General features: G+C 70.8%; 55 protein-coding genes, 2 tRNA genes and 1 pseudogene (2 of these 58 cut by a window edge). 28 read left to right on the top strand and 30 right to left on the bottom strand.

Features of this window, described 5'->3' with window-relative positions; all coding sequences use genetic code 11:
• Positions 1-558 carry the 5' portion of a zinc-binding dehydrogenase gene (locus tag LY41_RS02650; RefSeq protein WP_253862201.1) on the bottom strand. Its footprint begins 408 nt before the window's first position, so only the first 558 of its 966 coding nucleotides appear in the window; it begins with the start codon at positions 556-558; its stop codon lies off the left edge, out of view.
• A gap of 32 nt (positions 559-590) precedes the next feature.
• On the opposite strand from LY41_RS02650, the gene LY41_RS02645 reads away from it, so the two are divergent.
• Genes LY41_RS02645 through LY41_RS02635 form a run of 3 tightly spaced genes read left to right on the top strand, consistent with a single transcriptional unit; the run spans position 591 to position 1636 of the window.
• Positions 591-821: a hypothetical protein gene (locus LY41_RS02645; RefSeq protein WP_253862200.1), complete on the top strand. Its 231-nt coding sequence runs from the start codon at positions 591-593 to the stop codon at positions 819-821.
• Positions 822-830: 9 nt separating this feature from the next.
• Complete coding sequence (locus LY41_RS02640) at positions 831-1253, top strand: guanyl-specific ribonuclease (RefSeq protein WP_253862199.1); 423 nt, start codon at positions 831-833, stop codon at positions 1251-1253.
• Positions 1254-1255: 2 nt separating this feature from the next.
• Positions 1256-1636 carry a barstar family protein gene (locus LY41_RS02635; protein ID WP_253862198.1) on the top strand — a complete coding sequence of 127 codons (381 nt, stop codon included), beginning with the start codon at positions 1256-1258 and terminating at the stop codon, positions 1634-1636.
• A gap of 65 nt (positions 1637-1701) precedes the next feature.
• Here LY41_RS02635 and LY41_RS02630 read toward each other — a convergent pair whose 3' ends face one another.
• From LY41_RS02630 to LY41_RS02585, 10 genes are all read right to left on the bottom strand, one after another.
• Positions 1702-2469, bottom strand: a complete 768-nt coding sequence (locus LY41_RS02630; RefSeq protein WP_253862197.1) for an enoyl-CoA hydratase-related protein — start codon at positions 2467-2469, stop codon at positions 1702-1704.
• 69 nt (positions 2470-2538) lie between these two features.
• Entirely contained in the window at positions 2539-2943 is a 405-nt protein-coding gene (locus LY41_RS02625; protein ID WP_253862196.1) for a MerR, read from the bottom strand.
• A complete protein-coding gene (locus LY41_RS02620; protein ID WP_253862195.1) occupies positions 2940-3200 on the bottom strand; it encodes a hypothetical protein in 261 nt (86 codons plus the stop codon). The genes LY41_RS02625 and LY41_RS02620 overlap by 4 nt, the downstream gene beginning before the upstream one ends.
• A gap of 100 nt (positions 3201-3300) precedes the next feature.
• Complete coding sequence (locus LY41_RS02615) at positions 3301-4047, bottom strand: sirohydrochlorin chelatase (RefSeq protein ID WP_253862858.1); 747 nt, start codon at positions 4045-4047, stop codon at positions 3301-3303.
• 2 nt (positions 4048-4049) lie between these two features.
• On the bottom strand, positions 4050-5345 hold the full coding sequence (locus LY41_RS02610) for a sulfate adenylyltransferase subunit 1 (RefSeq protein ID WP_253862194.1): 1296 nt from the start codon (positions 5343-5345) through the stop codon (positions 4050-4052).
• Positions 5346-5347: 2 nt separating this feature from the next.
• Entirely contained in the window at positions 5348-6268 is a 921-nt protein-coding gene (cysD, locus tag LY41_RS02605) for a sulfate adenylyltransferase subunit CysD (protein WP_253862193.1), read from the bottom strand.
• Between the two features lie 11 nt (positions 6269-6279).
• Positions 6280-6984: a phosphoadenylyl-sulfate reductase gene (locus LY41_RS02600; RefSeq protein WP_253862192.1), complete on the bottom strand. Its 705-nt coding sequence runs from the start codon at positions 6982-6984 to the stop codon at positions 6280-6282.
• On the bottom strand, positions 6981-7142 hold the full coding sequence (locus tag LY41_RS02595; RefSeq protein ID WP_253862191.1) for an Insertion element protein: 162 nt from the start codon (positions 7140-7142) through the stop codon (positions 6981-6983). The genes LY41_RS02600 and LY41_RS02595 overlap by 4 nt, the downstream gene beginning before the upstream one ends.
• A complete protein-coding gene (locus LY41_RS02590; RefSeq protein ID WP_253862190.1) occupies positions 7139-8821 on the bottom strand; it encodes a nitrite/sulfite reductase in 1683 nt (560 codons plus the stop codon). The genes LY41_RS02595 and LY41_RS02590 overlap by 4 nt, the downstream gene beginning before the upstream one ends.
• Positions 8822-9314: 493 nt before the next feature.
• The gene (locus tag LY41_RS02585; protein ID WP_253862189.1) at positions 9315-10301 is read right to left on the bottom strand and encodes a hypothetical protein; all 987 of its coding nucleotides are present in this window, start codon (positions 10299-10301) and stop codon (positions 9315-9317) included.
• 143 nt (positions 10302-10444) lie between these two features.
• Here LY41_RS02585 and LY41_RS02580 point away from each other — a divergent pair, with 143 nt between their 5' ends.
• The 4 genes from LY41_RS02580 to hemW all read left to right on the top strand — a co-directional run bounded on the left by LY41_RS02580 (position 10445) and on the right by hemW (position 14719).
• A complete protein-coding gene (locus tag LY41_RS02580) occupies positions 10445-12172 on the top strand; it encodes a carbon starvation CstA family protein (protein WP_253862188.1) in 1728 nt (575 codons plus the stop codon).
• Entirely contained in the window at positions 12169-12462 is a 294-nt protein-coding gene (locus LY41_RS02575; RefSeq protein ID WP_253862187.1) for a cory-CC-star protein, read from the top strand. The genes LY41_RS02580 and LY41_RS02575 overlap by 4 nt, the downstream gene beginning before the upstream one ends.
• Complete coding sequence (locus LY41_RS02570; protein WP_253862186.1) at positions 12453-13445, top strand: ArsA family ATPase; 993 nt, start codon at positions 12453-12455, stop codon at positions 13443-13445. Before LY41_RS02575 ends, LY41_RS02570 begins: the two co-directional genes overlap by 10 nt.
• 80 nt (positions 13446-13525) lie before the next feature.
• Complete coding sequence (hemW, locus tag LY41_RS02565; protein WP_253862185.1) at positions 13526-14719, top strand: radical SAM family heme chaperone HemW; 1194 nt, start codon at positions 13526-13528, stop codon at positions 14717-14719.
• Between the two features lie 103 nt (positions 14720-14822).
• On the opposite strand, the gene LY41_RS02560 is transcribed toward hemW, so the two are convergent.
• Positions 14823-15995 (bottom strand): saccharopine dehydrogenase family protein, encoded by a 1173-nt coding sequence (locus tag LY41_RS02560; protein ID WP_253862184.1) that lies wholly within the window; start codon positions 15993-15995, stop codon positions 14823-14825.
• A gap of 146 nt (positions 15996-16141) precedes the next feature.
• On the opposite strand from LY41_RS02560, the gene LY41_RS02555 reads away from it, so the two are divergent.
• Both LY41_RS02555 and LY41_RS02550 read left to right on the top strand, forming a co-directional pair.
• Positions 16142-16351: a hypothetical protein gene (locus tag LY41_RS02555; RefSeq protein ID WP_253862183.1), complete on the top strand. Its 210-nt coding sequence runs from the start codon at positions 16142-16144 to the stop codon at positions 16349-16351.
• A 71-nt stretch (positions 16352-16422) separates the two neighbouring features.
• Positions 16423-16740 (top strand): WhiB family transcriptional regulator, encoded by a 318-nt coding sequence (locus LY41_RS02550; protein ID WP_253862182.1) that lies wholly within the window; start codon positions 16423-16425, stop codon positions 16738-16740.
• A gap of 60 nt (positions 16741-16800) precedes the next feature.
• On the opposite strand, the gene LY41_RS02545 is transcribed toward LY41_RS02550, so the two are convergent.
• From LY41_RS02545 to LY41_RS02530, 4 genes are all read right to left on the bottom strand, one after another.
• On the bottom strand, positions 16801-17103 hold the full coding sequence (locus tag LY41_RS02545) for a DUF202 domain-containing protein (RefSeq protein WP_253862181.1): 303 nt from the start codon (positions 17101-17103) through the stop codon (positions 16801-16803).
• A gap of 24 nt (positions 17104-17127) precedes the next feature.
• On the bottom strand, positions 17128-17505 hold the full coding sequence (locus LY41_RS02540; protein WP_372493109.1) for a YidH family protein: 378 nt from the start codon (positions 17503-17505) through the stop codon (positions 17128-17130).
• A gap of 29 nt (positions 17506-17534) precedes the next feature.
• On the bottom strand, positions 17535-18014 hold the full coding sequence (locus tag LY41_RS02535) for a GtrA family protein (RefSeq protein WP_253862180.1): 480 nt from the start codon (positions 18012-18014) through the stop codon (positions 17535-17537).
• Between the two features lie 148 nt (positions 18015-18162).
• The gene (locus tag LY41_RS02530) at positions 18163-18675 is read right to left on the bottom strand and encodes an STAS domain-containing protein (protein WP_308292190.1); all 513 of its coding nucleotides are present in this window, start codon (positions 18673-18675) and stop codon (positions 18163-18165) included.
• A 579-nt stretch (positions 18676-19254) separates the two neighbouring features.
• Between LY41_RS02530 and LY41_RS02525 the strand changes: the two genes are divergently transcribed.
• On the top strand, positions 19255-19557 hold the full coding sequence (locus LY41_RS02525) for an iron-sulfur cluster biosynthesis family protein (protein WP_308292189.1): 303 nt from the start codon (positions 19255-19257) through the stop codon (positions 19555-19557).
• Positions 19558-19653: 96 nt separating this feature from the next.
• Here the strand turns inward: LY41_RS02525 and LY41_RS02520 are convergent, their stop codons facing one another.
• From LY41_RS02520 to LY41_RS02510, 3 genes are all read right to left on the bottom strand, one after another.
• The gene (locus tag LY41_RS02520; RefSeq protein WP_253862178.1) at positions 19654-20766 is read right to left on the bottom strand and encodes a glycerate kinase; all 1113 of its coding nucleotides are present in this window, start codon (positions 20764-20766) and stop codon (positions 19654-19656) included.
• Positions 20763-21737, bottom strand: coding sequence for a 2-hydroxyacid dehydrogenase (locus LY41_RS02515; RefSeq protein ID WP_253862177.1), 975 nt, complete (start codon positions 21735-21737; stop codon positions 20763-20765). Before LY41_RS02515 ends, LY41_RS02520 begins: the two co-directional genes overlap by 4 nt.
• Before the next feature lie 481 nt (positions 21738-22218).
• Positions 22219-23010, bottom strand: coding sequence for an aldo/keto reductase (locus tag LY41_RS02510; RefSeq protein ID WP_253862855.1), 792 nt, complete (start codon positions 23008-23010; stop codon positions 22219-22221).
• A gap of 204 nt (positions 23011-23214) precedes the next feature.
• On the opposite strand from LY41_RS02510, the gene LY41_RS02505 reads away from it, so the two are divergent.
• Together LY41_RS02505 and LY41_RS02500 are read left to right on the top strand one after the other, a co-directional pair.
• Positions 23215-24987 carry a CYTH and CHAD domain-containing protein gene (locus tag LY41_RS02505; RefSeq protein ID WP_253862176.1) on the top strand — a complete coding sequence of 591 codons (1773 nt, stop codon included), beginning with the start codon at positions 23215-23217 and terminating at the stop codon, positions 24985-24987.
• Between the two features lie 114 nt (positions 24988-25101).
• Positions 25102-25950 (top strand): SAM-dependent methyltransferase, encoded by an 849-nt coding sequence (locus LY41_RS02500; protein ID WP_253862175.1) that lies wholly within the window; start codon positions 25102-25104, stop codon positions 25948-25950.
• Between the two features lie 100 nt (positions 25951-26050).
• On the opposite strand, the pseudogene LY41_RS24160 reads toward LY41_RS02500, so the two are convergent.
• Together LY41_RS24160 and LY41_RS02490 are read right to left on the bottom strand one after the other, a co-directional pair.
• A pseudogene (locus LY41_RS24160) lies at positions 26051-26401 on the bottom strand (transglycosylase SLT domain-containing protein); the annotation flags it as partial.
• 1571 nt (positions 26402-27972) lie between these two features.
• On the bottom strand, positions 27973-29496 hold the full coding sequence (locus tag LY41_RS02490) for a methyltransferase domain-containing protein (protein WP_253862174.1): 1524 nt from the start codon (positions 29494-29496) through the stop codon (positions 27973-27975).
• A 357-nt stretch (positions 29497-29853) separates the two neighbouring features.
• Here LY41_RS02490 and LY41_RS02485 point away from each other — a divergent pair, with 357 nt between their 5' ends.
• From LY41_RS02485 to LY41_RS02445, 9 genes are all read left to right on the top strand, one after another.
• Positions 29854-30126, top strand: coding sequence for an MSMEG_0570 family nitrogen starvation response protein (locus LY41_RS02485; protein ID WP_253862854.1), 273 nt, complete (start codon positions 29854-29856; stop codon positions 30124-30126).
• On the top strand, positions 30123-31451 hold the full coding sequence (locus LY41_RS02480; RefSeq protein ID WP_253862173.1) for an MSMEG_0569 family flavin-dependent oxidoreductase: 1329 nt from the start codon (positions 30123-30125) through the stop codon (positions 31449-31451). Before LY41_RS02485 ends, LY41_RS02480 begins: the two co-directional genes overlap by 4 nt.
• A gap of 76 nt (positions 31452-31527) precedes the next feature.
• Entirely contained in the window at positions 31528-32355 is an 828-nt protein-coding gene (locus LY41_RS02475; RefSeq protein ID WP_253862172.1) for an amidohydrolase family protein, read from the top strand.
• A 52-nt stretch (positions 32356-32407) separates the two neighbouring features.
• Positions 32408-32920 carry an MSMEG_0572/Sll0783 family nitrogen starvation response protein gene (locus LY41_RS02470; RefSeq protein ID WP_253862171.1) on the top strand — a complete coding sequence of 171 codons (513 nt, stop codon included), beginning with the start codon at positions 32408-32410 and terminating at the stop codon, positions 32918-32920.
• 36 nt (positions 32921-32956) lie between these two features.
• A complete protein-coding gene (locus LY41_RS02465) occupies positions 32957-34030 on the top strand; it encodes an MSMEG_0568 family radical SAM protein (protein ID WP_253862170.1) in 1074 nt (357 codons plus the stop codon).
• Between the two features lie 2 nt (positions 34031-34032).
• Positions 34033-35421, top strand: coding sequence for an MSMEG_0567/sll0787 family protein (locus LY41_RS02460; RefSeq protein ID WP_253862169.1), 1389 nt, complete (start codon positions 34033-34035; stop codon positions 35419-35421).
• Positions 35418-36257, top strand: coding sequence for a carbon-nitrogen hydrolase family protein (locus tag LY41_RS02455; RefSeq protein WP_253862168.1), 840 nt, complete (start codon positions 35418-35420; stop codon positions 36255-36257). The genes LY41_RS02460 and LY41_RS02455 overlap by 4 nt, the downstream gene beginning before the upstream one ends.
• 7 nt (positions 36258-36264) lie before the next feature.
• Complete coding sequence (locus LY41_RS02450) at positions 36265-37098, top strand: carbon-nitrogen hydrolase family protein (protein ID WP_253862167.1); 834 nt, start codon at positions 36265-36267, stop codon at positions 37096-37098.
• Positions 37095-38279 (top strand): MSMEG_0565 family glycosyltransferase, encoded by a 1185-nt coding sequence (locus tag LY41_RS02445; RefSeq protein WP_253862166.1) that lies wholly within the window; start codon positions 37095-37097, stop codon positions 38277-38279. Before LY41_RS02450 ends, LY41_RS02445 begins: the two co-directional genes overlap by 4 nt.
• Here LY41_RS02445 and LY41_RS02440 read toward each other — a convergent pair.
• The 3 genes from LY41_RS02440 to pruA form a co-directional block, all read right to left on the bottom strand.
• The gene (locus LY41_RS02440; RefSeq protein ID WP_253862165.1) at positions 38192-39163 is read right to left on the bottom strand and encodes an NADPH:quinone oxidoreductase family protein; all 972 of its coding nucleotides are present in this window, start codon (positions 39161-39163) and stop codon (positions 38192-38194) included. The genes LY41_RS02445 and LY41_RS02440 overlap by 88 nt on opposite strands.
• 180 nt (positions 39164-39343) lie before the next feature.
• On the bottom strand, positions 39344-40300 hold the full coding sequence (locus LY41_RS02435; protein ID WP_253862164.1) for a proline dehydrogenase family protein: 957 nt from the start codon (positions 40298-40300) through the stop codon (positions 39344-39346).
• A 5-nt stretch (positions 40301-40305) separates the two neighbouring features.
• On the bottom strand, positions 40306-41943 hold the full coding sequence (gene pruA, locus LY41_RS02430; protein ID WP_253862163.1) for an L-glutamate gamma-semialdehyde dehydrogenase: 1638 nt from the start codon (positions 41941-41943) through the stop codon (positions 40306-40308).
• A 219-nt stretch (positions 41944-42162) separates the two neighbouring features.
• Here pruA and LY41_RS02425 point away from each other — a divergent pair, with 219 nt between their 5' ends.
• Together LY41_RS02425 and LY41_RS02420 are read left to right on the top strand one after the other, a co-directional pair.
• Positions 42163-43830, top strand: coding sequence for a PucR family transcriptional regulator (locus LY41_RS02425; protein ID WP_253862162.1), 1668 nt, complete (start codon positions 42163-42165; stop codon positions 43828-43830).
• A gap of 190 nt (positions 43831-44020) precedes the next feature.
• On the top strand, positions 44021-45382 hold the full coding sequence (locus tag LY41_RS02420) for a dicarboxylate/amino acid:cation symporter (protein ID WP_253862161.1): 1362 nt from the start codon (positions 44021-44023) through the stop codon (positions 45380-45382).
• Positions 45383-45643: 261 nt separating this feature from the next.
• Here the strand turns inward: LY41_RS02420 and LY41_RS02415 are convergent.
• A tRNA-Lys gene (locus tag LY41_RS02415) sits at positions 45644-45718 on the bottom strand.
• Between the two features lie 280 nt (positions 45719-45998).
• On the opposite strand from LY41_RS02415, the gene LY41_RS02410 reads away from it, so the two are divergent.
• A complete protein-coding gene (locus LY41_RS02410; protein ID WP_253862160.1) occupies positions 45999-47204 on the top strand; it encodes a L,D-transpeptidase in 1206 nt (401 codons plus the stop codon).
• A gap of 144 nt (positions 47205-47348) precedes the next feature.
• Here the strand turns inward: LY41_RS02410 and LY41_RS02405 are convergent.
• Together LY41_RS02405 and orn are read right to left on the bottom strand one after the other, a co-directional pair.
• Positions 47349-47424 (bottom strand) — tRNA-His (locus tag LY41_RS02405).
• A 97-nt stretch (positions 47425-47521) separates the two neighbouring features.
• A complete protein-coding gene (orn, locus tag LY41_RS02400) occupies positions 47522-48124 on the bottom strand; it encodes an oligoribonuclease (protein ID WP_253862159.1) in 603 nt (200 codons plus the stop codon).
• A gap of 335 nt (positions 48125-48459) precedes the next feature.
• Here orn and LY41_RS02395 point away from each other — a divergent pair, with 335 nt between their 5' ends.
• The 4 genes from LY41_RS02395 to LY41_RS02380 all read left to right on the top strand — a co-directional run bounded on the left by LY41_RS02395 (position 48460) and on the right by LY41_RS02380 (position 53845).
• Positions 48460-49623 (top strand): DNA-3-methyladenine glycosylase family protein, encoded by a 1164-nt coding sequence (locus tag LY41_RS02395; protein WP_253862158.1) that lies wholly within the window; start codon positions 48460-48462, stop codon positions 49621-49623.
• Positions 49624-49649: 26 nt separating this feature from the next.
• Positions 49650-50378 (top strand): M50 family metallopeptidase, encoded by a 729-nt coding sequence (locus LY41_RS02390; protein WP_253862157.1) that lies wholly within the window; start codon positions 49650-49652, stop codon positions 50376-50378.
• Positions 50379-50476: 98 nt separating this feature from the next.
• Complete coding sequence (locus LY41_RS02385; RefSeq protein WP_301296471.1) at positions 50477-51760, top strand: aldehyde dehydrogenase family protein; 1284 nt, start codon at positions 50477-50479, stop codon at positions 51758-51760.
• 405 nt (positions 51761-52165) lie between these two features.
• Positions 52166-53845 (top strand): DEAD/DEAH box helicase, encoded by a 1680-nt coding sequence (locus LY41_RS02380; protein ID WP_253862853.1) that lies wholly within the window; start codon positions 52166-52168, stop codon positions 53843-53845.
• Between the two features lie 193 nt (positions 53846-54038).
• Here LY41_RS02380 and LY41_RS02375 read toward each other — a convergent pair whose 3' ends face one another.
• The 3 genes from LY41_RS02375 to LY41_RS02365 all read right to left on the bottom strand — a co-directional run.
• Positions 54039-55088 carry an adenylate/guanylate cyclase domain-containing protein gene (locus LY41_RS02375; protein WP_253862155.1) on the bottom strand — a complete coding sequence of 350 codons (1050 nt, stop codon included), beginning with the start codon at positions 55086-55088 and terminating at the stop codon, positions 54039-54041.
• A 7-nt stretch (positions 55089-55095) separates the two neighbouring features.
• Positions 55096-55545, bottom strand: a complete 450-nt coding sequence (locus LY41_RS02370) for a universal stress protein (protein WP_253862154.1) — start codon at positions 55543-55545, stop codon at positions 55096-55098.
• Between the two features lie 89 nt (positions 55546-55634).
• On the bottom strand, positions 55635-56666 hold the 3' portion of the coding sequence (locus LY41_RS02365; RefSeq protein WP_253862153.1) for a coiled-coil domain-containing protein. 90 nt of this gene lie beyond the right edge of the window; 1032 of the gene's 1122 nt are visible here — the last part of the coding sequence; its start codon lies beyond the right edge, outside the window; it ends in the stop codon at positions 55635-55637.

The following is a 56666-nucleotide window of genomic DNA, read 5'->3' as shown; positions in this document are numbered from 1 at the left end:
GGTGACCCAGACCCGCAGGCCGGCTGCGCGGCCGAGTTGCACGAGCGCCGTCGACACGCCACCGGAGGCGCCCTGCACCAGCATCGTCTGCCCGGGGCGCAGGCCCGACTTGACGAACAGCATGCGGTAGGCGGTGAGCCAGGCGGTGCCCATCGTCGCGGCTTCGGACATCGACAGCCCGGCGGGCTTCGGGACGGCGTTGCGGGCGGGCACCACGACCGAGTCGGCGAACGTGCCCTGGTGCTTCTCGGTCAGCAGGGTGCGCTTCGGGTCCAGCGTGTCGTCACCGCGCCACGACTCGTCGTTCACGACCGAGTGGATGACCACCTCGGTGCCGTCGTCGAGCACTCCGGCACCGTCGCAGCCCAGGGTCATGGGGAACTGCTCACTCTTGATCCCGACACCGCGCAGCGTCCAGATGTCGTGCATGTTCAGGCTCGCGGCCTTGACGTTGACCTTGACCCAGCCCGCCGGCACCTCCGGCTCGGGGCGCTCGCCCACGACGAGGGAGGCCAGGGGGTCGTCGGCATTGGCTTCGTTGGCATAGACGGCGAACATGGCGTCAACGTACCTGCAGTAGGCTCGCGGTTGTGTTCGACGGAGTTGCCCGCTGGTGGGACGGGTTCGAGCTCTGGCTCGCGCAGCAGTGGTTCCCGTTGCAGTTCGTGCTGGTCGTGGCGGTGCTGCTGCCGATCTGTGCCGCCGCGACCTGGGTGCTCCGCTGTGGTGTGGATCTCGCCATGACTCTCGCGGGCCGGGTGCGCCGCGTGCGGCCGGACGAGCAGACGGAGCGGCCCGCCGACGGCCGCCCGGGTTCCTAGGAGGCGCGCGTGTTCTCGCGCAGGCGTATCAGTGTGGCGTTGGCCGGACTCATCCTGCTCGCACTCGGTGGCTGGCTGGTGGGCGAGCTCACCGGGGGAGGCGATGCCGCGGGCGGAGGCGGTAGCCTGCCCGGCGCGGAATCCGGTTTCGAGGTGGTGGTCTTCGACGACCTGCCCCCGGACGCCGAACGGACGTGGGAGCTCATCGAACGCGGTGGCCCGTTCCCGTATCCCGAGCGGGACGGCACGGTCTTCGGCAACCGGGAAGGGTTGTTGCCCGACGAACCCGACGGCTACTACCACGAGTACACGGTCGCCACGCCCGGCAGTGCCGACCGTGGGGCGCGGCGGCTCGTCACCGGCAGCGAGGACGAGCTGTACTACACCGGAGACCACTACGCATCGTTCGTCGTCGTCGATACCCGGACCTGACCGTGACATCCACGCCTGCACCCAACCCCGACAGCAGCGCTCTCGTGGCCGACGCCAAGGCGCGCGGCGCCTTCGCCTACGTGCTCGACGGCAGTGTGCTGACCGACAAGGCGATGACGCTCGACGCCATCGCCGCGCTGCTGCGGTTCCCGCCCCACTTCGGCCGGAACCTGGACGCGCTGTACGACTGCCTGACCGACCTGTCGTGGTTGCCCGCAGGGGAGCACGTCCTGGTGTGGGTCGGTGCGGACGTGCTGAAGCAGTCCGATCCGCGGACGTATCTCGCGGTGCACGGCACGCTCTCGGACGCCCAGCGTGCCCTCGCGGCCGGTGGTGACCGGGTCAGCACCCGCCGGTTCACCGTGCTGCTCGCCGACTCCTGACGCCCGACCACGCGCGCGCTGCTGCCTGCGCACCCGGGTTCGGCCGTCGGTGGCCGGCCGGAGAATCAGGGGACCCAGCGGGGCGGGCGCTTCTCGCCGAACGCCGCGATGCCCTCCTGGCCTTCCTCGCTCGCGAAGTGGTGCGCCGACAACGCCTGCATCTTCTCCAGCTCGGCGCCCATGGTGCGGCCGCGTTCGCCCTGCAGCAGCTCCTTCGTCGCCGCCAGTGCCGTCGGCCCGCCGCGCACCAGCGAGTCGGTGTAGGAGGCGACCGTCGCGTCGAGCTCGTCGGCCGGGACCGCGGCGTTGAGCAGTCCCACCTCGGCGGCGCGCGCGGCGTCGAACGTGTCGCCGGTGAGGAAGAGTTCGTGGGCCGCGCGCGGGGAGAGCCGCGGCAGCACGGTGACCGAGATCAGTGCGGGCACGACGCCGATGCGGACCTCGGTGAACGCGAACGTCGCGTCGGCCGCCGCCACTGCGATGTCGGCGGCCGCGACCATGCCGACACCACCGGCGCGAGCGGGCCCGGACAGCTTGGCGACGACCGGCTTCGGGCTCGTCCAGAGCTGCTCGAGGATCGCGGGGAAACCGTTCACCCCCTGGTCGTCGGAGCCCGCGCCCTTGGCTTCCTTGAGGTCCATCCCGGCGCAGAAGACGGTGCCGGTGTGGGTCAACACGATCACGCGCGCGTGCTCGTCGCCGATGGCCCTGGTCAGTGCGTCGGTGAGTTCGCGGCGCAGTTGCGCCGACAGGGCGTTGCGGTTGTGCGGCGAGTCCAGTGTGATCGTCGCGACCCCGTCGTCGAGGTCGTAGTGGACGAGTTCGTCAGCCATGCCGAACACTCTGGCATACGCCGACTCGCCGTGACGCCGGCTCAGGCCGCGCCCGCAGACTGAGCCGGCTCAGACCGAGGTGTCGGCGCTCGCAAGCTGCTGGACGCGCTGGTGCGACATGCCGACGAGGTCGGCGATGGTCCGATAGCTCAGTCCGGCCTCGTGCATCTCGATGATCGCCGAATGGCGCGCCTCGTCGCGTTTGCGCATGGCCTCGTCGGCGGACTGCTCGCGTTCGTGGAGCAGGGTGACGGCAGGCGTCAGGTCGTGCTCACGGTGGCGGTAATGCCACGTGATCTCGAAATCCTCGGGGTCGAGATCACGAAGGCCCGCGATGAGGTCGCGCACGTCGGGTTCGAGATCGCGCATGCGGTCGACATCGGTCGCGCCACCCGCTAGCCCGTCGACCACGGCGACCCACAGGCCGTCCTCACGAGTGACGACCACGTCGTAGTACGGCCGTTCGTTCGTCACGTCTCCTCCATCCATTTCGCGCCGAAAAGGTGTCCGAGGGCGTCCTCGATACTCCGGAGAACGGTCCAGGACAGCTCTCGGTTATGACCGGTGATGGCGAATCGCCCGACTTCCGCACCGGCGGCATCCGTGACGACATAGACCTGATGGGATCCCTTTCCCCGGCCCGGGAGCTGCTCGACCGTCAGCCCGCGCTTGCGGGCGGCCCTTCTCGCCAGGCTGAGCACCTTGGCCGGCTTGAGTCTCGTCGTCACCACGATGGTAAGTCTATTCTTCTAGACAGGCAACTGTCTAATCGGATAGGCGCCGTGTGGGCATGCACCGATCGGTGACGGCGTCGCGTCAGGCTGCGCCGGATCAGGCGGTGCGGGCGGCGCCGGTGAGCGTGTCGGCGTACCGGTCGAGGACCACCGCGGCGACGCGGGGATCGGTACCCAGTGGGGCGGCGACGACCGCGTCCGGGGCGGATTCGGCCGCCAGGTCGGCGATCCGGTCGGGGAGGAGGCCCGGGGCGAAGAACCACGACGCGACGGCGAACCGGCGCGCGCCACGGGCACGGAGCTTGGCGATCGCGGCGGGCACGTCGGGCCGTGCGGCGCTGGCGAATGCGGCCGTGACCCGCGCGGGGTGACGGCCGTCCCAGCCGCGGGCAATGCGCGTGACGACGTCGTTGGCAGCCTCGTGCGACGAACCCACGGCGGCGAGCACGACGCCGAGGTGCGGGTCGGACAGCGTGGCGCCCGCGCCGGTGAGGCGGTCGAGCGCGACGTCCTCCAGCAGCGGGTCGGGGCCGAGAACGTCGGAGACCGTCACTGACAACCGCGGCAGGCGGGCGGTGACCTCGTCGACGAGCGCGGGCAGATCCACGCGCGCGTGGTAGGCGTGGCCGAGCAGCAGCGGCACGGCCACGACGTGACGGTGCCCCTCGGCGTGCAGGCCGGCGAGTGCGTCGCCGACCGACGGTGCGGACAGGTCCAGGAACGCCACGCGGACGTCCGGAGCGTCGGAGCGGGTGCGCACCACGTCCGCGAGCGCGCGCACGGTAGCCGCGGACCGGGAGTCCCGGCTACCGTGCGCGACGATCAGCAGAGGCGGATGCGCCACCGTCACGCGCCCTCGGGCTCCGTCACGCCCTTGAGCTGGCTGAACCGGTGCCCGACCAGACCGGCGGCGAGCGTGTCGCCGTCCTTCGGGTCGATCACGATGAACGCACCCGTGCGCGGGCTCACCGTGTAGTCGTCCACCGGAAGCTGCTCGGCCAGGCGCAGGCTGACGTTGCCGATCTCGTTGAGCTCCAGCTTGTCCGGAGCGTCCACGATGGACAGCGTCTGCTCGTCGAACCGGGCGTTGAGCTCCTCGACCATCGCCTGGACCGTGCGCGTGCCCTGCTTGACCAGGACGCGCGCGCCGGGCTCGAGCTGCTTGGTCGACAGCCAGCACAGCGCGGCGGTGCACTCGTCGGTGACCTTCGGCGCGTTGTCGGCCGCGGCGATCACGTCGCCGCGCGCGATGTCCAGGTCGTCGGTGAGCACCACGGTGACCGACTTGCCGGTGCCGGCCTCGGTCAGCGAACCGTCGGCGGTGTCGACGCTCTCGACCGTCGACTTCAGGCCCTGCGGCAGCACGACGACCTCGTCGCCGGGCCGGATCGTGCCCGCCGCGATCTGCCCGGCGTAGCCCCGGTAGTCGGGGTGCTCGGGCGTGCGCGGACGGATGACGTACTGCACCGGCATCCGGAACGGCGCCTCGTGCGGGTCCGGCGCGACCGGCACCTCTTCGAGGTGTTCCAGCAGCGTCGGACCGGAGTACCACGGCGTGTTCTCCGACTTGGCCGCCACGTTGTCGCCCTGCAGCGCCGACACCGGGATGGCCAGCACGGTGCCCTCGGCGTAGCCCAGCGACGTCGCGTGCGCGGCGAACTCCTTGGCGATCACGGTGAACGCGGCCTCGTCGTAGTCGATGAGGTCGACCTTGTTGACCGCCAGCACCAGCCGCGGCACACCGAGCATCGCCAGCACGGCCGCGTGCCTGCGGGTCTGCTCGACGACACCGTTGCGGGCGTCGACCAGCAGCACGCCCAGCTGCGCCGTCGACGCACCCGTGACCGTGTTACGGGTGTACTGCACGTGCCCCGGCGTGTCCGCGAGCACGAAGCTGCGATTCGGCGTGGCGAAGTAGCGGTACGCCACGTCGATCGTGATGCCCTGCTCCCGCTCCGACCGCAGGCCGTCGACCAGCAGCGAGAGGTCCGGGGTCGACATTCCCTTGTCGACGCTGGCGCGCTCGACGGCATCCAGCTGGTCGGCCAGGACGGACTTGGTGTCGTACAGCAGCCTGCCGACCAGGGTCGACTTGCCGTCGTCGACGCTGCCCGCCGTGGCGAGCCTCAGCAACGAGCTCATGGTTAGAAGTACCCCTCCCGCTTGCGGTCCTCCATGGCGGCCTCGGACATGCGGTCGTCGGCACGCGTCGCGCCGCGCTCGGTGAGGCGGCTCGCCTGCACCTCGGCGATGACCTCCTCGACCGTGGCGGCCGTGGATTCGACGGCGCCGGTGCACGAGCCGTCACCGACCGTGCGGTAGCGCACCGTCAGCTCGTGGACCTCTTCGTCCTCGCGCGGACCGCCCCACGGGCCCTCGGTGAGCCACATGCCGTCCCGCTCGTAGACCTTGCGCTGGTGCGCGTAGTAGATCGACGGCAGCGCGACCTGTTCGCGCGCGATGTAGTTCCACACGTCGGCTTCGGTGAAGTTCGACAGCGGGAACACCCGCACGTGCTCGCCCGGACGGTGCCTGCCGTTGTAGAGGTTCCACAGCTCGGGGCGCTGCCTGCGCGGGTCCCACTGGCCGAAGGCGCTGCGCAGGCTGAAGATGCGCTCCTTGGCGCGGGCGCGCTCCTCGTCGCGGCGGCCACCGCCGAACACGGCGTCGAACTTGTTGTCGGCGATCGCGTCGAGCAGCGGCTGGGTCTGCAGCGGGTTGCGCGTGCCGTCGGCCCGCTCGGCGAGCCTGCCGTCGTCGATGTAGTCCTGCACGCTGGCCACGACCAGACGCAAGCCGTACTTTTCGACGACGTGGTCACGGAAGGCGATGACCTCGTCGAAATTGTGACCGGTGTCGACGTGCAACAGCGGGAACGGAACCGGGGCGGGCCAGAATGCCTTGATGGCCAGGTGCAGCAGCAGCGTGGAGTCCTTGCCGCCGGAGAAGAGGATTACGGGACGATCGAATTCGCCCGCCACCTCACGGAAGATGTGAATGGCTTCCGATTCCAGCGCGGCGAGGTTGTCGCGCGCTGCATCGGCCGCGGCCTCAAGTGTGGTCATGACATCCTTCCTCAGGCGTGCAGCCCGCACTCAGTCTTGGACTTGCCGGCCCAGCGACCACTGCGTGGGTCGGCGCCCGGCGCGACCTTCGCGGTGCACGGGGCGCAGCCGATCGAGGGGTACCCCTCGTGGACCAGCGGATTCTGCAGAATCCCGTGCTCGTCGATGTAGCCGTTGAACTCCTCGTCGGTCCAGGCCGCGATCGGGTTCACCTTCACCAGGCCGTTGCGATCGTCCCATGTCACGATCGGTGTGTTCGCTCTGGTGGGTGCATCGACGCGGCGGACACCCGTGATCCAGCAGGAATACTGGGAGAGCGTGTTGCGCAGCGGAACGACTTTCCGCAGGTGGCAGCACTGGTTGGGGTCACGGTCGTGCAACTTCGGACCGTATTCCGCGTCCTGTTGCTCCACGCTCTGCTCGGCCTGTGCGTTGACGATCCGGACATCCGGATAGATCGTCGCCACGGCATCGCGCACGCCGAGTGTTTCCGCGAAATGGTAGCCCGTTTCGAGAAAAAGCACGTCGATGTCCGGTTTGACCGTGGTGACGACGTCGACCAGGAGGGCGTCCTGCATGTTCGACGCCACGATCAGATCGTCGCTGAAGTGCTCGACCGCCCACCGGACCGCCTCCTCGGTGGTGGCCTCCGCCAGTTCGTCGGACGCCCGTTCGGCGAGGGCCTGCAGCTCCTCGGTCGTCCTTGTCGCGGTCATCGCTCTACCTCCGGAATGTTCAGTCCGATGAAGGTCACTGTGAACACTCGCCGACAGGACGTGCACAGCCACGCACCGTCGTCTTCCGGACGGAGATCCTCGTCGGCACAGTACGGGCAGTGCATGGGCGCCGCCCTCGAGGGAGTGGCCTCACTCATGCGAGATCGGTGTCCTCGGCGCGCACGGCCCACTGGGCGAACCGCTCGCCCTCGTTGCGTTGCTGCAGGTAGTTTCTCACGACTCGCTCCACGTAGTCGGTCAGCTCGTCGCTCGTGACCTTGTGACCACGAAGTTTACGGCCGAATCCCGCATCCAGCCCGAGGCCTCCGCCGAGATGCACCTGGAACCCCTCGACCTGATTGCCGTCGGCGTCGGTGACGATCTGTCCCTTGAGGCCGATGTCAGCCACCTGGATGCGTGCGCACGAGTTCGGGCAGCCGTTCAGGTGCACCGACACCGGGTTGTCGAGCCCGTCCTGCAGGTCGGCGAGTCGCTGCTCCAGCTCGGTGACCAGGTCCGAGGCGCGCTTCTTCGTCTCGACGATCGCCAGTTTGCAGAACTCGATGCCGGTGCAGGCCATCACGTTGCGCCGCCACGGTGACGGCGTGGTGTCCAGTCCCGCCTCGGCGAGCTCGGACTGCAGGGTGGCGACCTCGGACTCGGGCACGTCCAGCACGACCAGCTTCTGCTGCGGCGTCAGACGGACCCGGCCCGAACCGGCGCGCTCGGCGGCCTTCGCGGCCGACAGCAGCAGGGACCCGGACCCGCGGCCCGCGACCGGCGCGCCGCCGACGTAGCGCAGGCCGTCGGTCTGTTCGTGCACGCCGATGTGGTCGATCGGCCGTTGCGGTGCTTCCGGCGCGGGGCCGTCGGCGAGCGTGCGGTTCAGGTACTCCGTCTCGAGCACCTCACGGAACTTCTCGGCGCCCCAGTCCTTGACCAGGAACTTGATCCGGGCGCGTGAGCGCAGGCGCCGGTAGCCGTAGTCACGGAAGACGCTGATGATGCCTTCCCATACGTCCGGCACCTCGTCGCGTGGCACCCACACGCCCAGACGTTTGGCGATCATCGGGTTCGTCGACAGGCCGCCGCCGACCCACACGTCGAACCCGGGACCGTGCTCGGGGTGCTCGACACCCACGAACGCGACGTCGTGGATCTCGTGGGCAACGTCCTGCTGCCCGGAGATCGCCGTCTTGAACTTGCGGGGCAGGTTCGCGAAGGTCGGGTCGCCGACATAGCGACGGTTGATCTCGTCGATCGCGGGCGTGCCGTCGATGACCTCGTCGGTGGAGATGCCCGCCACCGGGGAACCGAGGATGACGCGCGGGCTGTCGCCGCACGCCTCCATGGTCGTCATCCCGGCGTCCTCCAGCTTCTGCCAGATCGCGGGCATGTCCTCCACGCGGATCCAGTGATACTGGATGTTCTGCCGGTCGGTGATGTCGGCGGTGTCGCGGGCGTAGGTCTGCGAGATCTCACCGAGCACGGCGAGTTGCTGGGTCGTCAGCACGCCGCCGTCGAGCCGCACCCGCAGCATGAAGTACTTGTCGTCGAGGTCCTCCGGCTCGAGCGTGGCCGTGCGGCCGCCGTCGATCCCGGCCTTGCGCTGGGTGTAGAGGCCGAACCAGCGGAACCGGCCGCGCAGGTCGCCCGGGTCGATGCCGTCGAAGCCGGTGTGCGCGTAGATGTTCTCGATGCGGGCACGCACGTTCAGCGGCGCATCGTCCCTCTTGGAGCGCTCGTTGGGGTTGAGCGGCTCGCGGTAACCCAGGGCCCACTGGCCCTCACCGCGGCGCTTCTTCGGGCGGGCTGGTCGGCCTGTCTCGGCGGCCATGGCGGTGTCCTCCAGGGCGGTGTGTTCGGCGGCGGTTCGGGCTGGGCGTGCGGGTGGTCGGTTGCCGTCCGGGGGCGGCAGGCGACGACCGGGCGCGACGTTGCCGTTCGCTGCCGGTGCCGGTGACGTGCGCGCGGTGGACCCGGATGCGGGCGTCGGTGACCGGGGGTCCGGCCCTGCGGGCATCGGCGATGCGTGGTGGCATCGGCCTGCGCGGGCAGGTGGACCGGTGGTGGGCCCGTGCGCGCTCGACGTGCGGCTGGACAGAAAGCGGCGCGTCGCGGTCAGGGCCGGCACAGACTGCTGGAGACACGCAGATAGTCCACGTGGCGTCGCACCACGAGGGCTACACCGGCGGTCGTCACAGTCACAACGCTTACCTTGCCACGGTGTTCACAACGTGGTCCAGCGACGTCCGCATCGTGGGAGCAACATCACCTGCCGCCGAACCGGTGTGCGCCCCAAGGGCACCTTCGGGGCGTGCGCGGGTGGTTCAGGGAGTGGGCTGGAGGTGGCGCTGCGCGGCGCGGAGACCGGTGCGGCAGGCCTTCGCGAGGGCGCGGTGCCGCCGGGTGCGTGCCAGCAGGCCGAGGGTGCGCAGGTCCTCGCCGGGAGACCCCGTCCGGGCCTCGACGGCCAGGTGCCCACCGTCGAACCCGCCCCTGCGTGACCACGTTTCCCATCGTTCGAGGTCGGGCATCGTGTAGTCGTAGCCGAACACCAGCGCGCCGGCGGAGGCCGCGGGCAGCGGTTCCCCCGCCAGATCCCGCACTCCCAGGACGTCCGACGCAGCCGCGCCGGACGGTGCCGCGCCGGACGGTGCCGAGTCGGCACCCAGGTCGACACTGCGCAGTTCGGGGACACCGGTCGACGCGGCGGCACCGGCTGCCGTGGTGACGAGCAGTGCGTGCCGGGCCGGGTCGGTCCGCGCGGGCAGCGGCGTCTCGCCGGGGTGACCGGCGCCCGGGGCCGGACCGGCGAGTTCCACGACGATCCGGGGCAGCCACCACCAGTTCTCGCGGCGGAGCAGCACGCTGTCGGCGAGGGTGCGCGACGGCGGGTACTTGACCAGCTCCTGGTCGAGCAGCTCGTCGAGGAACAGCTCGCCGTCGAGGTCGTCGACGATCCGCACGGTCCCGGTGGCGGCGACGCCCGCCCCGGTGGCGGGGCTGCTGTCGGTTCCGGTGCGCGCGGGCAGCGAGCGCGAGTCGGTCACCGCGAACGTCGCTTCGCCCGCCGCACGCAGCTCCGCGACCTCGCGCGCCCGGGAGTAGGGAACGGCGGCGCACACGGTGGTCCCGGCAGAAGGCGACCCGGCAGCGGGTGACGCGGCGGAAGGCGACCCGGCGGAGGGTGACCCGACGGAAGACGATCCGCGCAGCAACGGGGTCACGGCGATCGCGGCGGGGGTGCCGTCCGGGTTCGTCCAGCAGAGCTCCGCCGTGACGGCGCGCCGCCAGGCCTCCCGCAACCGGTCCACCGCTGTTCGCCTCCAGCTTCTCGCCCGGTCGGTTTCTCGCCCGGTGCGGAATTCACGCGGGTCTTACCTCGCTGCGCACACTGCTGCTACCGTCCCACGTCGCCTGACCTCCGTGTCAACGTCGCTCACGGGAAGGAACGTCCATGCCGGCCGTCGTGATGGTCCTGATCGTCGGGGTGCTGTTCTACCTCGGCTACCGCTACTACTCGGGATACCTGGCCAGGCGCGTGTACGCGCTCGACGACGACCGGCCGACACCCGCGCACACGATGCGGGACGGTGTGGACTTCATCCCGACGAACAAACACGTCCTCTTCGGACACCACTTCACGTCCGTCGCCGGCGCGGCACCGATCGTCGGTCCCGCCATCGCGGTGTTCTGGGGCTGGGGACCGGCGCTGATCTGGGTCGTCGCGGGCACGATCTTCGCGGCGGGCGTGCACGACTTCGGCGCGATCGTGGTGTCGGTGCGGCACAAGGCGCAGAGCATCGGCACGCTCACGCGCGAGGTGGTGGGCACCCGCGCCCGCGTGCTGTTCCTGCTGATCATCTTCTTCCTGCTGACCCTGGTGAACGCCGTGTTCGCCGTGGTGATCGGCAACCTGTTCGTGGCCAATCCCGAGGCCGTGCTGCCGATCGTGCTGGAGATCCCGCTGGCCATCGGCATCGGCCAGTACATCTACCGCACGCGCAGCGCGGCGCTGATCCCCTCGCTCGTCGGCGTCGTCGTGCTGTACGCGACGATCCTGCTCGGTCAGGCGCTGCCGATCTCGCTGGCGGGCTTCGCCGCCGAGGACGGGTTGTTCACCGAGCGCAACATCTGGGTCGTGCTGCTGTTCGCCTACACGTTCCTCGCCTCGCGCATCCCGGTGTGGGTGCTGCTGCAGCCGCGCGACTACATCAACTCCCACCAGTTGTTCATCGCGCTCGGCGTGATCGGGCTCGGCGTGCTCGTCGGCTGGGACACGATCGTGGCGCCCATGGTCAACGACCGGACCCCGGCCGATTCGCCCAGTTGGTTCCCGCTGCTGTTCGTGACGATCGCGTGTGGTGCGGTCTCCGGGTTCCACAGTCTCGTGTCGTCGGGCACGACGTCGAAACAGCTCGACAAGGAGAGTCACGCCCGGTACGTCGGTTACTTCGGCGCGGTCGGCGAGGGGGCGCTGGCGCTGGGCTCGATCCTCGCGTGCACCGCGGGCATCGTCGCCACGACGGCCGACTGGCACGCCGCCTACTCGGACTTCGCCACCGCCTCGGACGGTGCGGCTTCGAACTTCGTCAACGGCGTCGCCCACTTCGCCGGCAACCTCGGCGTGCCCCAGGCGACGGCCGCCGTGTTCGCCGCCGTCGTGGTGATCAGCTTCGCGGCGACCACGATGGACACCGGCGTGCGCCTGCAGCGCTACATCGTGCAGGAGATCGCCGAGATCGTCCGGATCCGTGCGATTTCGCGCAACCTGACCGTGGCGGGGCTGGTCGCCGTGCTCATCCCGCTCGTGCTCGCGCTGCTGCCCGGTGGCGGCGATGCGGGCTACACGTTCGGCGTGCTGTGGCAGTTGTTCGGCACCACGAACCAGCTCACCGCGGGCCTGGCGCTCGCCGTGATCGCGGTGTGGGTCACCAAGAACCGCCGCAACCCGATCGCGGTGCTGGTGCCGCTGGTGTTCCTCGTCGTGGTGACGACGTGGGCGCTCGTCGACAACCTCGTCAGGTTCGTCGCCGAGAGCGAATGGGTGCTCGCGCCGCTCGACGCGATCATCTTCGTGCTGGCCGTGTGGCTCATCGTCGAGGCGGTCCTCGCCTTGCGGCGGGCCCGCGGCGTCTCCGGTGACGCGGACGAGCCCGAGCCGACGGAGCTGACCGGACGGTGACCGCAGGCGGGAGGTGGCGTCGGCTCGGTGCCCGGTTGCTCCGGTACTGGCGCCGGCTCGAACGGGCCCACGAGCTGCTGCTCGTCTCCCGCTGGCGGCAGGGTCTGCGCAAGGAGGCCCGCCGCCGCGACGACACGTTGCGCACGTTGTTGCTGCTCGAATCGCTGGGTGTGGACAATCCGGTCGCCTACGAGACGCTCGATGTCGTGCCGTATCTCGTGGCCGACTTCCACGCCTGGCACCGGCGCATGGGACGCGACGAGTTCGGCGACGCCGGAGTGTGCTGTTGATCCGGTTCTTCGGCGGTAAGGGCGGGGTCGGCAAGACGACGCTCGCGGCGGCCTTCGCCGTCCGGCAGGCCCGCCGCGGCGTGCGCACGCTCGTCGTGTCGACCGACCCGGCGCATTCGCTGGGCGACGTGCTGGGCGCGTCGTTGTCGGACGAACCGCGTCCGGTCGGCGATTCCCTGCTCGCCGCGGAGATCAGCGGGGAGCAGCAGGCGGGAAAACGAGTCGCCGACGTGCTGGAGGACGCCCGGCACGCGGTGCCGCGGGAGGTGCTGCCCGCCGTGGAGCGGCACCTGCGCAGGGCTGTCGACAGTCCCGGGACCGTCGAATCGGCGTTGCTGGACCGGCTCACCGACCTCGTCGAGCGCACCGGCCGGGAGTGGGACCTGCTGGTCGTGGACAGCGCGCCGACCGGGCACATGCTCCGGTTGCTGAGCCTGCCGGAGCTGCTCACCCCGTGGATCGAAGGTCTGGCGCACAACCGCAAGCAGGCACGCGACGTCGACCGGTTCGCCGACGGACTGCTCGGCGAAACCGGTGCGCAACGCGATCCGCTGCTGGAACGACTGCAGGCTCGTAGACAGCGGCTGGAGGCGTTGCAGACCCGGCTGCGCGACGACGCCCGCGTCCACCTCGTGCTCGTGCCGGAACGGCTGCCGTTGGCCGAGACCGAACGGGCCGCCGATCAGCTCGCCGACGCCGGAGTGCCACTCGGCGCGGTGCTGGTGAACCGGGTGTCCTCCGGCGACGAGTCCGGGGTGCTCGCCCGGCGGCGGAAGCAGGAAAGCGCCGTGCTGGCCCGGGTGCGGGAGCGGTTCGGCGGTGCCGGTGATGCAGGCGCGACCGGCGTCGTCACGGTGCCGCTGCTGCCCGGCGATCTGACCGGTCCCGCGGAACTGCACGAAGCGGCGGAGTTCCTGGGGCCGCTGGAACCGCCGCACCCGCCGCACCCGCCGCACCCGCCGCACCCGCCGCACCCGCAGTGACCGCAGGTGTCGCCGCCCGCAGGGACCGCAGGTGACCCGGTGCCACGCGGTCACGGCGCCGTCGGTGGGACACTGGAGGCGTGAGCACTCCGGACGATCTTCATCTGCCCGATTCGGCCCTGCAGGGGCTCGGCACGAGGCCGTTCGGCGTGTACGTGCACGTGCCGTTCTGCGCGACCCGCTGCGGCTACTGCGACTTCAACACCTACACCGCGGGCGAACTGGGCTCCGGTGCGGCGCCCGAGGATTGGCTCGAAGGGCTGCGCAGGGAACTCGACCTTGCGGCACGGCGACTGGGGACGCCGCCCGCCGCCGACACGGTGTTCGTCGGGGGTGGCACCCCGTCGCTGCTGGGAGCCGGCGGACTGGCGGCGGTGCTGGATGCGGTGCGACAGTCCTTCGGGCTCGCCGCCGACGCCGAGGTCACCACCGAGTCCAATCCGGAGTCGACGTCCCCCGAACTGTTCGCCGGAATCCGGGACGCCGGGTACACGCGGGTGTCACTGGGCATGCAGTCGGCGGCCCCGCACGTGCTGCGGGTGCTCGACCGCACGCACACGCCGGGACGTCCGGTCGAGGCCGCGGCCGAGGCGCGCGCGGCCGGGTTCGACCACGTCAATCTGGACCTCATCTACGGCACTCCCGGTGAGCGCACCGAGGATCTGCAGGCCTCGCTCGACGCGGTGCTGGAGTCGGGCGTCGACCACGTGTCGGCCTATGCGCTGATCGTCGAGGACGGCACCGCGCTGGCGCGGCGGGTCCGCAAGGGCGAGATCCCGATGCCGGACGACGACGTGCTGGCCTCCGACTACGAACTCCTCGACGCGATGATGGCCAAGGCCGGACTGCGCTGGTACGAGGTGTCCAACTGGGCGGCCTCCGAGCGGGCGCGCTGCCGGCACAACCTCGGTTACTGGCTCGGCGGCGATTGGTGGGGCGCCGGCCCGGGAGCGCATTCGCACGTCGGCGGGGTGCGGTGGTGGAACGTCAAGCACCCGGCCCGGTACACGGCGACGCTCGCCGACGCCGCGCTGCCCGTCGGCGGGCAGGAGAGCCTGACCGCCGAGGACCGGCATCTCGAGCGGGTCATGCTCGAACTCCGCCTCGCCGAGGGCCTCCCGCTCGACGCGCTCGACGCCGACGGTGTGCGGGAGGCCCGGCGTGCCGCCGCCGACGGGCTGCTGTCCACCCGGGACCTCGACGGCGGCCGCGCGGTCCTCACCGACAACGGCAGGCTCCTCGCCGACGCCGTCGTCCGCCGCCTCGTCAGCTGAGGCTCACCCGCGGCCGCAGCTCATTCGCGCCCCGAAGGGCACCTTCGGGGCGTTCAGTGCCCCAAAGGTGCCCTTCGGGGCATCGCCCGGCACCACCGGGACGTCACTCGTCGAGGACGCGGATCCGCATGCCGGCGTTCTGCAGGCGCGTCACCAGCGGATCGCCCATCGCCACCGCCGTCGTCACCTGTCCCGAGGTGCTCGGCACGTCGTCGAACGCCAGGCACATGGCAGATTCCGACAGCATCTTCGCGGTCTCGTCGTAACCGGGGTCGCCGCCCGCGAACTCGGTGACGACGCGCTGCCCGCCGGCGTGACCGGTGAACCGCACCTGGAACCACGACCGCGCCCGGCGCTGCGCACTCGGACCGTCGCCGGGTTTGCGGAGTTTGCCCAGGGCGTCGCGGAGGGGCGGAATCTGCGCGGCGACGGCCAGCACGCCGAGGCCCGCGCCGGTGGCGACCAGTGTGGTCAGCCGCTTCATCGCCGCGGACTGGCGGTAGGTGAACGACGTGCCGTACCGCGGCAGGGCGGCGGCCGAACGACCCACGATCTGCGGATCGAGCGTCGGCATCGGCACGAGCCACCTGCCGGTTTCGGCGTCCCGGGTGGGCGGTCCGGCCGGTGTGCGGATCTCGCGGTCGGCAGGGCGAGGGTCGGCGGCCCGGCGGCGTTTCGCGACCGTCGCCATCCGGCGGCCGCGGGAGAACGCCGTCAGTGCCGAGGCGTAGGTGCCGCCGGAGAAGTCGGCGTTCGCGCGGATCTGGGCGTCGACCGTGACCGGCGCGTCATCGGGCAGCCGGCCGACGGTGAAGTAGGTGCCCAGGTCGTACGGGATCGAGTCCAGTCCGCACGCGTGGACGAGGCGGGCGCCGGTACGCCGGGCCCTGTCGTGGTGGGCCAGGTACATGCGGTCGACGAACTCGGGCTCACCGGTCAGGTCGACGTAGTCGGTGCCCGCTTCGGCGCACGCCGCGACGAGCGGCTCCCCGTAGTGCAGATACGGGCCCACGGTCGTGACCACGACACGCGCCGACTCGGCCACCGCACGCAGTGACGCGGCGTCGGTGACATCGGCCTGCAGCAGCGGCAGGTCGGCGCAGGAGGGGTCGATGGCGGCCAGTCGTTCGCGTACGGCCTGCAGCTTGGCGGTGTTGCGGCCCGCGAGCGCCCACCGGCAACCGTCCGGCACGTGGGCCGCGAGGTACTCGGCGGTCAGGCCTCCGGTGAACCCGGTGGCGCCGAACACCACGATGTCGTACTCCCGCTCGCTCATGCACATCCTCCGGCGTCGTCGCTGTTGGTGTGGGCAGGAGCATACCGGAGGTATGCCGGTCGGGACGGGGCCCGTGAGCGAGCTCCTGCAGATCCCGGTGATCGCGGCGTGATTGAACACCGCGCAGGTGGGGTATCTCGTCGATCATGACGGAGAACCACGATCTCGCACCCGCCCCCGACGTCGACGAGCAGTGGCGTCCGGTCGTCGAGGACAGCGAACGCGGCGAGTTCACCGACGGCACCGGTGCCGGTGACGGGCCCGGGTCACCGGAGGTCTCCGTCCCGTTGGACGCCGATCCCGCCGATGTCGCCGACCAGGCGGCGCCGGTGGACTTCGACGACGACTACCGCTGAGAACCGGCAGGTGTGAGTTCCGCACCGGCCGGGTACACCGCGCATCGCACATCTTCACGGAGGTGATCACCATGGCCGACACGTCCCGGTTGCCGACCCCGGTGGCTGAGATCTGGGAATGGCAGCGAAACGGGAACTGCCGGAACTTGGACAGTTCGGTGTTCTTCCATCCCGACGGCGAGCGCGGCTTCGCTCGAGCCGATCGTGTGGCGCGGGCCAAGGAGGTCTGTCGCACGTGCCCGGTGATCGTCCAATGTCGACACCACGCGCTGACGGTGCAGGAGCCGTTCGGAGTGTGGGGAGGTCTAGACGAGACCGAACGCCGCGAGGCCATCGCCCGCCGCAAGCGCATCGGCGTCGAAGCCGAGCCGGAGCCCGCACTGCACTGACGCCTCGCCGCCGGTCCCCGGCCGGGTGCCGGACCGGCGGCCGGCCGGGGACCGGGAGGGTCAGCAGCCGCCGGCCGTGACGAGCAGCGCCGCCAGGCCGGCTGCGGTCGTGGCGGTGACGAGGACGGCGGCTGTCGCGGCGAGCAGGGGCGGCAACGGGGCCGCGTCGCGCCGCAGCCGCGCGGCCCGTCCTGCGCCCGTGGCCGCGAGGACGATCGTGGTCACGAGCGCGACCGGGGCGGCCAGCACCGCCACGCCGCCGGTGGTGGCCGCGGCGTGCAGCAGCAGCCCGGTGCAGGCGGCTGCGGCCAGCGCGGTGCGCTGCCACGCCAGGTCGGTGCGCTGCGGCTGTTCCCTGCTCATGCCACGCCGCTCATGCCACGCCGCTCATGCCACGACGACCAGGACGAGTGCGAGCGCCGTGAGCACCACGATGCCGCCGCCGAGCGTCGCGAGGAGGACATTGCGGGGGAGCGGATCGCCACGCGCCATCGCTCGTTGCACCGCCCGCCACCGGGGATAGGCGGCCGCGGCGATCACGAGTGCCAGCCCGACGCACAGCGCGGCGAGCAGTGTGCGGGGCCCGTCGGAGGCCAGTCCGGGGACGAGCTGCTGGATCGCGACGCCACCGGCGACCAGTCCGAGTGCCGTGCGCAGCCACGCGAGGAAGGTGCGCTCGTTGGCCAGCGTGAACCGGTAATCGGTTCCGGCACCGCCGGCGTGCTCGCCGCCCGCGTCACCGGAGTCCGGATCGCCGTCGTACACATCGCCCTCGGGCGGTGGGTCCTGTGTGGTCACGGGGTCACCTCGGTGTCGCGGCGCCAGACGAACACCCACGATCGCAGCACGAGGAACCGCACCACCCCGCCGACGAGGCTGGTCGCGACCAGCACGACCGTCTCCGTCACCGGTGACGGATCGGCGGTGAGCAGATGCAGCAGGCCGAGCGCGGCCGTGCCCGCACAGGCGTAGAAGAGGAACGTGCCTGCCGTCTGGAGGTGCCGGCGCCGACGGGGGCCGGTCGCGTCGCCGAACGTGATCCGCCGGTGGAACTCGGTGTTGAGCCAGGTCGTGACGCCGATGGCTACGGGGTTGGCCGCCGCCGGGGTCAGCGGATCGCGCAACAGGAGATACAGCAGGGCCTGCAACCCGGTGCTGATGGCCCCGCCCAGCACGTACAGCGGCACGTGCCGCACGAACTCCGGCAGGTGCGCGACGCCCGTACGTGCGGGTTCCGGCGTCGTCACGGGCGTCCGGGCCGGTACACAGCTCATGTCCGAACGATATGCCGCAGGCGCCGCCGGGCACGTCCGCAGGGGATGCCGGTCGTGGCGGACGTCGCACGTGGCCCCGTGGCTGCCTGCGGATGTGCGTGCGGCGGCAGGCAGCAGGGACGGTGGGCGTGCGACGACCGCAACCGGTTCACGGGGACGAGGGCCGGTGCGGTTCGTGGACGGCCCGGACCGCCGCCTCGAGGTCCGTGTGCACCGGGATCTGTTCGGCCAGGCCCGTCGCCTCGAGCGGGCGCAGCACGACACGGGTGCTCGCGACGATCGCCCAGGTCAGTCGGGCATCGGCGGCCTGTTCGGACAGTTCGGCGAGTACGGATAGCCCTGCCGAGCCGAGGAATTCGACGGCGTCGAGGTCGAGGACGAGCCGGGCGGGCGCGGTGAGCTCCTCGTGGACCCACTTGCGCAGGTCCGGTGCGGACTGGAGGTCGACCTCGCCGACGACGCGGGCGTGCACCACGCCGTCGGACCGGTGTTCGGCGTCGATGCGCATGCCGGAGACGCCGACGGTATCCACCGGTTCGGTCGTCGCAGGCCGCGTCCCGGTCGTGGTGAGGGCCGGTCCGAACGCCGGATCGGGGATGCCGGTCGGGTTGCTGTTCCGGTCGGCCCACGGGCCGTTGTGCTGGGAATGACTGGGTCGCACTGCGGTGTCCCTCCGTCGGGTCGGCGAGCGCGGGACGGGTACGGATAGCTCGGTGTCACGGACTATCCGGACGGAGAATCTGCGTCCGCCTTGCCTTTTCCACCGTAGGAACAGCTGCGGGACCTTTCAACTGCGGACCGGTGCCTCACGTGTGAGGTTCCCGTGGCGGGCCGCGCGTTTATCGCGGGTCCCGTACGGGCACTCAGCGCTCCTGCAGGAAGAGTTCCTGTAGGACACTTTCGGAAAGTGCTTCCGGTGTGATTGCCGGAGTCGGTACGGGGTGTCGGCTTTCGGGGGTCGGTCTCCGTGCCGGGTGGCCGGTTGTCCCGTTGTGCACACGCTTTTTCGGTGGGCACGGTGATGCTCTCGAACGCGGCACCGACGTGACGGGGGAGTGGGGCGTGTACTGCGCCGATACCGGCCCGCGAAATGCGGAAATACGACAGTGGCCGGTGCTTTCGTGGAATTTCCTGGGGCACTCCGTGCCGTGCCGAAATGGGCGTGCCGGTAGGACGGTCGGCAGAGCCGACCTTTACGGTGGGAATGGCAGCCCCAAGCAACCGAAGGGAAATAGCGACCATGCTTGCGATGACTGACGCTGCCGTGGAGGCGATCAGCGCGCTGACCGCCCAGGACGGTCAGGATGCCGCCGGTCTCCGGTTCGCGGTCCGGGAGGAGACGGAAGAGGGCGCTCAGCTCGCGCTTTCGGTCGCCCCGGGGCCCGAGGAAGGCGACCAGGTGCTGGGCACCGAGAGCGGTGCGCGGGTTTTCCTCGAGGAGAAGGCGTCGTCGTTCCTCGACGACAAGGTGCTGGACGTCCAGCAGGACGACCAGGGCCAGCTGAACTTCGCGGTGATGCAGCAGCCGGAAGAAGAAGGCTGACGCACCCGTTCCGCACGCAAGGCCGGCATCCGGACCCGTCCGGATGCCGGCCTTCGTCGTGTCAGGGCGCCTGTGTTCCGGGTCTGCGCATCCGCGTCACGCGCACCGGACCAGGTCGGCGCTGAGGCGGCGGAGCAGTGCGGCGGCGTCGCGGACGGCGACGCCGGCCGAGGGGGCGTGGTCGGCGAGCGCGACCGAGGTCGTGATCCCCGCGTCGGCCAGCTCGCCGTGGGTCAGGGCGATCCGGCCCGCGATCGCCGCGACCCGGACCCCGTGCCGTCGCGCGAGGGCGGCGATTCCCGCGGGTGCCTTGCCCGCGAGGCTCTGCGCGTCGAGCGATCCCTCGCCGGTGATGACGAGGTCGGCGCCGCTGATCGCCTCGGCGACGCCGGTGAGTTCGACAACCAGGTCGAAACCCGATTCGGCGCTCGCGCCGAGCGCGGCCATCGCGCCGCCGGAGATGCCGCCGCCCGCACCCGCGCTCGGCCGGTCGGTGAAGTCCAGCGCCTCCGCCCACCGTTCGAGGTTCGCCCGCAGCAGGGTGACCTCCGCCGGGGACGCGCCCTTCTGCGGGCCGAACACGGCCGCGGCGCCGTTGGTGCCGTGCAGCGGATTGGTCACGTCCGTGGCCACCCGGATCCGTGCGTCGCCGAGCAGTGCGCGGGTCTCGGTCAGGTCGACGGAGACGACGTCGGCGAGCGCGCCGCCGCCGAGGCCCACCGGGCGCCGGTCGCGGTCGGTGAGGCGTGCGCCGAGCGCCTGCAGCATGCCGCTGCCGCCGTCGGTGCTCGCGGTCCCGCCGACGGTGAGCACCACTTGCCGGGCGCCGCGCCCGAGGGCATCGGCCATCAGCTCACCGACCCCGTGGGTGTGTGCGGCGAGGGCCACCTCCGGCGACGGCGTCACGTGCTCGATTCCGCAGGCACGCGCCGATTCGACGTAGGCAGTGCCGTCGAGCAGGACGTACCAGGCGTCGACCGGATCCGACAGCGGCCCGGACACGCGCCGGTCGACGCGGGTGCCGCCCGCGGCGAGCAGCACGTCGAGTGTCCCTTCGCCGCCGTCGGCGACCGGGCACAGCGCGACGCCGGCGTCCGGCAGTGCGTCGCGCACGCCCGCGCCGACGGCCTCGGCAGCCTCGACGGCGGTGAGACTGCCTTTGAACGTGTCGGGTGCGACGACCACGCGCCGTGGGACCGGTGCCGTCACGGCGTCACCTCGGTCAGCGGCGGTTCGCCCGCCAGGACGGCGCGCACGTTGCGGGCGGCCAGCGTCGCCATGGCGGTACGGGTTTCGACGGTCGCCGAGCCGAGGTGTGGGGCGAGCGCCACGTTGTCGAGTTCGAGCAGTCCGGGATGGACCTCGGGTTCGTGTTCGAAGACGTCGAGACCGGCGCCGGCGATCGTCCCGTCGCGCAGTGCCGCGGCGAGTGCTGTCTCGTCGACCACCGGTCCACGCGTGGTGTTGACGAGAACCGCCGTGGGCTTCATCGCCTCGAGCGCAGTGGCGTCGATGAGATGCCGGGTCTCGGGGGTGAGCGGGCAGTGCAGCGAGACGACGTCGGCGGTGCGCAGCAGTTCCTCGTGCGGCAGGTACGTGGCGTCCAGGCCGGTTTCGACGTCGGCGGGCGCGCGGCGGCGTCCCGTGTAGACGATCGACATCCCGAACGCGCGTGCCCGCGCCGCCACGGCCCGGCCGATCTGCCCGAGCCCGACGATGCCGAGCGTCTTGCCCTGCAACCCGGAGCCGAGCATGAAGCCGAGGTGGAACGACCAGGGCGTACGTGAGCGCAGCAGCCGTTCGCCTTCACCGAGGCGGCGCGTGACCGACAGCAGCAGGCCGAACGCGAGGTCGGCGGTGGCGTCGGTCAGCACCCCGGGAGTGTTGGTGACCGTGATGCCGCGCTCGGCGAGTGCGGGCACGTCGATGTTGTCGTGGCCGACCGCCACGTTCGCGACGACCGTCAGCTGCGGCCCCGCGGCGCGGGCGAAGGCGGCCCCGGCGTGTTCGCCGAGCGTGATGACGGCGGCGTCGGCCCCGGCGACGGCGTCGTGCAGTTCCGCCGTCGGGAGGGCCCGGTCGGGCTCGGGCAGCCACACCTCGCCCGCCTCCCGCAGCAGTGCCACGGCGTCGCCGGGAATCCACCTGCTGACCACGATCCGTGGTCTCGTGCCGGTCATCGTCTCGCTCCTTCGTCGCCCGCGTCGTTGCGGCGTCGTCGTCCGCCTGCGCCGCAGCCTAGCGAGGAGCGCGCCCGGCGGGCCGCATGCCGTGCCCCGCGGGCGCGTGTTGCGGATCCAGGGGGCTGTGTTGCGGATCCAAGGGGCCGTGTTGCGGATCCAGGGGGCTGTGTTGCGGATCCAAGGGCCGGTGTCGTGGTCCGTCGGGGCCGTGTTGTCGCTCCGAGGTGCCGGTGGTGTCGTCGACATGGCGAGGTGGTGAGAACCCGCGGGAACAACCGGTCCTGCGGAAGTGCAACACAGTCCCGCGGAGATGCAACACGGCCCCGCGGGGACGCAACACGGCCCCGCGGAGATGCAACATGGTCTGCGGGGACTGTGCTGTGTGGACTGTCTCGTGTGGAGGGTCGGGCCGCACGCCGCGGCTCCCGGCGCACACCGGACGCCGGGAGCCGCGGCGGCGGCAACGAGATGTTCGGCTTCAGCGGTGGTTGAGCGTGTCCGGGTCCGGGCCGGTCCGTTCGCCGCGGTCGAGCCCGGCCAGCCGGGTCATGTCGTCCTCGTCGAGGGCGAAATCGAACAGCTGCAGGTTCGCGGTCATGCGGGACGGGGTGGCCGACTTCGGGATGATCACGTTCCCGAGCTGCAGGTGCCAGCGCAGCACGATCTGCGCGGGCGTGCGCCCGTGGTGGTCGGCGAGCGCGGTGACGACGGGATCGGCGAGCAGTTCGCCGCCCTTGGCCAGCGGGCTCCATGCCTCGGTGACGATGCCGTGGGCGGCGTCGTACTCGCGCACGGTGGCCTGCTGCAGGAACGGGTGTGCCTCGACCTGGTTGACCGCGGGCACGACGCCGGAGTTCTCGGCGAGGGTGTCCAGGTGGTGCGGCTGGAAGTTCGACACGCCGATGGCCCTCGCCCTGCCGTCGGCGTTGATCTTCTCCAGCGCCCGCCACGTCTCGGGGTAGAGGCCGGCTTCCGGAACCGGCCAGTGGATCAGATACAGATCGACGTAGTCGGTGCCCAGCTCGGCCAGGCTCGCGTCGAAGGCCTTCAGTGCCGCGTCGTAGCCCTGCGCGTCGTTCCACAGTTTCGTGGTGAGGAACAGGTCGTCGCGCGGGATGCCCGAATCGCGCACGGCCCGGCCCACGCCGGACTCGTTGCCGTACAGGGTGGCCGTGTCGATGCTGCGGTACCCGGCTTCGAGTGCCGCCGTCACCGCAACGGCCGTCTCGTCGGGCGGCACCTGGTACACGCCGTACCCCACCTGCGGCATGGTCACGCCGTTGTTCAGCTCCACCGTCGGAATGTCGATCTCGGTCACGTCGCTGAGTCCTTTCACTGGGATGCACGGGTGAGTCTGGTCCATTCGGTGGCGTACGGCACGGCGCGGGTGCCCTGCGTGGACGGTGCCGGGGCGGGTACTGCTGCCGTAGAATTCCCGGCCCGGCACCGAAGCGACGTGCGGAAGGAGCCTGTTGTGCGAGAGACCGCGGAATCGCGGACGGCGGTGTTCGGGACGTTGCGCGGGCAGGGCGAGCCGACGCGTGGTGACGCCGACGCCGTGCTCGCTGCACTGGAGCCGGCGTGCGGGCGGCGCTACACCCTCGAGGCCGGCCCACGCCGCATCCGCAGCAGCACCTACCTCGACACCGCCGACGGGCGGTTGCGGCGCAAGGGGGTGCGGCTGACCCACGACCGCGGCTCGGGACCGGGCGCGCTGACGGCCACCCGTGGCGAGGACACCGCGAGTACGCCGTTGTCCGCAGCGCCGGAGTGGCCTGCGCTGGCCGGTGACCTGCCCGACGGCGACGTGCGTGACCTCGTCGCCGGGCGGATGTCGGTGCGCGCCGTCGCCCCGGTACTGCGTACCCGGACGGTGACCCGCGAGGTGTGGGTGCGCGATGCCGGCGCAGCGGTGGTCGCAGCCCTCGTCTGGCGGGAGACGACCGTGCAGGAGCCGGTGCGCACGGCACCGTTCATCCGTGTCGACGTGCTCACCGTCGCGGGTGGGGAGAAGCCCGCGAAACGGATCCGGAAAGCCCTGTGCGCGGCTGGATCCGGCGACGACGACGCGGCCGGGGCCGACCGGCGCTTCCGCAAGGACGCGGGGGACCTCTACGAGGAGCTGCTCGCCGAGGCCGGCGTACCGGACCGGCCGCAACCGCCGGAGCTGTCGGCCGATACGCCCGCCGACGTCGCCGTGGCGCTCGCGCTGCGGGTGCACGCCCGCACGATCGCCGCCAGCGTGGACGGCACGATCGCCGACGTCGACACCGAGTACCTGCACGAGCTGCGCGTCGCCGTGCGGCGCACCCGGTCGCTGCTGAAGCTTGCGGGCGACGTGCTGCCGGCCCGGCCGGTCGAGCGGTACTCGCCGACACTGTCGTGGCTCGGCGAGGTGACCGGCCCGACCCGCGACCTCGACGTCTACCTGCTCGGGTTCGACGACCTCGCGGGACGGCTCGCGGCCGGCGACCCGGAGGATCTGGCCCCGTTCCGCGAGCACCTGCACCGCGAGCGCGGCCGGGCTCGCCGGGCGCTCGTCCGCGCGCTGCGCACCCGTCGGTTCGCGCGGCTGCTCGAAGAGTGGCCGGCCGCGCTGACGGAGGTGATCGGCGATGCGGATGCCGAGAGCGCAGCCGTCGATGGCGCGGACACCGCCGGGGACGACACCACCGGGGACAACGGTTCCGGAGAGGACACAGCCGGGAAGGACGGCCCCGCCGGGGAGGACGGTGCCGCCGGGGGAGCGGGCACCGCAGGGCGGGCCGGTGCGAGCACCGGTGGCACCGATGGGACGGCCGTGCCCGACGTCGCGACGTTCGTGCGGGACCGGTTGGCGCGCACGGCGAAGAAGGTGACGCGCAAGGCGGCGGCGATCACTCCGGAATCACCGGCCGAGGACGTGCACAACCTGCGGAAACGGTGCAAGGAGTTGCGGTACCTGCTGGAGTTCGCGCGGCCGTTGTGCCCGGCCGCCGAGCACACGGCGGTGCTGAAGCGGCTCAAGAAGCTCCAGGACATCCTCGGTGCGTTCCAGGACGGCGAGGTGCAGAGCACGGGGCTGCGCGAGCACGCCGGTCGGATGCACGAGGCCGGTCGCGCTCCTGCCGGTGCGCTGTTGGCGATGGGCGAACTGGCGGGTGCGTTCGCGGCCGATCAGCGGCAGGCACGTCACGAGCTCACCGCAGCGCTGCAGCGCTTCGGTGATGAGGACATACGGGGACGGATCACCGCGCTCGTCTCCTGACCGGGCCGGTTCGCGGGTGTGTGGCCGGCACGGGCGAACCGGTGCACTCGCTCGGTAGGGTGACGGCAGCAGTTGATCAGCAGTGCGTGTCCGCGGGAACGACGAGGAGGAACCATGGCGCCGAACGATCCGGATTCCGTGCCCGAGGGCGTGGACCTGGAACGGCCGAACCCCGCGCGGATCTACGACTGGTTCCTGGGCGGGCACCACAACTGGGCCATCGACCGCGAATTCGGGGCGAAGGCCCTCGAGACCTTCCCGATCGTGCGCACGATGGCCCGTGTCGGTCGTGAGTTCCTCGGCCGCGGCGTGCAGTACCTCGCCGATCAGGGCATCACGCAGTTCGTCGACCTCGGCTCCGGGGTGCCGACGGTCGGGAACGTGCACGAGATCGCCGACTCCGTCGACCCCGACAGTCGCTGTGTCTATGTCGACAACGAGTCCGTGGCCGTGGCCCACTCGCGGGTGCTGCTGGAGCGGGAAGGCGACCCGACGCGCCACGCCGTGATCCACGCCGACCTGCTCGACGTCGACGAGGTGTGGCAGGAGGCGCTGGATTCGGGCGTGCTCGATCCGACGAAGCCGATCGGGCTCATCGCCGTCAACGTCCTGTACTTCTTCGGACCGGACGACGATCCGCACGGCGTGATCCGCAGGTACGTGGACCGGCTCGGATCCGGGTCGTACCTGCTGACCTCGCATCTGACGTTCGACGGAGTGCCCGCCGAGGGACAGGACGAGCGCGAGGCGATCAAGGAGCAGTACGCCCGCTCGAGCTCGTCGCTGTTCATCCGTTCCCGCGACGAGTTCGCACAGTTCTTCGACGGTCTCGAGCTCGTCGAGCCGGGCATCACGTGGACCCCGGAGTGGAAGCCGGAGCTGCGTGCCTCGCCCGCATCGGAGGAGTTCCGGGAGAACCCGTCGGCCGCAAGCGGTTTCGTGGGTCTCGGCCGCAAGCCCTGACGGGGCGTTCCCGCACGTGAGCCGGCCGCTCGGAGATCCGGCGGGGATCTCCGAGCGGCCGGTGGGAACCGAACCGGGCTACTCGCTCGGGAGTGCGTGCTCAGTAGCCCTGGTAGCCGCCACCTCCGGCCATCGAGGCGAGCCCGGGGTGGTCGTCGAAGCTGCCGTAGCGGTCCAGCGTGTAGCGGACACCGGCGATGATGTTGTCGACCGGGTTGTAGATGTCGTCGTGGCCGGACAGCTTGTGCGCGTCGAACGTCGGGTCGATGGTCTGCATCAGGCCCTTGGACGGGATGCCCTTCGCGGCGTTGCTGTCCCACAGGTTGATCGCCCGCGGATCGCCGCTCGACTCCTTCTCGATGATCGTGCGGATCTCGTCCCGCTTCTCGTGGGTGATCTGGACGTCGTTCTGGCGCAGGACGTGGATCGCGCGGTTGATCCAGCGGTCGACCTGGTCGAACTGCGGCTTCGGCGCGGGCTTGTTCTTCGGCTCCGCCTTCGGGGCGGCCTTGTTCTTCTTCGCCTGCCCGGCCTGCTGGGACTGCCCGGCCTGCTGGGACTGCTGCTTCTGCTGGGACCGGGGCTGCTGCTTCCGGTCGGACTGCTCGTCGTCGCCGGAGGCCTGGCCCGCGGGCTGGGACTGGCCACCGGAACCGCCGGTCTGCTCCGGCTTCTCGGGGACGGCGGCCTTCTCGCCCAGTTGGGCGACACCGAAGTGGCTGTGCGCGCGGACCACACCGGCGTTCTGGGCGGCCGAGTCGGTGGTGCGCTGGGAGGCGACGGGGTCGACCGTGTCATCGGCGAACGCGGCCTGGCCGACGACTCCGGCGAGTGCCGTGGCGATCAGGCCGACGGCGGCGTAGCCGCGCACGCTCTCCTTCACGGAGGCGTTCAGTTTCGGGGAGATCGGGGTCAGGGCCTTTCGCGCGAAGATGTTCTTCGCGTTCCGGGGGATGTCGTTCCACTCCACGGGGTGGTTCTCCTTTTTGTTTCGCGTGCCGACCGGTCGGGGTTCCGGGTCGGCAGGGTCGCGACCGTGCTGGGGAACACGCGGGGTTGTCGCGAACACCTTCCAAGAGATTACGAAACAGCAACGGAAAAGTCACGGATCGGTGTCGTGGAACACAGATCATTTTCCGAAAGAAGGTTTAGGCGCGGACGAGTCGGCTTTCTTTGACTCGCGCCAGACAACCCCGCGAACGTATCAGAAACGGGGTCCGATTGGCCAAGTGTGCTAATGGAAGCTCTGTGACCGGCGAAAACATCCCCCAATGTGAATCTTCGGGAAGTTCGTGGGCACCGCGCAGGGCGTGCATCCTCCAGGTGTCGACGAGGTGTCGACATCGCCCGGATGTGTCCTTGCGCTCGGAGTGTCGAACCGAATACGGTGTGTGATAACCGGATTCGTAACGTGAATGCCGCGTGTGATTCATTCGTGAAAGCGTAATGGTCGAGACATTTCACGACGTCGAAAAATGATCACACACGAGGCGGTTCGAACGCCACCCTTCGGTGATCCGGAATCATCCCCGTGACACGAATGATCGTGAATCGGTCCACGGGAGAGGTGTGTGGCGGTATTCACCCACCGGTGCCGGCATTCACCCACAGCTACACCGCGAGTCCCACCGGTACACCGCGATCCCATGGGGCGCGGTGCCCGGCCCGCGCGGTGCCGAGGTTCGCGCACCGCGGCTCACCCCGCCGCAGGCCGAACTGCTGCACCTGCCGGCCACCGGAGGGACGCTGGATGTCGGCGTCGGACGACGTCGCAGGCCATCGGCTGCGACCGGAACGAGGTGCGGACGCCGGTGCGCGGGTCCGTCGTGGTGACCCCGCGTCGCGCAGCCCGGGCCGTGTCCGGATCGGTGACCTGCAGCGGCCGCCGCCGTGGAGGGGCGGGTGAGGACGTCCGGTGATCGTGCGTCTGGGGGTGGCACGATCACCGGACGTTTCTTCCCGGACGGCCCGTTGCCGGAGAGGTGCCGCCGGACGAGGGCCGGAGTCCGGTGCCGAGTCGGCTCAGGGGAGCCGCACCGTGGCCGGGACCGACCCGTTGACGGAGAACCAGCACACGAACTCGCTGACCGGATCGAACTCGACCGCGACGGGACGACTGCCGGCGTCGGTTCCGTCGTCGCCGCAGGCGGGCACGTCGAGGTGCACCGGGACGGTCACCTCTTCGCCCGGGGCGACGCCCCGTCCGGGCAACGGAATGCGGCCGCCGGTGCCGCTGAGTCGATCGCTCAGCGTGCCGTCGGCCGTGCGCACGCGGGCGCCGAGATACACCGGGCCGTGCGCGGCATCGGACGGCAGCCACGTGCGCGTGCCGGTGTTGCGCAGCAGGCACGTCCCGCGAATCGTGGCGGCGACGGTGTCCTCGGCCGGGCTGGTGACGTCGACGTCGGACAACACGAGGTCCGCGCCGAGGCCGTCGGCCGCCCGGCTGTCCGGGGGCTCGGTGCCGTCGCGGCGGAGCACGAACATGCGCCGGTCGCCGATCGCCGCACGTGTGGGTTCCGGGAACACCGCACCGTCGGCCCGGGTGCTGAGCACGTCCTGGAACGTCGGCAGGTCGACCCACTGCGGCGAGGAGTCGAGCAGGCACAACCGCAGGTCGGCGAACCCGGCACGGCGCGCCTGCTCCCACAGGTCCTCGATCACCACGTCGTTCTCGAGCACGCCGAAGTGCCGCATCTCGTACTGCGACTGCGGCTGCAGCGAGTGTTCCGGCCCCGGCTCGGCGAAGGCGGCGAGACCGCCGGGCCGCAGGACTCGCGCGAATTCCCCGAGCACCTGCCCGGGGTTCGGCACGTGGTGGAGCGCGTCGTAGGACAGGACACGGTCGACCGACGCGTCCGGCAGATCGACGTGGTGGCCGTCGAAGGTCAGGAACTCCGGATCCGGCCGATCGCCGATCACGGGCTGGCGCGCGTACAGCTCGCGGCCGAGCTCGAGCGCCGACGGCGAGAAGTCCGCGGCGATCACGTGGCAGCCGAGCTGGGTGAGCAGCCGGCTCGTCCAGCAGGTGCCCGCGCCGAAGTCCAGCACCGTCATGCCCGGGGCCGGTTGCAGCCCGCGCAGCACCTGCCCGAACGTCACCAGCAGATCGGCTGCCTCGCCGGGTTCCTTGAACGGTTTCGCCAGCAGCGGTTCGGTGTGGTCGAGGGAGGAGAAGTACGCCTCGGCGGTGGCGGCCAGGTCTTCGACCGTCGTGGTGCGGATGAGCTCGGCGGCGTCGACGAACCCGGGTTCGCGGGCGGCCGCCGCCCGCGCGTCGCGTGCCCCGGCCGCCGGCCCCGCCTCGGGCGAGAGCCGGTCCGCGAACTCGTCCGAACTCGCGAGTGCAGCGCACAGCTGGCGCTCCGACAGCTGCCCGGAGCGCAGCTGCTCCGTGTAGTCCGCCAGTCCCGCGGCGTCCGGGGCCCGGCCGAGGATCAGGCGGTAGGCGCGGTCCACGACGGCGGTCGCGGTCTCTGGATCGGCCGCGGTGTCGGAATCGGCCGCGGTGTCGGAATCGGTTGCGGTGGCGCCGGGCGTGCTCATCACCATCGAGACTATCGGACGTTTTCTCGTAACAAAGTGCCTTTTCGGTAACGCACGGGCATTCCGGATGGCATCGTTCGGAAATCGTCAGCGGTTCTACTGGTTGTCATCACATTCGGTCGCCATGGGCGTCCGGATCGTGGCAACTCTATCGCCGCGACAGTGTGGTCGCCGGTCCGCGGGTAGACGTCGCCGCGGGCGTGTCCATGGTATCGCGACCGAGTCGCGTCACCCACCTGCCGTGTCCGTCCCTCGGCGAACCGTTCCGCCGCGAGAACGACCCACCGCGAGAACGACCCACCGCGAGAACGACCCACCGACAGAACCATCCCGTCGAGAGGAGTGGCCGTGCCCGAGATGTACTTCCATGTGCGCTGGCCGGACGGCGTTTCGCACCGATTCTACTCCCCGTCCACCGTGATCGAGGACTATCTCCGGCCCGGGAGCGAATACCGCATCGACGATTTCCTGGAACGCGGGAAATCGGCTCTCGGTGTCGCCTCGGACCGAGTCGCCGCCATTCACGGTGTCCCGTGTGGCCGGGCGAGGGCCACCGTGGCGGAACTCGACCGGGCCGCGACGGGCGCTGCCGGTGACTCCACCGTGGTTGTCGAGAGGTTCGAACGATGACCACGGTGGATGGCTTGCACCGGACGGTGGCGATCATCGGCGGAGGGCAGGCGGGGCTGTCGATGAGCCACCGGCTGACCCGGGACGGTGTGGACCACATCGTGCTGGAACGGGAGAGCCCGGGACACGAGTGGCGCAGTCGTCGCTGGGACTCGTTCTGCCTCGTCACGCCGAACCGGCAGTGCGACCTTCCCGGATTTCCCTACGCGGGTGGCGATCCCGACGGGTTCATGGCCCGGGACGAGGTCGCGGCCTACGTAGAGGACTACGCACGTTCCTTCCCGTGCCCGCTCGTCACCGGAGTCGACGTGACCCTGCTGCGACGAGACGGGACGACGTTCGTGCTGTCCACATCGCACGGAGAGCTCACCGCCGATCAGGTTGTGGTGGCCACCGGTCCGTACCAGGTTCCGCTGATCCCGCGGCTCGCCGAGCGGCTTCCTCCCGGGCTCACCCAGCTGCACTCCTCGGCATACCGGAATCCACGGCAGCTACCGGACGGCGAGGTGCTCGTGGTCGGGTCGGGACAGTCCGGGTGCCAGATCGCCGAGGACCTGCAGCTGGCCGGGCGCGCGGTGCATCTGTCCGTGGGGGGCGCGCCGAGGGTCGCGCGCCGGTACCGCGGCAGGGACGTCGTCGACTGGCTCGAGGACATGGGCCACTACCGCCGGGGGATCGACGAGTTCTCCGACGCCGACGCCGTGCGGTTCCGGGCCAATCACTACGTCACCGGGCGGGACGGCGGCCGCGACATCGACCTGCGGGCGTTCGCGCTCGCGGGGATGCGACTGTACGGAAGGTTGTCCGATGTGGACTCCGGCGTGGTGCGTTTCCTCCCGGACCTGCGTGAGAACCTCGACGGTGCCGACGCCGTGTCCGAGGGGATCAAGGACTCGATCGACGCGTACCTGGAACTGCACGGGATCGAAGCTCCGGCCGAACGGCGCTACGTTCCGGTGTGGGATCCAGGTGACGAGCCGGCGGAGCTCGCGCTCGACGATACCGGCATCACGTCCGTGGTGTGGGCCACCGGATTCGGCATGGACCACCGGTGGATCGAGGTGCCGGTCTTCGACGGGCGCGGTTACCCGGCGCACGAGCGTGGGGTGACCGGTTGCCCCGGCCTGTACTTCCTGGGCCTGCCGTGGCAGCACACGTGGGGTTCGGGCCGCTTCAGCGGGGTCGGACGCGACGCGGAACATCTCGCGCGCCGGATCACCGACACCGCCCCCGGAACCCGGTTCGACGTGCCGTGGATCGCAGGCACTCGCAGGAACACCTGTCCGGCCGGCGCCGTCCGGACATCACCGCACACGGTCGCATGAGCGGCCACGGTGACTCCGATGACACGACGTCCGTCGCGACGCGGGCGGAACGGAGCAACGATGTGGGAGGGCACCAGTGACACGGTTCGACGTCCGTGATGCGCACCGGCACCTCGGTTCGATGCCGGCGTTCCCGTTCTACGGCGGCCCCGCGGTCAAACCGGACTCGCGGGCGCGGGAGACGATCGCCGAACTGATCGCCGACCTGGACGCCGAGGGCACGGAACGGGCGCTGGTGATCCCGAACTACGGCGTGCCCGATCCGGCGGTGTCGTTCTCGTTCAACGAACTCTGTGTCGAGGCGGCCGCGTCGGACGACCGGATCCGCGCCGCGGTGTGGGTGTCCCCGCTGCCGCGCGACGCGGAGCGTACCCGCGCCGCGCTCGCGCTCGCCGACGAGCCCGGGGTGCGTGCGCTCAAACTCAGCTTCCTGCTGGGCGGAAATCCCACGGATCCGGAATGCCGCCCGTTGCTGGACGAGATCGTCGCGACGGCCGAAACGCTCGACCTCGTCGTACACGTGCACACCTCCCCGGGAGGCGCCTCGGACATCGACAACATCGGCGCGCTCGTCGACGACTACGGCCACCGCGTGAAGATCCACCTGGTGCACTTCGGCGGGGGTATGAGCGGCCATATCAAGCTGGTCGGCTCCCGCTTCTTCTCCTGGATCGAGGAGGGAAAGCACGTCTACACCGACCTGTCGTGGGCGATCGGATTCGCGCCGCGCTGGCTCGCCGAGGAGATCTCCCGGCGCGGCATCGGTGCCGACCGGGTGCTTTTCGCCAGCGACGAGCCGTGGGGAGACCACGGTGCCGAACTCGCGGCCCTCAGCGGTGCCGCGGGCGACGGCGAACTCGCACGCCTCGCGTTCCGCGAGAACTTCGACAAGCTCTACGGCTGACGTTCGTCGGACCGTAGTCAGGAAATCCGCCGATATCGACGAAGGAGAACCCATGCCCGAACTGACCGAGACCGAGCAGCAGAGCCTGAACGAGATCCCGCACCCGTCGCTGCCCGAAGGCTCGAACATCTACGGCGGAACGAAGGTGTTTCCCGACTATCAGGCCGAACCCGGCCAGTCCTACTTCACTCTGGTGCACGGCATCGCGCACGAGTCGTCGGTGAGCTTCGTGGCGATCCTGCAGGCGACACGCGCGTTGCGGAAGGGCTTCGAGGCCGCGATCTACTTCTACGGTACCGGCTCGATGAACTGCATGGCCACGCGTGGGTTCCCGACGACGGGCAACTCGGCGTTCCCCGGCGAGCACAACATCAACGAGCAACTCAAGACGTTCATCGCCGAAGGCGGCAAGGTGTACTGCTGCCGGTTCGGATTGTCGTTGCACGGGCTGCGCGAGGAGGACCTCATCGAGGGCGTGATTCCGACCCACCCGCTGGACGTGCAGGACGCGCTCATCCACTACGCGCGCAAGGGCGCGATCATCAATTCGACCTATATGTGGTGACCCGCGAAACGGCGATCGGGAGTTGGGAGGTACGTCGTGACAACTGATGCTGAGAACGCGGTCGTGTCGACACGGTTCGACCTCGCGGTTCAGGGACTCCGGACGGAGACGCCCGTCCGGCGCAGCAACGGAGCGGGGCCGAGTGACGACGGTCATCTCGTGGTCGACGGTGCCGCCGCGACCGTTCCGCTGAACTCCGAGAGTCCGTACGTCGTGCGCGACGGCAGGGTCTTCGACGGAACCCTGGACCTCGGCCTGTCGGTGGAACCCGTCGCCAGGCCGAGGTTCTACGAACTGTCCACAAAGGATGGTATTCCGTATCGCAAGATCGCTCTCCTGCACGGCAGGGACGTGCTGGCCTCCACAGTGGTACAGACGTGCATCCGGTACGACGAGGACCAGCGATGCCGGTTCTGCACCATCGAGGAGTCGCTGCGCACGGACTCGACGATCGCGGCGAAGACACCCGCACAGCTCGCGGAGGTCGCCGAGGCCGCCGTGCGTCTCGACGGCGTGCGGCAGCTGGTGCTCACCACGGGGACGACCACGGGACCGGACAGGGGAGCACGGCACCTCGTGCGCTGTGTACGGGCCGTACTCCAGGCGGTACCGGGGTTGCCGATCCAGGTACAGATCGAACCGCCCGGCGACCTCACAGCGCTGACCGAACTACGCGAAGCGGGCGCGACATCGATCGGGATCCATGTCGAATCGCTCGACGATGCGGTCCGGGAGCGCTGGATGCCGGGCAAGTCGACGGTGCCGTTGAGCGAGTACTGGGAGGCGTGGGACGAGTCGGTGCGGGTGTTCGGCCACAACCGTGTGTCGACGTATCTGCTCGTCGGCCTCGGCGAGGATCCCGGTGAGCTGGTGGCGGGCGCCGGCGAGCTCATCGAGCACGGCGTCTACCCGTTCGTCGTCCCGATGCGTCCGATGGCGGGCACCTTGGCGCGTGCCGACGGTGTGCAGCCGCCGCCCGCCTCGCTCGTCCGTGACGTCACCGAACGCGTCGCCGCACTGCTGCGTGCGGCGGGCATGACCGGGGCCGATCAGCAGGCCGGGTGCGCCGCGTGCGGCGCCTGTGGCGCGTTGAGCGCGGCAGGAGCGTGAGTATGTATCCCGACGTGCTGGCGGGTCTCGGCGACCCGGTCAGCGTGGCGCGGCAGCCGCGCTTCCGGATCGAGCCCGCCGACGATGCCGCCACACTCGGTGCGTACCGGGCGTTGCGGCGTGCGGTCTTCGTCGACGAGCAACGGCTCTTCGACTCCGACGACACGGACGTCCACGACGGTGACCCGCGCACCGTCGTACTCGTCGCCCGCGACCCGGGCGGAGCCGTGGTCGGCGGCGTGCGGCTACATCCGGCCACCGGCGGCACGGACGTCGGCTGGTGGGACGGCGGGCGTCTCGTGGTGGACCCGCAGCACCGCCGCGCGGCTACCCGCGTCGGTGCGGCGCTGGTCAGGGCGGCGCAGGCGTATGCGGAGAATGCCGGGGTGCTGCGGTTCGAGGCGAAGGTGCAGCCGGCCAACGAGGCGATGTTCGCGCGCCTCGGCTGGCAGCGTGTCCGGGACGTGGATGTGGCCGGCAGGTCGCACGTGCTGATGCGGTATCCGATCGGCCGGGTGGCCGCGCTGGCACGGTCGACCAAGACCGCCCTCGGACCGCTGCTGCACGGTATGACCGGCGTTCCCGGGTTCGTCGGCGACGACGGCGTGCCGGTGCCGGGCGGCGACACCGTCGCCGCCTGCGACGCGATCCTGCCCTCCATGGTCGAGCGCGACCCGGAGTGGGCAGGCTGGTGCTCGGTGCTGGTGAACGTCAACGATCTGGCCGCGATGGGTGCGAACCCGGTCGGCCTGCTCGATGCGCTGGGCGCGCGGGATGCGTCGTTCGCGTCGCGAGTGCTGTCCGGACTGCGAGCGGCCAGTCGGGCGTGGGACGTTCCGGTGCTCGGCGGGCATACGCAGTTGAGTGTGCCGGCGTCGTTGGTGGTGACCGCGTTGGGGCGCACGCCCGATCCGGTTCCGGGAGGAGGTGGCCGCCCCGGCCAGCGGCTGCGGCTGACCGCCGATCTCGGTGGCTCGTGGCGCCCCGGCTACACCGGCGCCCAGTGGGACTCGACGTCCACCCGTCGGACGACCGAGTTGCGTGTGATGCAGGAATCGGTCGCGGCGGCGCGCCCGCAGGCGGCCAAGGACGTGTCCATGGCGGGAATCGCCGGCACTCTCGGCATGCTGGCCGAGGCCAGCGGTTGCGGCGCAGTGTTGGACGTCGCGGCCGTGCCGCGGCCCGCGGGTGCGACGGCGGGCGACTGGCTGACGTGTTTCCCGGGGTTCGCAATGCTCACCGTGGGTGGCCAGGAACCACCCGCCGGGCCGGCGGTGTCGGCCGAATGCGGAGAACTGACCGTGGAAGGTGGAGTCCGGCTGCGGTGGCCGGACGGAGAGGAGATCCCCGTGCTCGACACGGCGGTGACCGGTCTGGGGACCGCGACATGACCGGAGTGCGTATCGCGGCGGCGGCGGCCCCGTTCGGCCGGGACCTCGACGAGGACTTCACGCGCATCGCTGCACTGATCGACCGTGCGCGCGCCGACGGTGCAGGGCTCCTCGCGCTGCCCGAGGCCTGTCTGGGCGGGTATCTGGCGAACCTCGACGGCGGTGCCGACGGTCCACCGGCACTGGACGCCGACGGGCCGGAGGTTCGCCGGCTCGCCCGGCTCGCCGGCGAGCTGGTGGTCACGGCCGGGTACTGCGAATCCGACGGCGGAGTCCTCTACAACAGCGCCGTGTGCGTCTCGGGTGACGGGGTGCTGGGCCGGCACCGGAAGGTGCACCAGCCACTGTCGGAGGACGCCACGTATCGCGCCGGGAACGGATTCGCCGCCTTCGACACTCCGGTCGGCAGGATCGGCATGATGATCTGCTACGACAAAGCCTTCCCCGAATCGGCGCGTGCGCTGGCGCTCGACGGTGCGGAGATCGGAGTGTGCCTGTCCGCGTGGCCCGGCAGCCGGACCCACGCGGCGGCCGACCTCGCGCAGGACCGGTGGAAACGCCGGTTCGACCTGTTCGACCGAGCGCGGGCGCTGGAGAACCAGATCGTGTGGGTATCGGCCAACCAGTCGGGCACATTCGGCGACCTGCGGTTCGTCGCGAGCGCGAAGATCGTCGACCCGGGCGGCGAGGTGGCCGCGGACACGGGCGTGCGCGACGGGCTGGCGGTCGCCGACTTCGAGGTGCCCACGGCGCTGGCGAGCGCACGCCGGTCGATGGCGCACCTCCGGGATCGTAGGCCCGAGGCGTACGCTCCGGCCGCGGTGCCTGCGGGATGATCGCCGCATGGCTCTGACCGGCATCGCCGCGGTCGCCGCCCACTTCGGCCGCGATCTCGAGTTCGACCTCGACCGCATCGCCACGCTCATCGAGCACGCCCGCGCGTCCGGCGCGCAGCTGCTCGTGCTGCCGGACGCCGCTGTCGGTGGATACCTGTCGGACCTGCGCGATCCGGATGCCGCCGATCCGCCTCCCGCGCTGTCGCCGGATGATCCGCACCTGGTCCGGATCGGGTCGCTGGCGGGGGACATGGTCGTCGCCGTCGGTTACTGCGAAGCCGATGGCGACGACCGCTACAACGCGGCGCTCGCCGTCACCGGCGACGGCGTGCTCGGCAGGCACCGCAAGGTGCACCAGCCGTCCGGTGAGCGCGCCGTCTACGCCGCGGGCGGCGGGTTCGCGGCGTTCGACACGCCGGTGGGCAGGATCGGCATGCTGATCGATTACGACAAGACGTTCCCTGAATCGGCGCGCAGCCTCGCCGTCGACGGGGCCGAGATCATCGCGTGCCTGTCCGCGTGGCCGACGAGCATCACCAACCGCGCGCCCCGCATGTCCCAGGACCGCCAGGCGCGGCTGTTCGACCTCTACGACCAGGCGCGTGCTGCCGAGAACCAGGTGGTGCTCGCCTCGGCCAACCAGACCGGCGCACTGGGTGGCATGCGCTTCCTCGGACAGGCCAAGGTCGTCGGTCCCGGTGGGGACATCCTGGCGCGCACGTGGAGCAAGGCGGGAATCGCCGTGGCCGAGGTGGACGTGGCGGGCGAGCTGGCCAACGCCCGGCGGGTGCTGCACCACCTCGGCGAACGCAAACCCGAGGCCTACGGAGGGACATCGTGAGGATCGCGTTGCTGACCTATTCCACGAAACCGCGTGGCGGCGTGGTCCACACGCTGGCGCTCGCCGAGGCGTTGGTGGACATGGGGGAGGACGTCACCGTGTGGACCCTCGGACGCGACGGCGACACCGGCTTCTTCCGTGCCGTGGACCCGCGCGTCACGGTGCGGGTTGTGCCGTTCGACTCCCGCGAGGGCGAAGGAGTGGGCCCGCGCATCCTGCGGTCGATCGACACGCTGCGCGAGGCCTTCGACGGCGGCGCGTACGACATCGTGCACGCTCAGGACTGCATCAGCGCCAACGCGGTGGGGGAGTGCGTGCGCACGGTGCACCACATCGACCGGTTCACCACCCCCGAACTGGCGGCCTGCCACGAACGCGCGATCTCGGCGCCGTTCGCACACGTGTGCGTGTCCGGAGCCGTCGCGGGAGAACTACGCGACGGGTGGGGGATCGACGCCACCGTGATTCCGAACGGTGTCGACGCCGGCCGGTTCGCCCGCGCCGCGGCCGACACGGACGGCACGGGCCGGTGGCGCGGCGAGCTCGGCCGGTACGTCGTCGCGGTGGGAGGTATCGAACCACGGAAGGGAACCGTCGACCTGCTGGAGGCGTTCGCGTTGCTGCGTGACCGGGATCCGGAGCTGCGGCTGGTGATCGTCGGCGGGGAGACGCTGTTCGACTACCGGGGCTACCGCGCGCGGTTCGACGCCCGCGCCGCTGATCTCGGCGTCGAGCCGGTCGTGCTCGGGGCGGTCGGCCACGACGAGTTGCCGCTCGTCGTGGCCGCGGCCGAGGCGTTCGGTTTTCCGTCCACGAAGGAGGGCTTCGGACTCGCGGCGATGGAGGCACTCGCCGCGGGAGTTCCTGTGGTCGCCAGGGACCTCCCGGTGCTGCGCGAGGTGTTCGGCTCGGCCGTGCGGTTCGCAGGCGACCCCCACGGTTTCGCCGACGCGCTTGCCGGCGCCGTGTCCGACCCGGACCGTCACCGCGAGCGCGGGCGGGCGCTGGTGCGGCGATACAGCTGGTCCGAAACCGCCGAACGGCATCGCGAGCTGTACCGCCGCCTGGCCGAACGCCCCGGCCGGCCGCGAACTCACGCGGCCGGATCGACCACGACCTTGCCGAGCACCGTGCGGTCGTCGAGCCGGGCGACGGCCTCGCCCGCGCGGGAGAGCGGGTAGGTCGCCGCGATCGGCGGGTCGACCACTCCCGACTCGAGATACGGCAGCAGCACGTTCCACTCCGCGCGGAGGCGCGCCGGGTCGGCCAGGGCGTAGGCACCCCACGCGACCCCGCGGACGTCGATGTTGTTCAGCAGCAGCCGGTTGACCTTGACGGTCGGGATGTCGCCCGCGGTGAAGCCGATGACCAGCAACCGGCCCAGCGAGGCGAGGCTGCGGAGGGAGTCGGTGAACCGGTCGCCGCCGACCGGATCGACGACGAGGTCGGCACCGCGGCCGCCGGTGAGTTCGGCGACCGAGTCCTTGAACCCGTCGGCGAGGACGACCTCGTGGGAGCCGACCGACGAGACGAACCGTGCCTTGTCCTCCGTGGAGACCACGGAGATGACGCGTGCGCCCATCGCGGAGGCGAGCTGAATGGTGGCGGTGCCGATGCCGCCCGCGGCGCCGTGCACGAGCACCGTCTCGCCCTGCTGCAGTTGCCCGCGTTTGAGCAGGGCGAATGTCATGGTCAGGTAGTTCATCGGCAGACAGGCGCCTGCGGCGAAACTCATCGCATCCGGCAGAGGGAAGACGCTGGATGCCGAGGCGAGAGCCTGTTCGGCGAAGGCGCCGGTGGTGGTGCTGGCGGCGACGCGGTCGCCGGGGGAGAAGCCCGAATCGGCCGGGGCCTCGCGGACGATGCCGGCGAGTTCACCGCCGAGCGTGAACGGCGGTTCCGGCTTCACCTGGTACATGTTCTTCGTCAGCAGCAGGTCGGGGAAGTTGACGCCGGCCGCCTTGACGTCGATGAGCACCTGGCCGTCGCCGGGTGCCGGCGGGTCCGTGTCGGTGACTTCGAGGGCCGCGGGGCCGTCGGTGCGGGTGACCGTCGCTGCGTACATCGTCGTGCGCGCCTTTCGCCGTTGATCATCGATCGTGGGCGAGTCTATGGCCGTCGGCGGACCGGGGACAGCCCCGGCCCGCCGACGGGTCCTCGGGTCCAGCGATCCGCCGAGCAAGATCAAGGGCACCTTCGGGGCGTTCAACGCCCCGAAGGTGCCCTTGGGGGCACTCACCGGGGGCTACTTCTGCGAGGTCAGCGCCCGCAGGAACAGGGCCAGGTTGGCGGGTTTCTCCGCCAAGCGGCGCATGAAGTAGCCGTACCACTCGGTGCCGTAGGGCAGGTACACGCGCAGCTGCCGCTGCTGCCCGACGAGCCGCAGCTGCTCGGTGTCGCGGATGCCGTAGAGCATCTGCAGTTCGTACTCGTCGGTGCCGCGGCCCGCCTCGGCCGCCAGGCGCAGCCCCGCCTCGACCATCGCCGGGTCGTGCGTGGCCACCATCGGGTAGCCCCGGCCGTTCATCAGCACCCGCAGACACCGCACGTACGCCTCGTCCACGGCGTCGCCCTGGTGGGCCACGCTCGCCGGTTCCGCGTAGGCGCCCTTGCACAGCCGGATGCGCGAGCCCGGTCCGGACAGGTCGGCGCAGTCGGCCTCGGTGCGTGTGAGGTAGGCCTGCAGCACCGTGCCCAGCTGTGGGAAGTCTCCCCGCAGCTCGCGCACGATCGACAACGTCGAATCGGTCGTCGTGTGGTCCTCGGCGTCGACCGTGACCCACACGCCGGCCTCCTCGGCCGCCGTGCAGATCTTGTGCGCGTTCTCCAGCGCGATCCGGTCGCCGTCGGCCGCGACGAACTGCCCGAGCGCCGACAGCTTCAGCGACACCTCCACCGGCCGCGGGCCGCCCGCCGCGGTGTCCCGGCCTGCCAGCGGCGCGAGAGCCGACAGCAGCGACAGGTACGCCGACACGGTCGCGGTCGCCTGCGAGCTGTTCGTGGTGTCCTCGCCGAGGTGATCGATCGTGATGAACCGGCCCGAGTCGAGGATGTCCCGGGAGGTGGCGAGCGCCTGCTGTTCGGTCTCGCCTGCCACGAAGCGGTCGACGACCTTGCGCGTGAGCGGGAGCCGGGAGGCCATCCGTTCGAGGCGCTTCGACCTCGCCGCGGCGAGCAGGCCCGTGCGCAGCGGAGACGGCATGGTGATCACACCCCCTGATGCGGGTAGCGGTGATCGGTCGGGGCCACGAAGGTCTCCTTGACCGAGCGTGCCGAGGCCCACCGCAGCAGGTTCTGCGGCGACCCCGCCTTGTCGTTGGTGCCCGAGGCGCGGGCACCGCCGAACGGCTGCTGGCCCACGATCGAACCGGTCGGTTTGTCGTTGATGTAGAAGTTGCCCGCGGCGAACCGCAGCTTCTCGGACGCCCTGGCCACGGCGTCGCGGTCGTCCGCGATCACCGCACCGGTCAGGGCGTACGCCGAGCCGGAGTCCACCGTGTCCAGGATCTCATCGAACGCGCCCGGCTTCGAGTCGTCGTAGACGTGGATCGCCAGGATCGGGCCGAAGTACTCCTGCCGGAACGCCTCGTCGGTCGGATCGTCACCGAGCAGGATCGTCGGCTCGATGAAGTAGCCGACGCTGTCATCGGCGCCGCCGCCCGCGGCGACCGTCAGGCTCGGCGTCGACTTGGCACGCGCCAGCGCGGCGGCGTTGCGGTCGAACGAGCGCTTGTCGATGACGGCGCCGCCGTAGTTCGACAGGTCCGCCACGTCGCCGTAGGACAGGGCATTGGTCTTGGCGATCAGGTCCTCGCCCATCTCCGCCCACACCGATGCGGGGATGAACGCGCGCGAGGCCGCCGAGCACTTCTGGCCCTGGTAGTCGAAGGCACCGCGGATCAGCGCGGTCGTGAGGACCTCCGGCTTGGCCGAGCTGTGCGCGACGACGAAGTCCTTGCCGCCGGTCTCGCCGACCAGGCGCGGGTAGGAGTGGTAGCGCGAGATGTTGGTGCCGACCTCGGCCCAGAGGGTCTGGAACGTCTGCGTGGAACCGGTGAAGTGGATGCCGGACAGGCGCGGGTCGGGCAGCACGACGTCGGAGATGTCGGCGCCGGGGCCGGTGACGAGGTTGATGACGCCCTGGGGCAGGCCGGCAGCCTCGAGCAGCTGCATCGTCAGGTACGCCGACACGGCCTGGGTGTCCGACGGCTTCCACACGACCGTGTTGCCCATGAGCGCGGGTGCGGTCGGCAGGTTGCCGGCGATGGCGGTGAAGTTGAACGGCGTGACCGCGTAGACGAAGCCTTCGAGCGGGCGGTATTCGACGCGGTTCCACACGCCCGGCACCGACAGCGGCTGCTCGGTCATCAGCTGGCGCGCGAAGTGGACGTTGAACCGCCAGAAGTCGATGAGTTCGCAGGGGGCGTCGATCTCGGCCTGCTGGGCCGTCTTCGACTGGCCGAGCATCGTCGCGGCGGCGATGGTCTCGCGCCACGGACCGGACAGCAGGTCGGCGGCGCGCAGGAAGATCGCGGCGCGCTCGTCGAACGGCATGGCCGCCCACGCGGGCGCCGCGGCATTGGCCGCCTCGACGGCGTCGCCGACGTCCTTCCGCGTGGCGTGGGTGAACGTGCCGAGCACCGAGGCGTGCTGGTGCGGCTGGACGACGTTCTGCACGGTCGTCGCGCTGCGCCGGTGCTCGCCGTCGATGACGTGGTGCACCTCGGTGGGGTTCGCGTCCAGCTCGGCCAGCTTCGCCTCCAGCCGGGCGCGTTCGGGCGTGCCGGGCGCGTACGAGTTGACCGGTTCGTTCGCGGGCTGGGGAACGTTGGTGATGCCGTCCATGGACCTCGAAACCTCCTTCGTGGCGATGCGCGAGCGGGTTCGCCGCATCGGCAGTGAAGCAGGGGGCGCGGCGTCGTATACTGAGCCGATCGGACAAAGTTTCCGGGTAAACCTTGTCCGATCGGACAACGACCAGAACCGTGACCTCGGAACCCGATCCCTCCGAACCCGCTCTCGGAACCCGAGCCCGGGGTGACGACCCGTGGAAGGCGGCAGCCGATGACCGATGACGGGCGGGCGATCACACTGCGCGAACTCGTCGATGCGCTCGACACCGCCGTCGTGACTGCGGTCGTGGGTGATCCGCACGCGGTGGTCTCGTCGGTGGCGCTCGTCGACGGAGCGGACCTCGCCGTCGACGGCGGCGTGGCCGGGGACGATGGAGTGACCGGGGACGGCGGAGCGGCCGGGGACGTGGCGTCCGCGGCCCCCGACGTGTGCGTGCATGTCGGCGTCCGCGACGACGAGGCACTGGCCTACTTCACCTCGCTCACCGGTCGTTCGGTGAGCCTGCGGCCGCGCGCCGTGCTGTCGAAGACGACGTCACCGGACGTCCGCGAGGCGGCACGGATCGCCGGGGTGGCGTTCGTGGAGGTGCATCCGCGGGCGCGCTGGGACCACGTCTTCCCGCGGGTGCAGTGGATGCTCGACCGCAGTCCCCGGCACAGCGCGCCCGCCGATCCGGACCTGCTCGCCGCCGACACGGATCTGTTCGATCTGGCGCAGAGTGTCGCGCGCAACGCGGGCGGCATGGTCTCGATCGAGGACGCCGCCTCGCGCGTGCTGGCCCATTCCCCGTCCGACGAGACCGCGGACGAGCTGCGCACGCTCTCGATCCTCGGGCGGGAAGGCCCGCGCGACTACCTGCGGGTGCTGCACCGGTGGGGCGTCTACGACCGGCTGCGCACCGGTGACGAGGTCGTCGACGTGCCCGCCCGTGCCGAACTGGGCACGAAACGGCGGCTGGTCGTCGGTATCCACGAACCGGACGACGACGGCGAGACCGGCCGCACACTGGGGTCGATCTGGTTGCAGCAGGGGGAGAAGCCGTTCTCCTCCGATGCTGCCGACGTGCTGCGGGGCGCCGCGGCGATCGCGGCACGGATCATCGTGCGCACCCACAACGCGCCCTCGACGGAGGAACTGCTCATCCAGCGGCTGTTCGGCCTGCACGGCGAGGGCGTGGACGTTCCGTCGCTGGCCGGTGCGCTCAACCTGCCGTCGGCGGGCCCGGTGGCGGTGCTCGGATTCGCGGCCTCGGGGCCGGGGCACCTCGGCCGGGTCGGCAGTGTGCTGCGGCTGCACGCGAGCGCCTTCCGCCGGGACTCGGTGACCACGATGCTCGACGACCGTGCCTACGTCCTCCTGCCGAGCTACACCTCCGGACAGGCGGTGGCCGCGTGGGCACGCCAGCTGGTCGGCTCGCTCGAAGAGACCCGTTCGGTGGTGCTGCGGGCCGCGATCGCCGGAGGCGTCGCGCACCTCGGCGACGTCGCGGCCGCGCGCGCCGAGGTGGACCGGGTGCTGGACGGCACCGCGGCGACCCCGCCGGAGGGGCGGGTGACGACGCTCGCCGAATCCCGGACGGCGGTGCTGCTGGGCGAGATCCTCGACCTGGTCGGCGCGCGGCCGGAGTTGCACGACCCGCGGGTCGACGCGCTGCGTGCCTACGACGACCGGCACGGCACGGAGCTGCGAGCCAGCGCTGCGGCGTTCCTGACGGGCCGGGGTGACGTTCGCAGCGCGGCCGAACGCGTCCGGGTGCATCCGAACACACTGCGGTACCGGCTGCGTCGTGCGGAACAGGTGACGGGGCTGGACCTGCGTGATCCCTCCGACCGTCTGTTGCTGGAACTCCAGCTGGCGATGCGGTCCCGGCGCGGTTGACGCCGGCGGAAGTTGACGCCGGCGGAAACGGCGGCGGGGGATCGTCGTCGGCGCCGCGCCGTGGCGGGTGGTCGGGTACGGCGGCGTTGCCGGCACGGCCGGTTCCACGATCTGGGACCAGGAAGAGCCGGTGCGCAGCAGGCGTTGTCGATACCGGATCTGTCGGCACACTCGTCTTCGGAGCGACTTCGTGTCCTTGCTGCGCGCGTATACGAAACCCGCGGTCTTCGCGTCCGCGGTCATCGGTTCCCTTCTCCTCGGTGCCGGGCTCGGCGCGATGGCCCGCGTCACCGGGGCGACCTGGCTGGCGGAGGTGCTGGACCAGCTCGGTTCGATCTTCACCACGCTGCTGCAGATCGCGGTGGTGCCGCTGGTGTTCACCGCGATCATCGTCGGCATCAACAGCCTGCGCGGACTCGGCGGCGGGCGCACGGCGGCGCGGCTCGGCGGTAAGACGGTTGCGTGGTTCGCAACGACGTCGCTGATCGCCGTGCTGATCGGTATCGGCGTCGGGCTGCTGTTCGCCCCGGGCAGCGGTGGTCTCGGCGGGGTCGAGGCCACGGCCGAGAACGCCGAGAAGGCCGCGGGCAGCGTCGGCGAGTGGGGGTCGTGGACGGCGTTCCTCGACGGCATCGTGCCGGACAACTTCGTCGCCGCGTTCGCCGAGGGGCAGACGTTGCAGGTGCTGTTCCTGGCGCTGGTGATCGGCGCCGCGGCGTACAGCCTGGGGGAGCGTGCCGCACCGTTCGTCGACGTCGTCACGAGCGTGTTCGAGATCATCCAGCGCTACCTCGGCTGGATCGTGCGGCTGGCGCCGCTGGGCATTCTGGGTCTGGTCGGCGCGGCGGTGGCCGAGTACGGCGACTCGCTGTTCCGCCCGCTGTTGTCGATCACTGCGGCCGTGTACGTCGGCAGTGGACTGGTCATGCTCGTCGTCTACCCGGTACTGCTGCGGGTGGTGGCGAAGGTGAGCCCCAGGCGGTTCTTCGGCAAGGCGTGGACGGCGATCCAGTTCGCGTTCGTGTCGCAGTCCTCGGGTGCGACGCTGCCGTTGACCCGGCAGACGACGGTGAATCTCGGCGTCGATCCCGGCTACGCCGCCTTCGCGACCCCGCTCGCGAGCGCGACCAAAATGGATGGTTGCGCTGCGGTGTTCCCGGCCATCGGTGCGATCTTCATCGCCAACATCTCCGGGGTGTCACTGAGTGCCGGGCAGTACCTCGGCATCGTCGTCGTGGCGGTGTTCGGTGCGCTCGCGACCGCGGGTACGACGGGCTGGCTCACCGCGCTGACCCTCACCGGCACGGTCATCGGGCTCGATCCCGCGCAGGTCGCCACGGGTATCGCGCTGATCTACTCGGTGAACCCGATCATGGACATGATGCGCACGGCGACGAACGTCGCGGGCCAGATCGCGGTGCCGACCGTGGTCGCACGCACCGAGGGGTTGCTCGACGACGGAGTGCTGCACGCCCCGAGCGCACCACCGCTGCTGAGCGACACCGGAGCGACGGCGAGCGACCCGGGTGCCAAGGTCGGCGCGGCGGTCTGACGACGACGCCTCGCCCGCGCCGTCGCCGGACACCGGCACCGCACCGGCCGTCCGGTAGTGGGACGCAGGCACGTGCGACGACGTCACAGCGACTCCGCCGGGTACTCGCCCCGGGGGCCGGGTGGTTCATACCACCCGGCCCCGGGTGGGGCGGAGGCCTCGTGGAGAGGTACCGGGGACACGGCGTTGTTCCGAGCGCCGTGTCCCCGGTCGGGAATCGCATCCCGAAAAGAAGAGCCCCAGGCCGATGGCCTGGGGCTGTGGTGCGCCGTCAGGGACTCGAACCCCGAACCCGCTGGTTAAGAGCCAGCTGCTCTGCCATTGAGCTAACGGCGCGTCACGAGAAAGAAGACCCGGTCGCTCCGGCCAGTCGGCCTGGCGTCCCCGGTCTCCCTGGCGACGGGAAAAAGATTAGCACGGTGCGTATCGGCCCCGAACGGCCCCCCTCCGGCTCCGGCCGTCCCCGTCGTGACCGGGGCGCGGGGCTGAGGCGATGACAACGAATCGGGGCGCTCGTGCGTCTCACTCGTGTTACTGCCGCCCTGTTCGCCGGGTGTGATCCGGCAGACTGGCGGCATTCGCGCAAGGACTGGCAACGTCAACTGGAAGGTTGTCGATGGGGCGTTGGGGGATGGCCGGACCCGGCAGGTGGGTACGGCTGGCAACGATCATGGCCGTCGGGGGCGTGCTCGTCACGGGGTGCACGTCCGCGGCGCAGGAACAGGACGCGGGCCCGGGAGGCGGCTCCCCGGAGTCGACGCGGCCGCCGCAGCAGGCCGAGCTCGACCTGTCGGTGAAGCCGGGTGCCGAGGATGTGGCGCCCGGTGGTGCGTTCACGGCGACGGTGCAGCACGGCACGATCACCGATGCCTCGCTGGTGGGCGAGGACGGCACCGTCGTCGACGGCGGGACGAGGCTGGAGGACACCGCGTGGCGGGCGGCAGAGGCGCTGGGGTACGGCAAGACGTACACGTTGCAGGCGACCGCCGAGGGTGACGACGGTGAGACCGTCACGGAGAAAGCGACGTTCACCACGGTCGTGCCGGGAAGTCAGGCCGAGGTGTATCTCAACGTGCAGGAGGGTCAGACGGTCGGTGTGGGCATGCCGCTGGTGTTCACGTTCAGCACCGACATCCCGGACCGTGAGCGCGTCGAGAAGACACTGCGGATCCGCAGCGACAACGACACCGAGGGCGCGTTCCGCTGGCGCAGCGACTCCGAGGTCACGTGGCGTCCGAAGGAGCACTGGGAGCCGGGCACGAAGGTGACCGTCGATGCGGGGATCTACGGCAAGCACCTCGGTGACGGCATGTACGGCGCCGAGGATCAGCAGGCCTCGCTGGAGATCGGCCGCAAGGTGACCGCGATCGCGGACGGCGAGTCGCACCACATGTCCGTGTTCGTCGACGGCGAGCGGGTCAGGCGGATGCCGACCTCGATGGGCAAGCCGTCCTCGTCCACGCCGAACGGCACGTACACGGTGATGAGCGAGCACCACGGCTACACGATGGATTCGAGCACCTACGGTGTGCCGACCGACAGCGGTGACGGCTACCGGCTGTGGGTCGAGTACGCCACCCGGATGTCGTACTCGGGCATCTTCTATCACTCGGCTCCGTGGTCGGTGGGTTATCAGGGCAACACCAACACCAGTCACGGGTGCATCAACCTGGCCCCGGAGGATGCCGAGTGGATGATGGAGAACTCGAAACCGGGGGACCTGATCACGGTGCGGAACGCGGGTGAGCAGACGCTCGAACCGACCGACGGCTGGAGCGTGTGGCAGCTGTCGTGGGACGAGTGGACCTCGGACGAGAGCTGACGACGGCGAGGTCCGGACACGGGCAGGCCCCCGGGGGCCGCGCTCCCGGGGGCCGAGTGCAGCTGTCCTCGTGGATTCGTGGGGACGACAAAGAACCCCGGAGGGAACGCCTCCGGGGTTCTTACTGCTTGCTCTGCAGTTGTGTGGGGTGAATGACGGGGCTCGAACCCGCGACCTCCTGGACCACAACCAGGTGCTCTACCAGCTGAGCTACATCCACCATGCGAGTCGCTGAGCGGCTCGGCTGACACATCGTAGCGCACCGCTCCCGCGCGGTTTCGGGGAGGTCCACCACGGGTGGGCCGGGCGGACAGCGGTCACGCCGTGGTGGTGATCTTCTCCGCTGCGGCACGGGCGTCATCGCTGCTCGGGCCGGGGTGGGGCACGAACGCCGTCGTCCGGTAGTAGCGCAGCTCGGCGATCGATTCCTTGATGTCGGCCAGGGCGCGGTGGGCGAGGCCCTTCTCCGGCTTGGCGTAGTACACGCGTGGGTACCAGCGGCGGACGAGCTCCTTGACCGACGACACGTCCACCATGCGGTAGTGCAGGTGGGCGTCGAGGGCGGGCATGTCGCGCGCGATGTAGCCACGGTCGGTGCCGATGGAGTTGCCGGCCAGGGGAGCGGTCTGTGCGTCGGGCACAAAGCGCTTGATGTGGTCGAGCACCTGTTGTTCGGCATCGGCGACGGTGATCGTCGAGCGGCGCACCTCGTCGGTCAGTCCCGATTTCTCGTGCATCTCGGCCACGACGTCCGGCATGGCGGCCAGTGCGTCGTCGTCGGCGTGGATGACGAGGTCGAGCCCTTCGTCGAGCACGTTGAGGTCGGCGTCGGTGATGAGTACGGCGATCTCGATCAGCGCGTCGGTCGCGAGATCGAGTCCCGTCATTTCGCAGTCGATCCAGACTAGACGGTCGTTCACCGGGCCACACTAACGCGCACCGCCTGCGGCGTGTGTCACGCGCCGCCGTTCGCCGTGTCAGCACGCCGGGTCGGCCGGTCGCCGGCGCCGGGGCGGGCGAAGTGGGGGCGGGTCGTGCGGGGCGGGGCCTGCGGGGCGGAGGCCGCTGCTGCGTCACGAGGGGACCGTTCGCGGCGGGCCGGGGCGAACAGAAGTCGACACTCGTGCCACGTCCCCGGGAAACGGCCGCATTCCGGGGAATCTTCGGTACCGATCCGTCATTCATCGCTCTAGCGTTCGAATCACTCCTGGAATGACGACGATGCCCCGATCGACGGGCGGGAAGTGAGGACGCGATGGGATCCGGCAGCACACGGTCCGGTCCGCTGCGGCTGCCGGCCGCGGTCGCGGTCGCAGCGGGCGGGCGCGATCCGGCGGTCACGACGCAGCTCGAACCGGCGACCTGCGACGACATCGAATTGGCTGTCTCGGGCAGCGTCGCGCACGTGTCCGCGCCCGCCGTGGGCGCGGACCTGTGGGGCGTCGACGAGTTGCGCCTGGCCTTCCTGCTGGACGGCACCTGGCGCCCGGTCGGGGTGCAGGTGCGGCGACGTTCGCCGGTGATGCTGGAACTGCGGGTGGGGGACGCGGCGACGGCCCGGGGTCCGGATGGCGCGGATACCGCAGGGGGAGAGATGGCAGAGGGAGAGCGGGCCGCGGCACCTGCCGCGGTGGGTCCGGACGGCGAGCCGGGGATCCCCGTGACTCGGCTCCGCGAGCATCGGGACGGCGCGGTTCGAGAGGGCTCGGTTCGGGAGGGCACGGTTCGGGAGGGAGGTGTGTCGCAGGCCGACGTCGACCGGGTGGTGTCACAGGTTCGCCGCATGCTCTCGCTCGACTGCGACGGTGCCGCGTTCGCGGCCGTTGCGGGCCGGGACGCCACGCTCGACGGGATCCGGCGGGCCGGTCCGGGGATGCGGCCGATTCTGTTCGGATCGCCGTACGAAGCGGCCTGCTGGGCCGTGGTCTGCCAGGGGTTGCGGACCGAGCAGGCGGTCGACATGTACTCGCGGGTTCTCGCGCGGCACGGCCGGGTGGTCCCCGTCGGTGGCCGCAGCCGGGTCGTGATCGCATCACCGCCGGAGCTCCGTGCGGTGTCGTCGGCGACCCGGTTGTCGGCAGACAAACGCGACCGGCTGGCGATCGTCGCCGAGGCGGCGGAATCCGGCCTGCTGGATGCGGCCGCGCTGCGCGGAATGGACCCCGCCGAGGCGATCGACCTGGTCGCGCAGCTGCCGGGAATCGGACCACTGTCCGCGGAGCTGATCGTCGCCCGCGGCGCAGGGCATCCCGACGTGTTCCCGGCACACGACCGGCTCCTGCTGGCGGCGATGCGCGAGCTCTACGCGCACCCGCCCGCCGAGGTGGCCGAGCGATGGCGGCCGTACCGGAGCTGGGCGAGCTTCGTGATCAGGGCCGCCGCGATGCTGCGGGGCGGCCGTGCCAGGGCGTCACCGTGATCCGATACCCGTTGTGGTGAGCTGGCGTGGTGCAGGACGGTATCGACGACATCACCCGGGCGTTCGACCTGGACGTCACGACGGCGGGCGCCATCATCCTCATCAGCGGCGTGGCCGCGCTGATCCTGGTCCTGTCCGGAACCCCGTGGCGGCTGGCGCGCAACGTGCTGACGATCGTCCACGAAGCGGGGCACGCCCTCGCCGCGCTCGTCGTGGGCAGGCGGCTGCAGGGCATCCGGCTGCATTCGGACACCTCGGGGGTCACGGTCTCCCGAGGCCGCCCCCACGGTCCGGGCATGGTGCTGACCTCGGTGGCCGGATATCCCGCACCCGCGCTGCTGGGACTGCTGTTCGCGTGGCTGGTGTGGGCCGAGCAGCTCTCGGCGGTCCTCGGCGTCGCCGCGGTACTGCTGCTCGGGGTGCTGATCCTCATCCGCAACGCCTACGGGATCTTCTCCGTACTGGCCTCGGCGGCGGTGCTGGCTGCCGTGGCGTGGTTCGCCCCGCCCGGCGTGCAGGCGGTGTTCGTGTATGTCATGACGTGGTTCCTGGTCCTCGGCGCGGTGCGGCCGCTGTTCGAACTGCAGAGCAAGCGCCGTCGCGGTGCCGCCCGTGATTCGGACATCGACCAGCTCGCCCGGCTGACCGGCCTGCCGGCCGCGCTGTGGCTGCTCGTGCTCGGCGTCCTGATCGGAGGCTGCGCCGTCATGGGCGGCATGCTGCTCGTCGACCCGGCCGTCGGTGGACCGCTGTAGCCGCCTGAGCAGGCGCCCGACCCGGGACCGGCCGTGGGTCCGCACCGGCGGTGGGGCACACTGAGGAGTCGACACCGTGACGATGACGGTGCGTACGAATGCGGGCTCGGTGCCCGCGTGAGCGGGGAAGGGCGCTGGCTGTGACGGACGAGGTCGCCAAGGCTGTCGGAGAGTGCGCGCGGGCGGCGAAGCACGCGGCGCCGTCGTTGGCGACCGCATCGGACGAGGCGATCGACACGGCCCTGACCGTGATGGCCGAGCGCCTGCTCGAGCACCGTGACGACCTTCTCGCCGCCAACGACGCGGACGTGACCCGCTCCCGGGCCGAGGGCATGAGCGCCGGCCTGCTGGACCGACTCACCCTCACCGAGGACCGGCTGGCCGGGATGGCCGACCAGCTCCGGCTGCTCGCCGGCGCGCCGCACCAGGAGCGTTCGGTCGAGGTGTCCGCCCTCGACGACGGGCTGAAGCTCGTCGAGCGGCGCAGGCCCGTGGGCGTTCTCGGGGCGAACTACGAAGCGCGGCCGAACGTGACGGTCGACGTGGCGTCGCAGCTGGTCAAGTCGCGTAACGCCGGCGTGCTGCGCACCGGCTCGGCCGCGCTGGGTTCGGCGCAGCGGCTGATCGAGGTCGTCGTCGCGCCCGCGTTGGCCGAGGCCGGTATCGACGCCCGCGTCGTGCAGCTCGTTCCGCGCACCGAACGGGAGGCCGCGACGGCGCTCGTGCAGTTGCCGGACCTCGTGCCGCTCGTCATCCTGCGCGGCAGCGGCGACACCACACGCGCGCTGGCGACCGAGGGTGCGACGCACGGCGTGCGCACGCTCGCGCACGCCGACGGCGGCGGTGTGCTCTACGTCGACGAGGCTGCCGACGCCGACACGGTCGCCGGTCTCGTCAGCGGCAGCCTCGATCGGCTCGGCGTGTGCAACCGGCTCAACCTGCTGCTGGTCCACTCCGCCGTGTACGAGCGGTTGTGGCCGGTCGTCTCCGAGGCGCTGGCCGGCCGCGAGGTGACGCCGTCACTGCCGCCGCACGAGCACGCGATCGGCTACGAGTGGGCACTCGACTCGGACAGCGAGGCCACCGTGACCGTGGCGCAGGTCGGCAGCCTCACCGAGGCTGTGACGATCGCCAACGAGCAGACCTCCGGTCTCGCCGCCGGGATCGCGACCGAGGACTCCGCTGCGGCCGAGGCGTTCTTCGACGGCTATCAGGGCACCGGCGTGTTCTGGAACGCCCCGACCCGGCTGCTCGACGGCTTCAAGCTGCTCGGAGTCCCGGAGACGGGTATCAACCTGGACCGTGTGCCCGGCCCTCGCGGCCCGGTCACCTACACCGACCTGTACGTCCGCCAGTACGCCGTACTCCCGGCGTCGCGGTGAACGCACTTCCACCGCCGCAGTACCTGCGGTCGGTGGTCACCTCTGTCGGGGATGTCACGGCTGTGGCGTCGCCGCACATTCCCCGGATCAGGAAGGTCCACCACAGTGAACGACACCGGCGACAGCACCGATAGCGCCACCGGCGCCGCGGCCCCGGACGACAACGATCCCGCCGCGGACCCGACGACCACCGAGTCGACCGCCACCGAGCCGACGACGATCGAGGCGACGACGATCGAGGCGACCACGACAGACACCGCCGACACCGACACCACCGCTGCCGCAGCCGACCCCGAGGAGTCGGCGGACTCGCCCGACGCCGAGGACCCCGCGGATGCCGAGAGCTCCGCGGAGACCTCCGCCGACGCCGAGACCTCCGCGGATGCCGCGGGCGGCGAGGCGGGTGTGACGTTCGCCGATCTGGACCTGCGACCGGAGCTGCTCGCCGCGTTGTCGGCGCTCGGTTACGAGGAGCCGACGCCCATTCAGCGAGAGGCGATCCCGCCGGTGCTGTCGGGTCGCGACCTCGTCGGGCAGGCCGCCACCGGCACGGGCAAAACGGCGGCGTTCGCGCTGCCGATCCTGCAGCGCATCACGGGCCACGGAAAGGGTCCCGGCCCCAAGGCTCTCGTGCTCACGCCCACCCGCGAACTCGCCGTGCAGGTCTCCGAAGCGCTGCACCGCTACGGCAACGAACTGGGCACGCGGGTGCTGCCGATCTACGGCGGGCAGCCCATCGGCCGGCAGCTCAAGGCGCTCGAACGCGGCGTCGACGTGGTCATCGCGACCCCCGGCCGTGCGCTCGACCACCTGTCACGAGGGACGCTCTCGCTGGCGGAATTGAGCATGGCGGTGCTCGACGAGGCCGACGAGATGCTCGACATGGGCTTCGCCGAGGACATCGACGCGATCTTCGCCGAGATGCCGACCCAGCGGCAGACGATGCTCTTCTCCGCGACGATGCCGCCGCGCATCAACGGCCTCGTCAAGCGATTCCTCTCCGACCCGACCCACATCAGCGTGGGCAGGCAGCGCACCGCGGACGGCGCGGATTCGCTGATCACGCAGACCGCGTACGTCGTACCCCGTGGGCACAAGCCCGCGGCGCTCGGCCGCGTCCTGGACGTCGAATCACCGGCCGCGGCGATCGTGTTCTGCCGTACCCGTGACGAGGTGGACTCGCTCACCGAAACGCTCAACGGTCGCGGCTACCGGGCCGAACCCTTGCACGGCGGCATGAACCAGCTGCAACGCGATCGCGTCGTCGAACGCCTCCGCGGATCGAGCGCCGACCTGGTCGTCGCGACCGATGTCGCCGCGCGAGGGCTGGACATCGACCAGCTCACCCACGTCGTCAACTACAACGTGCCGAGTGCGCCCGAGTCCTACACCCACCGGATCGGCCGGGTCGGCCGTGCAGGCCGCGAGGGCACGGCCATCACGCTCGCCGAGCCGCGCGAGCACCGCATGCTCAAGACGATCGAACGCGTCACCGGCCACAAGATCGCCGTCAAGAAGCTGCCGACGATCGCGGACCTGCGTGCGCAGCGACTCGAACAGACCCGCTCCTCGCTCACCGAGGCACTGCAGGACACCGCCGATCTCGACCGGTTCCGGTCGGTCGTCGAACCCCTGGCCGACGAGTACGACGTCGTCGAGATCGCGCTCGCGGCGGTCAAACTCGCGCACGAGGCGGGCGGCACGGTCACCGAAGAGGAAGAAATTCCGGAGGTGAAGGCGTGGCCGCCCGCCGACGGCAAGCGCGGCGGCAAACGCGACGGCGGTCAGGCCGGTGGTGCGGGCGGCGGCAAACAGAAGGGCGGCCGTGCCGTCGGTCCGGGCATGACGCGCCTGTTCGTCGGTGTCGGTCGCACGTCCGGCGTCCGGCCGCAGGATCTCGTCGGTGCGATCGCGGGTGAATCGCAGCTGCGGGGCCGTGACATCGGCGCCATCGACATCGCCGACCGGTTCTCGCTCGTCGACGTACCGTCCGGCGCGGCCGAGGACGTGATCGCCGCACTGAAGGGCGCGAGCATCAAGGGCCGCAAGGCGACGGTGCGCCGCGAGCGGTACCAGAAGAAGTAGCGCAGGCCGCACCCTGCCGGATCCGCAGGCCGCCGGGCGACCCGGCGGCCCGCGGACCGCACGCGGGCTGGGCGGGCGTGACACAGCGCTCGCCTGCGCAGTGCCGGCCCGCGCCGTTCCGACCGGTGCCGTTCCGACCGGTGCAGCGCCGACCGGTGCAGCGCCGGCCGGTGCAGCGCCGGCCGGTGCCCCGTCAGTCGTCGCGGTCGGCGTCGTCCGGCCGGTTGAGGCCCAGCAGGTCGGCCGCGAACTGTTGACCGCCCGGCATCCGGCGGGCGGTACCCGCGCGCCGCAGCACACCGGGACGGAGGCGACTGTAGCCGCGTACCGAGGTGCTGCGGCGGGACCGCACGTCGTAGTCGTCGAACCCGGCCAGGTCGCGGCCGAGGTCGCGATCCACCAGAACCGTGCCAGGCCGGGCGAGTGAGGTCAGCCTGCTCGCCAGGTTCACCACCTGGCCGTACACATCGCCGAACCGCCCCAGCACCCGGCCCGCTGCCATGCCGACGCGCACGTGCGGCAGCTCGTCGTCCTCGCCGGCCCGTTCGGACAGCGTCAGGGCGATCTCGGCGGCGTCGGCGGGCTCGTCGCAGACGAACAGCACTTCGTCACCGATCATCTTGACGATCCGGCCGTGGCGATCGGCGATGATGTCCGAGGCGAGCGATTCGAACCGGTCCAGTACGGCACTCAGCTCGGCTTCGTCGACCCGCCGGGTCATCCGCGTGTAGCCGACCATGTCGGCGAACCCGACGACCTCGGTGCGCGACTCCGGTTCCTCGTCCGCGGTGGTCAGCAGCCGTGCCGAGTACGCGGCCAGATGGCGACGCCAGACGAAGTTCTGCACCTGCTCCAGCTCCGGCAGCACGCTCTCGACGAGCTTGCCGATACGACGTTGGTCGCCTGCCAACTTCGGGTTGTCGGCGATCATCGACCACAGCAGGTCGGCCTGCCACTCGGCCAGCCGTGACAGATGCAGGCCGACGGCGCGGGCCACCGACGTCTCGAGTTCCTCGTCGAGCAGTCCGGCCGTCACCAGCCGGTCGACGATGTGCACGGCTTCGACGTCGGCGTCGGTGAACACGACGTCGTCGTCTGCCGCGGTCGCCAGGCCCAGCGCACGCCACAGCTGTTTCGTCCGCTCGGCAGGAACACCGGCCTTCTCGGCGACCTGCAGTCGCGTGTACTTGCGTTTGCCGTCGAGGAGGAGCCGCTCCAGCCGGCGCGCGAGCGCTTCGTCCACGGGCGGCCTATGTGGTGTGCACGATCAGCACGTCGACGCCGGATTTCCGGGCGACCTCGGACGGCACCGAGCCGAGGATGCGGCCGGCGAGCGTGTTGAGTCCGCGGTTGCCGACGACCAGCAGATCGGCACGACGCTCCTGAGCGGTGTCGCGCAGTGCGTCGACGGGCTCGCCCTTGACGGCGATCGTGTCGATGTTGCGGGCGCCGGCCTTCACGGCGCGGTCCCGCGCCGACTGCAGTGTGTCCTCGGCGGGTGCGGATCCGACGACCTGGTATGCCTCGTCGCCCAACTCGTCCTGCGCGCGCAGGACCTCGTCCTTGCTCGCGGGGAAAAAGGCACACACGATCACGATCGTGGCACCGGCGTCCGCCGCGACGGCGGCGGCGCGATCCACGGCGGCGTAGGACGAATCGGAACCGTCCGTGCCCACGACGACGGTCTGGTAAGCGGCCATGCTTCTCGGTCCTCCAGCGAGCTCAGTGAACCTCGACGATAGTGCAGGCCGAACAGTAGCCGGTCCCCGTGCCGGGGGCCACACCGTACCTACTCGTGAGTCGCCTCGGCTGCCGACGGACCCGCCGACGCCCCCGCATGGGCCTTCCGTCCGTTGCGTTTGGCCAGCGACGAGTCCGAGCCGGACTGCTTGCCCTCGATGGCCGAGTCCACCTCGGCGAGCATCGACTTCGCGGAGACGACCTGGTCGGCGACCTTGTGCCGGAGCGTGCGCAGCGCTTCGACCTTGCCCTTGGCATCGGCCACCCGCCGCTGGGCGATGTCGGTGGCCTCGTGCACGCGGCGGTTGGCTTCCTCGGTCGCTTCGCGCACCCGGCGATTGGCCTCGTCGGTCGCCTCGGCCACGCGGGCGTTGGCCTCGCTGATCGAGTTCTGCTTGCGCCGGTTGGCGTCCTGGACGGACTCGCGCTGCCGCCGTTCGATGTCGGCCTTCGCCTCGGACTCCTCTTCGGCGACCGCGGTGCGGATCGCCGCGGCCTCGTCGTCGGCCTCGCGGATCCGGCGTTCGGCCTCGGCCTTGCTCGCCGCCTCCTGCTCGGCCAGCTCGCGCATCGCCTCGGTGCGACGGGTGGCCATCGCGATCTCGAAGTCCTCTTCGACCTTGGTGCGGCGCTGCTCGGCCTCGGTGTCGAGCCGGTCGCGCTCCTCCGTGGCCTTGGTGACGATCGAGTCGGCCTCGGTGCGCGCGTCGGCGATCACCTTGCGGTGCTCGGCCTCCATCTCGCGGCGCCGTTCGGCGAGCTCGGTCAGCAACTGCTCGTAGCGGGCGCGCATCGCGCTGGCGTCCGCCTCGGCCTTGGCGCGGATGTGCCCGGCCTCGGCCTCGGCGCGCGCCTGGGTGTCGGCCGCCTCTTCCTGAGCGAGCCGGAGCATGCGCTGGAGGCGTTCGGAGAGTCCCTCGATCGTCGTCGGCGGCTGTGCGAGCCGTTCGACCTGACCGCGCAGATCGTCGATCTCGACCCGGGCCGATTCGAGTTGCTTCGCCAGGTCGCCTGCCTGGGAGATCGCCGCGTCGCGGTCGGAGGTGAGCATCCGCAGATCGGCGTCCAGCCGTTCCAGATG

Origin of the sequence: Prauserella halophila (genome assembly GCF_024171895.1) — a bacterium.
Taxonomy (GTDB): Bacteria; Actinomycetota; Actinomycetes; order Mycobacteriales; family Pseudonocardiaceae; genus Prauserella; species Prauserella halophila.
The sequence above is the reverse complement of the archived record's forward strand: the minus strand, read 5'-3'. Positions and strand labels throughout refer to the sequence as shown.

Bases quoted from the DNA above. Each gene is read 5' to 3' on its own strand.
- LY41_RS02630 (WP_253862197.1), bottom strand. From the start codon at position 2,469: ATGGCTGACGAACTCGTCCACTACGACCTCGACGACGGGGTCGCGACG.
- LY41_RS02395 (WP_253862158.1), top strand. From the start codon at position 48,460: ATGGGATCCGGCAGCACACGGTCCGGTCCGCTGCGGCTGCCGGCCGCG.
- LY41_RS02480 (WP_253862173.1), top strand. From the start codon at position 30,123: ATGACCACGGTGGATGGCTTGCACCGGACGGTGGCGATCATCGGCGGA.
- LY41_RS02555 (WP_253862183.1), top strand. From the start codon at position 16,142: ATGACGGAGAACCACGATCTCGCACCCGCCCCCGACGTCGACGAGCAG.
- LY41_RS02500 (WP_253862175.1), top strand. From the start codon at position 25,102: ATGGCGCCGAACGATCCGGATTCCGTGCCCGAGGGCGTGGACCTGGAA.
- LY41_RS02470 (WP_253862171.1), top strand. From the start codon at position 32,408: ATGCCCGAACTGACCGAGACCGAGCAGCAGAGCCTGAACGAGATCCCG.
- LY41_RS02455 (WP_253862168.1), top strand. From the start codon at position 35,418: ATGACCGGAGTGCGTATCGCGGCGGCGGCGGCCCCGTTCGGCCGGGAC.
- LY41_RS02610 (WP_253862194.1), bottom strand. From the start codon at position 5,345: ATGAGCTCGTTGCTGAGGCTCGCCACGGCGGGCAGCGTCGACGACGGC.
- LY41_RS02600 (WP_253862192.1), bottom strand. From the start codon at position 6,984: ATGACCGCGACAAGGACGACCGAGGAGCTGCAGGCCCTCGCCGAACGG.
- LY41_RS02590 (WP_253862190.1), bottom strand. From the start codon at position 8,821: ATGGCCGCCGAGACAGGCCGACCAGCCCGCCCGAAGAAGCGCCGCGGT.
- LY41_RS02580 (WP_253862188.1), top strand. From the start codon at position 10,445: ATGCCGGCCGTCGTGATGGTCCTGATCGTCGGGGTGCTGTTCTACCTC.
- LY41_RS02440 (WP_253862165.1), bottom strand. From the start codon at position 39,163: ATGTACGCAGCGACGGTCACCCGCACCGACGGCCCCGCGGCCCTCGAA.
- LY41_RS02460 (WP_253862169.1), top strand. From the start codon at position 34,033: ATGTATCCCGACGTGCTGGCGGGTCTCGGCGACCCGGTCAGCGTGGCG.
- LY41_RS02550 (WP_253862182.1), top strand. From the start codon at position 16,423: ATGGCCGACACGTCCCGGTTGCCGACCCCGGTGGCTGAGATCTGGGAA.
- cysD (WP_253862193.1), bottom strand. From the start codon at position 6,268: ATGACCACACTTGAGGCCGCGGCCGATGCAGCGCGCGACAACCTCGCC.
- LY41_RS02370 (WP_253862154.1), bottom strand. From the start codon at position 55,545: ATGGCCGCTTACCAGACCGTCGTCGTGGGCACGGACGGTTCCGATTCG.
- pruA (WP_253862163.1), bottom strand. From the start codon at position 41,943: ATGGACGGCATCACCAACGTTCCCCAGCCCGCGAACGAACCGGTCAAC.
- LY41_RS02490 (WP_253862174.1), bottom strand. From the start codon at position 29,496: ATGAGCACGCCCGGCGCCACCGCAACCGATTCCGACACCGCGGCCGAT.
- LY41_RS02560 (WP_253862184.1), bottom strand. From the start codon at position 15,995: ATGAGCGAGCGGGAGTACGACATCGTGGTGTTCGGCGCCACCGGGTTC.
- LY41_RS02485 (WP_253862854.1), top strand. From the start codon at position 29,854: ATGTACTTCCATGTGCGCTGGCCGGACGGCGTTTCGCACCGATTCTAC.
- LY41_RS02425 (WP_253862162.1), top strand. From the start codon at position 42,163: ATGACCGATGACGGGCGGGCGATCACACTGCGCGAACTCGTCGATGCG.
- LY41_RS02595 (WP_253862191.1), bottom strand. From the start codon at position 7,142: ATGAGTGAGGCCACTCCCTCGAGGGCGGCGCCCATGCACTGCCCGTAC.
- LY41_RS02535 (WP_253862180.1), bottom strand. From the start codon at position 18,014: ATGAGCTGTGTACCGGCCCGGACGCCCGTGACGACGCCGGAACCCGCA.
- LY41_RS02385 (WP_301296471.1), top strand. From the start codon at position 50,477: ATGCGGGCTCGGTGCCCGCGTGAGCGGGGAAGGGCGCTGGCTGTGACG.
- LY41_RS02545 (WP_253862181.1), bottom strand. From the start codon at position 17,103: ATGAGCAGGGAACAGCCGCAGCGCACCGACCTGGCGTGGCAGCGCACC.
- LY41_RS02525 (WP_308292189.1), top strand. From the start codon at position 19,255: ATGCTTGCGATGACTGACGCTGCCGTGGAGGCGATCAGCGCGCTGACC.
- LY41_RS02450 (WP_253862167.1), top strand. From the start codon at position 36,265: ATGGCTCTGACCGGCATCGCCGCGGTCGCCGCCCACTTCGGCCGCGAT.
- LY41_RS02510 (WP_253862855.1), bottom strand. From the start codon at position 23,010: ATGCCGCAGGTGGGGTACGGCGTGTACCAGGTGCCGCCCGACGAGACG.
- LY41_RS02410 (WP_253862160.1), top strand. From the start codon at position 45,999: ATGGGGCGTTGGGGGATGGCCGGACCCGGCAGGTGGGTACGGCTGGCA.
- LY41_RS02515 (WP_253862177.1), bottom strand. From the start codon at position 21,737: ATGACCGGCACGAGACCACGGATCGTGGTCAGCAGGTGGATTCCCGGC.
- LY41_RS02435 (WP_253862164.1), bottom strand. From the start codon at position 40,300: ATGCCGTCTCCGCTGCGCACGGGCCTGCTCGCCGCGGCGAGGTCGAAG.